At 75.1% G+C, this 55,983-nt stretch carries 50 protein-coding genes (1 of these 50 only partly in view); 26 read left to right on the top strand and 24 right to left on the bottom strand.

From position 1 onward, the window contains the following. Positions 1-478 carry the 3' portion of a glycosyltransferase family 4 protein gene (locus ABZ495_RS20510; protein WP_329490820.1) on the top strand. It extends 722 nt beyond the left edge of the window, so the window shows 478 of its 1,200 coding nt (coding positions 723-1,200); its start codon lies beyond the left edge, outside the window; its stop codon occupies positions 476-478. Between the two features lie 147 nt (positions 479-625). On the opposite strand, the gene ABZ495_RS20505 is transcribed toward ABZ495_RS20510, so the two are convergent. Continuing rightward, entirely contained in the window at positions 626-1,369 is a 744-nt protein-coding gene (locus ABZ495_RS20505; protein ID WP_329490821.1) for a class I SAM-dependent methyltransferase, read from the bottom strand. Between the two features lie 25 nt (positions 1,370-1,394). Next, the gene (locus tag ABZ495_RS20500; protein WP_359837253.1) at positions 1,395-2,534 is read right to left on the bottom strand and encodes a glycosyltransferase; all 1,140 of its coding nucleotides are present in this window, start codon (positions 2,532-2,534) and stop codon (positions 1,395-1,397) included. Between the two features lie 57 nt (positions 2,535-2,591). On the opposite strand from ABZ495_RS20500, the gene ABZ495_RS20495 reads away from it, so the two are divergent. Next, positions 2,592-3,362 carry an aspartate/glutamate racemase family protein gene (locus tag ABZ495_RS20495; RefSeq protein ID WP_359837251.1) on the top strand — a complete coding sequence of 257 codons (771 nt, stop codon included), beginning with the start codon at positions 2,592-2,594 and terminating at the stop codon, positions 3,360-3,362. A 285-nt stretch (positions 3,363-3,647) separates the two neighbouring features. On the opposite strand, the gene ABZ495_RS20490 is transcribed toward ABZ495_RS20495, so the two are convergent. Beyond that, positions 3,648-4,856, bottom strand: coding sequence for a polysaccharide deacetylase family protein (locus ABZ495_RS20490; RefSeq protein ID WP_359808395.1), 1,209 nt, complete (start codon positions 4,854-4,856; stop codon positions 3,648-3,650). A gap of 400 nt (positions 4,857-5,256) precedes the next feature. On the opposite strand from ABZ495_RS20490, the gene ABZ495_RS20485 reads away from it, so the two are divergent. The 7 genes from ABZ495_RS20485 (at position 5,257) to ABZ495_RS20455 (ending at position 11,194) form a co-directional block, all read left to right on the top strand. After that, positions 5,257-5,481: a hypothetical protein gene (locus ABZ495_RS20485; RefSeq protein WP_329490825.1), complete on the top strand. Its 225-nt coding sequence runs from the start codon at positions 5,257-5,259 to the stop codon at positions 5,479-5,481. A gap of 384 nt (positions 5,482-5,865) precedes the next feature. Further along, positions 5,866-6,717 carry a polysaccharide deacetylase family protein gene (locus tag ABZ495_RS20480; protein WP_359808393.1) on the top strand — a complete coding sequence of 284 codons (852 nt, stop codon included), beginning with the start codon at positions 5,866-5,868 and terminating at the stop codon, positions 6,715-6,717. Continuing rightward, positions 6,710-7,921 (top strand): glycosyltransferase, encoded by a 1,212-nt coding sequence (locus ABZ495_RS20475; RefSeq protein ID WP_359808391.1) that lies wholly within the window; start codon positions 6,710-6,712, stop codon positions 7,919-7,921. Before ABZ495_RS20480 ends, ABZ495_RS20475 begins: the two co-directional genes overlap by 8 nt. A gap of 43 nt (positions 7,922-7,964) precedes the next feature. Continuing rightward, positions 7,965-8,753, top strand: a complete 789-nt coding sequence (locus ABZ495_RS20470) for a sugar transferase (RefSeq protein ID WP_359808389.1) — start codon at positions 7,965-7,967, stop codon at positions 8,751-8,753. Positions 8,754-8,779: 26 nt separating this feature from the next. After that, entirely contained in the window at positions 8,780-9,397 is a 618-nt protein-coding gene (locus ABZ495_RS20465) for an acetyltransferase (RefSeq protein WP_359837249.1), read from the top strand. 190 nt (positions 9,398-9,587) lie between these two features. Next, positions 9,588-10,076, top strand: a complete 489-nt coding sequence (locus tag ABZ495_RS20460; protein ID WP_359837247.1) for an NUDIX domain-containing protein — start codon at positions 9,588-9,590, stop codon at positions 10,074-10,076. An 8-nt stretch (positions 10,077-10,084) separates the two neighbouring features. Beyond that, complete coding sequence (locus ABZ495_RS20455) at positions 10,085-11,194, top strand: GDSL-type esterase/lipase family protein (RefSeq protein WP_359808451.1); 1,110 nt, start codon at positions 10,085-10,087, stop codon at positions 11,192-11,194. 155 nt (positions 11,195-11,349) lie between these two features. On the opposite strand, the gene ABZ495_RS20450 is transcribed toward ABZ495_RS20455, so the two are convergent. Next, complete coding sequence (locus ABZ495_RS20450) at positions 11,350-12,279, bottom strand: NAD-dependent epimerase/dehydratase family protein (RefSeq protein ID WP_359837245.1); 930 nt, start codon at positions 12,277-12,279, stop codon at positions 11,350-11,352. A gap of 120 nt (positions 12,280-12,399) precedes the next feature. Further along, positions 12,400-12,939, bottom strand: a complete 540-nt coding sequence (locus tag ABZ495_RS20445) for a PTS fructose transporter subunit IIA (protein WP_329490833.1) — start codon at positions 12,937-12,939, stop codon at positions 12,400-12,402. A 314-nt stretch (positions 12,940-13,253) separates the two neighbouring features. On the opposite strand from ABZ495_RS20445, the gene ABZ495_RS20440 reads away from it, so the two are divergent. From ABZ495_RS20440 to ABZ495_RS20430, 3 genes are all read left to right on the top strand, one after another. Continuing rightward, positions 13,254-13,541 carry a DUF397 domain-containing protein gene (locus ABZ495_RS20440; protein ID WP_352295047.1) on the top strand — a complete coding sequence of 96 codons (288 nt, stop codon included), beginning with the start codon at positions 13,254-13,256 and terminating at the stop codon, positions 13,539-13,541. A gap of 746 nt (positions 13,542-14,287) precedes the next feature. Next, positions 14,288-14,782: a hypothetical protein gene (locus tag ABZ495_RS20435; RefSeq protein WP_329490835.1), complete on the top strand. Its 495-nt coding sequence runs from the start codon at positions 14,288-14,290 to the stop codon at positions 14,780-14,782. A gap of 337 nt (positions 14,783-15,119) precedes the next feature. Further along, entirely contained in the window at positions 15,120-16,418 is a 1,299-nt protein-coding gene (locus tag ABZ495_RS20430; protein ID WP_359837243.1) for an acyl-CoA dehydrogenase family protein, read from the top strand. 84 nt (positions 16,419-16,502) lie between these two features. Here ABZ495_RS20430 and ABZ495_RS20425 read toward each other — a convergent pair whose 3' ends face one another. Further along, positions 16,503-17,714: a phosphotransferase gene (locus ABZ495_RS20425; protein WP_329490837.1), complete on the bottom strand. Its 1,212-nt coding sequence runs from the start codon at positions 17,712-17,714 to the stop codon at positions 16,503-16,505. A gap of 474 nt (positions 17,715-18,188) precedes the next feature. Here ABZ495_RS20425 and ABZ495_RS20420 point away from each other — a divergent pair, with 474 nt between their 5' ends. Beyond that, positions 18,189-19,670, top strand: coding sequence for a hypothetical protein (locus tag ABZ495_RS20420; protein WP_359837242.1), 1,482 nt, complete (start codon positions 18,189-18,191; stop codon positions 19,668-19,670). Positions 19,671-19,794: 124 nt separating this feature from the next. On the opposite strand, the gene ABZ495_RS20415 is transcribed toward ABZ495_RS20420, so the two are convergent. Beyond that, the gene (locus ABZ495_RS20415; RefSeq protein ID WP_359837240.1) at positions 19,795-20,247 is read right to left on the bottom strand and encodes a hypothetical protein; all 453 of its coding nucleotides are present in this window, start codon (positions 20,245-20,247) and stop codon (positions 19,795-19,797) included. A gap of 334 nt (positions 20,248-20,581) precedes the next feature. On the opposite strand from ABZ495_RS20415, the gene ABZ495_RS20410 reads away from it, so the two are divergent. Further along, positions 20,582-22,090 carry a HEAT repeat domain-containing protein gene (locus ABZ495_RS20410; RefSeq protein ID WP_359808378.1) on the top strand — a complete coding sequence of 503 codons (1,509 nt, stop codon included), beginning with the start codon at positions 20,582-20,584 and terminating at the stop codon, positions 22,088-22,090. Between the two features lie 122 nt (positions 22,091-22,212). Here ABZ495_RS20410 and ABZ495_RS20405 read toward each other — a convergent pair whose 3' ends face one another. Then, the gene (locus ABZ495_RS20405; protein WP_329492356.1) at positions 22,213-23,055 is read right to left on the bottom strand and encodes an undecaprenyl-diphosphate phosphatase; all 843 of its coding nucleotides are present in this window, start codon (positions 23,053-23,055) and stop codon (positions 22,213-22,215) included. A 238-nt stretch (positions 23,056-23,293) separates the two neighbouring features. Continuing rightward, on the bottom strand, positions 23,294-23,989 hold the full coding sequence (locus tag ABZ495_RS20400) for a class I SAM-dependent methyltransferase (RefSeq protein WP_359810802.1): 696 nt from the start codon (positions 23,987-23,989) through the stop codon (positions 23,294-23,296). Positions 23,990-24,122: 133 nt separating this feature from the next. On the opposite strand from ABZ495_RS20400, the gene ABZ495_RS20395 reads away from it, so the two are divergent. After that, complete coding sequence (locus tag ABZ495_RS20395) at positions 24,123-24,692, top strand: DUF4396 domain-containing protein (RefSeq protein ID WP_359837237.1); 570 nt, start codon at positions 24,123-24,125, stop codon at positions 24,690-24,692. A gap of 64 nt (positions 24,693-24,756) precedes the next feature. On the opposite strand, the gene ABZ495_RS20390 is transcribed toward ABZ495_RS20395, so the two are convergent. Beyond that, a complete protein-coding gene (locus tag ABZ495_RS20390; RefSeq protein WP_359837235.1) occupies positions 24,757-25,287 on the bottom strand; it encodes a PadR family transcriptional regulator in 531 nt (176 codons plus the stop codon). Between the two features lie 158 nt (positions 25,288-25,445). Between ABZ495_RS20390 and ABZ495_RS20385 the strand changes: the two genes are divergently transcribed. Together ABZ495_RS20385 and ABZ495_RS20380 are read left to right on the top strand one after the other, a co-directional pair. After that, positions 25,446-26,216: an alpha/beta hydrolase gene (locus ABZ495_RS20385; RefSeq protein WP_359837233.1), complete on the top strand. Its 771-nt coding sequence runs from the start codon at positions 25,446-25,448 to the stop codon at positions 26,214-26,216. 368 nt (positions 26,217-26,584) lie between these two features. After that, positions 26,585-26,914 (top strand): hypothetical protein, encoded by a 330-nt coding sequence (locus ABZ495_RS20380; protein WP_359837231.1) that lies wholly within the window; start codon positions 26,585-26,587, stop codon positions 26,912-26,914. A gap of 43 nt (positions 26,915-26,957) precedes the next feature. Here the strand turns inward: ABZ495_RS20380 and ABZ495_RS20375 are convergent, their stop codons facing one another. From ABZ495_RS20375 to ABZ495_RS20355, 5 genes are all read right to left on the bottom strand, one after another. Further along, on the bottom strand, positions 26,958-27,845 hold the full coding sequence (locus ABZ495_RS20375) for a biotin-dependent carboxyltransferase family protein (protein ID WP_359810816.1): 888 nt from the start codon (positions 27,843-27,845) through the stop codon (positions 26,958-26,960). Continuing rightward, a complete protein-coding gene (gene pxpB / locus ABZ495_RS20370; RefSeq protein ID WP_329492357.1) occupies positions 27,842-28,465 on the bottom strand; it encodes a 5-oxoprolinase subunit PxpB in 624 nt (207 codons plus the stop codon). Before pxpB ends, ABZ495_RS20375 begins: the two co-directional genes overlap by 4 nt. Positions 28,466-28,545: 80 nt before the next feature. Then, positions 28,546-29,322 carry a 5-oxoprolinase subunit PxpA gene (locus tag ABZ495_RS20365; protein WP_352295067.1) on the bottom strand — a complete coding sequence of 259 codons (777 nt, stop codon included), beginning with the start codon at positions 29,320-29,322 and terminating at the stop codon, positions 28,546-28,548. A gap of 124 nt (positions 29,323-29,446) precedes the next feature. Beyond that, positions 29,447-29,983, bottom strand: coding sequence for a hypothetical protein (locus ABZ495_RS20360; RefSeq protein WP_359837230.1), 537 nt, complete (start codon positions 29,981-29,983; stop codon positions 29,447-29,449). A gap of 243 nt (positions 29,984-30,226) precedes the next feature. Beyond that, positions 30,227-31,273, bottom strand: coding sequence for an IPT/TIG domain-containing protein (locus tag ABZ495_RS20355; RefSeq protein ID WP_359837228.1), 1,047 nt, complete (start codon positions 31,271-31,273; stop codon positions 30,227-30,229). 153 nt (positions 31,274-31,426) lie between these two features. On the opposite strand from ABZ495_RS20355, the gene ABZ495_RS20350 reads away from it, so the two are divergent. The 4 genes from ABZ495_RS20350 (at position 31,427) to ABZ495_RS20335 (ending at position 39,400) form a co-directional block, all read left to right on the top strand. Further along, entirely contained in the window at positions 31,427-32,959 is a 1,533-nt protein-coding gene (locus tag ABZ495_RS20350) for a hypothetical protein (RefSeq protein ID WP_352295093.1), read from the top strand. A 100-nt stretch (positions 32,960-33,059) separates the two neighbouring features. Continuing rightward, a complete protein-coding gene (locus ABZ495_RS20345; RefSeq protein WP_329490851.1) occupies positions 33,060-33,935 on the top strand; it encodes a hypothetical protein in 876 nt (291 codons plus the stop codon). A gap of 95 nt (positions 33,936-34,030) precedes the next feature. Next, positions 34,031-38,593 (top strand): hypothetical protein, encoded by a 4,563-nt coding sequence (locus ABZ495_RS20340; protein WP_359837226.1) that lies wholly within the window; start codon positions 34,031-34,033, stop codon positions 38,591-38,593. Between the two features lie 42 nt (positions 38,594-38,635). Next, a complete protein-coding gene (locus ABZ495_RS20335; RefSeq protein WP_359837224.1) occupies positions 38,636-39,400 on the top strand; it encodes a metallophosphoesterase in 765 nt (254 codons plus the stop codon). On the opposite strand, the gene ABZ495_RS20330 is transcribed toward ABZ495_RS20335, so the two are convergent. Both ABZ495_RS20330 and ABZ495_RS20325 read right to left on the bottom strand, forming a co-directional pair. Next, a complete protein-coding gene (locus tag ABZ495_RS20330; RefSeq protein WP_329490855.1) occupies positions 39,376-39,777 on the bottom strand; it encodes a hypothetical protein in 402 nt (133 codons plus the stop codon). The two genes, ABZ495_RS20335 and ABZ495_RS20330, sit on opposite strands and share 25 nt — an antisense overlap. Before the next feature lie 158 nt (positions 39,778-39,935). Then, positions 39,936-40,631, bottom strand: a complete 696-nt coding sequence (locus ABZ495_RS20325) for an FCD domain-containing protein (RefSeq protein ID WP_359837223.1) — start codon at positions 40,629-40,631, stop codon at positions 39,936-39,938. Positions 40,632-40,774: 143 nt separating this feature from the next. Between ABZ495_RS20325 and ABZ495_RS20320 the strand changes: the two genes are divergently transcribed. Together ABZ495_RS20320 and ABZ495_RS20315 are read left to right on the top strand one after the other, a co-directional pair. Continuing rightward, a complete protein-coding gene (locus ABZ495_RS20320) occupies positions 40,775-41,329 on the top strand; it encodes a gluconokinase (protein ID WP_329490857.1) in 555 nt (184 codons plus the stop codon). Further along, positions 41,326-42,717, top strand: coding sequence for a gluconate:H+ symporter (locus ABZ495_RS20315; RefSeq protein WP_359837221.1), 1,392 nt, complete (start codon positions 41,326-41,328; stop codon positions 42,715-42,717). The genes ABZ495_RS20320 and ABZ495_RS20315 overlap by 4 nt, the downstream gene beginning before the upstream one ends. A 286-nt stretch (positions 42,718-43,003) precedes the next feature. Here the strand turns inward: ABZ495_RS20315 and ABZ495_RS20310 are convergent, their stop codons facing one another. From ABZ495_RS20310 to mmuM, 5 genes are all read right to left on the bottom strand, one after another. Next, positions 43,004-44,596 carry a glycerol-3-phosphate dehydrogenase/oxidase gene (locus ABZ495_RS20310; protein ID WP_329490859.1) on the bottom strand — a complete coding sequence of 531 codons (1,593 nt, stop codon included), beginning with the start codon at positions 44,594-44,596 and terminating at the stop codon, positions 43,004-43,006. 153 nt (positions 44,597-44,749) lie between these two features. Then, positions 44,750-46,276: a glycerol kinase GlpK gene (gene glpK, locus ABZ495_RS20305; protein ID WP_329490860.1), complete on the bottom strand. Its 1,527-nt coding sequence runs from the start codon at positions 46,274-46,276 to the stop codon at positions 44,750-44,752. Between the two features lie 94 nt (positions 46,277-46,370). Then, positions 46,371-47,090: an MIP/aquaporin family protein gene (locus ABZ495_RS20300; RefSeq protein WP_329490861.1), complete on the bottom strand. Its 720-nt coding sequence runs from the start codon at positions 47,088-47,090 to the stop codon at positions 46,371-46,373. A 312-nt stretch (positions 47,091-47,402) separates the two neighbouring features. Further along, positions 47,403-48,167, bottom strand: coding sequence for an IclR family transcriptional regulator (locus ABZ495_RS20295; RefSeq protein ID WP_352295079.1), 765 nt, complete (start codon positions 48,165-48,167; stop codon positions 47,403-47,405). Between the two features lie 118 nt (positions 48,168-48,285). Then, positions 48,286-49,236 (bottom strand): homocysteine S-methyltransferase, encoded by a 951-nt coding sequence (mmuM, locus tag ABZ495_RS20290; RefSeq protein ID WP_359810838.1) that lies wholly within the window; start codon positions 49,234-49,236, stop codon positions 48,286-48,288. Positions 49,237-49,489: 253 nt separating this feature from the next. Here mmuM and ABZ495_RS20285 point away from each other — a divergent pair, with 253 nt between their 5' ends. From ABZ495_RS20285 to ABZ495_RS20275, 3 genes are all read left to right on the top strand, one after another. Beyond that, positions 49,490-50,392, top strand: coding sequence for an NUDIX domain-containing protein (locus ABZ495_RS20285; protein WP_359810840.1), 903 nt, complete (start codon positions 49,490-49,492; stop codon positions 50,390-50,392). 41 nt (positions 50,393-50,433) lie between these two features. Continuing rightward, positions 50,434-50,982: an NUDIX domain-containing protein gene (locus ABZ495_RS20280; RefSeq protein WP_329490865.1), complete on the top strand. Its 549-nt coding sequence runs from the start codon at positions 50,434-50,436 to the stop codon at positions 50,980-50,982. A gap of 154 nt (positions 50,983-51,136) precedes the next feature. Then, positions 51,137-53,155, top strand: coding sequence for an acetoacetate--CoA ligase (locus tag ABZ495_RS20275; RefSeq protein ID WP_359837219.1), 2,019 nt, complete (start codon positions 51,137-51,139; stop codon positions 53,153-53,155). 105 nt (positions 53,156-53,260) lie between these two features. Here the strand turns inward: ABZ495_RS20275 and ptsP are convergent, their stop codons facing one another. Together ptsP and ABZ495_RS20265 are read right to left on the bottom strand one after the other, a co-directional pair. Beyond that, on the bottom strand, positions 53,261-54,931 hold the full coding sequence (gene ptsP / locus ABZ495_RS20270; RefSeq protein WP_359810844.1) for a phosphoenolpyruvate--protein phosphotransferase: 1,671 nt from the start codon (positions 54,929-54,931) through the stop codon (positions 53,261-53,263). A 100-nt stretch (positions 54,932-55,031) separates the two neighbouring features. Next, positions 55,032-55,481 (bottom strand): PTS glucose transporter subunit IIA, encoded by a 450-nt coding sequence (locus tag ABZ495_RS20265; protein WP_329490869.1) that lies wholly within the window; start codon positions 55,479-55,481, stop codon positions 55,032-55,034. Positions 55,482-55,983 lie beyond the last annotated feature (502 nt).

Here is a 55,983-nt window from a genome sequence, read left to right as displayed (position 1 = left end):
CGGCCGCCAAGCCGTCCTGGTGCCGGGGCAGTTGGCCGACCCGCGGCCGGCCTACGACGCCGCCGACATCGTGCTCGGCATGGGCGGTTCGGCGCTGCGCGGCCTGGCCTTCGCCAAACCGGTCGTCGTCCACGGCGCGGCCGGCTACACCGCCGTCCACGAGCCGGGCCCGCTGGTCGAACCGCACGCCTCGCGCTGCATGTACGGCTTCGGCGACGGCTCGCGCGTGCCCGATCCGCTGGTGGACCAGCTCCGCGGGCTGCTCGACGACCCGGACCGCCGGGCGCGGCTGGGCGCCTGGGGCCGGGAGTGGGTGGACGGGCGGTTCTCGCTGGACGGCGTCACCACCGCCTTCGAGGACCTGTACGCCCGGGTGCTGGCCCGCCCGGCGCGGGTGACCGGCTGGCTGAAGGACCTGGAGCAGATGACCAGGTACGAGTTCACCAAGCCGGCCGCCCTGCGGTTGCTGGGGCGGTGACCCAGGCGGGCCCGCCCGCCCGCCGGTCTGTCCGGCGCCGCGTGGTCCGGCTCGGGCCCGCCCGCCGCCCTGCGGTTGCCGGGCGGTGATACCGGCAGGCCCGCCCCGCCGCTCTGTCCGGCGCCGGGCGGACCGCCGGCCGGACGGCTAGCGACGCAGCAGCAGGGTGACGAAGCCCAGTGTGCCCCGGTAGCCGTGCAGCCACTCGGCGCGGTGCCGGTCCACGGCTTCGCGGGCGGCCGCCGCGTCCTGGTGGTCCGGGTTGTCCAGCGCCCACTGGGCGAGCGAGCCCGTCCAGGAGAACTCGTAGTCGTCCCACTCCTGGAGGCTGCTGACGTAGCCGTACACCGGGGTCCAGCCCTCCGCGATCACCCGGTCCGTGGTGGTCGCCAGGTCCGCGAACTCGTCCCGGGTCGCGCCCAGGCCGTCCAGCGCGGCCTGGGTGGGCTCGCGCTCCCAGAAGCCGTCGCCGACCATGACCAGGCCGCCCGGCGCCAGGTGCTCGCGGGCCGCCGCGAGCGTCGGCAGCAGCCCGCCGAAGGCGTGTGTCGCCCCGATGTTCAGCACCAGGTCGAACGGCTCCCGCGAGCTGAACTCCTCCGCGCTCTGGTGGTGCAGGCCGAGCCGGCGCTCCACGCCGAGCGCCTCCGCGGTCTGCCGGGCCCGGGTGAGGGCCGCGGCGTCGAGGTCCACCCCGACCGCCTGCCAGTGCGGGCGCGCGGTCAACGCCCGGACCAGCCAGCCGCCCTCCCCGCAGCCGAGGTCCAGGGCCCGGCCGGCGTCGGTGTGTTCGGTGGCCCGGGCCAGCAGCCGGGCCACCGACTCGTCGGTGATCGGCGCGGCGATGGGGTGGTGGACATGGGCGAGGCGGGAGATTGTCTGACGATCCATTTGATCATTGTGGACCACGTCACGCTCAGTACGTGCGGCCTTTCCAGGCCGCCCCGCGGCCGCGCCAGTGCTGCACCGCCGAGTCGACCGTCATCAGCAGGTACAGCGACGCCGTGAACGGCAGCAGCAACGCGGCCGGCGCCGGCTGCCGGTAGTAGCGCAGCATCGGGAGGAAGGTCCCCGTCATCAGGGCCCAGGCCGCGCCGCCCGCCGCGGCCACCGCGCCGTGCCCGGTGGCCAGCCCGGCGACGGTGGCCACCGGCGGCACCAGGTAGACCAGCGTCAGCCCCAGCACCGTCCCGGCCAGCAGGAGCGGGGAGTGCCGCAGCTGGGCGTAGGCGCTGCGCGAGACCATCCGCCACAGCTGGGCGAGCCGGGGATAGGGGCGGACGCTGTCCACCCGCTCGGCCAGCCCGAGCCAGATCCGGCCGCCGGCCGCCTTCACCGCACGGGCCAGCGACACGTCGTCGATCACCGCGCCCCGGATCGCCGCCACCCCGCCCGCGCGCTCCAGCGCCTCCCGCCGCACCAGCGAGCAGCCGCCCGCGGCGGCGGCCGTCCGGGCCCCGGGCCGGTTGCTGCGGCGGAACGGGTACAGCTGGGCGAAGAAGTAGACGAAGGCCGGCACGATCAGGCGCTCCCAGCCGGTCTCCACCCGCAGCCGGGCCATCTGCGAGACGAGGTCCCGCCGGTCGCTCTCGGCGGCGGCCACCAACTCGGCGAGCGAGTCCGGGCCGTGCGCGATGTCCGCGTCGGTGAGCAGCAGGTACTCGACGTCCGGGCCGGCCAGCTCCACCCCGTGCCGCAGCGCCCACAGCTTGCCGGTCCAGCCGGGCGGCAGCGGGGGAGGGGTGGTGACGGTCAGTTCCAGGCCCCCGGGCCCGGCGAGCGCGGCCGCCAGCGCTCCGGTGCCGTCCGAGCTGTGGTCGTCCACCAGGATCACCCGGGCCCGCCCCGGGTACTTCTGCGCGAGCAGGCCCGGCAGGCTGAGCGGCAGCACCTCCGCTTCGTCCCGGGCCGGCACCACCACCGCGACCTGCGGCCAGCGGACCGGTGGCCGGCGGGGCGGCAGCCGCACGTCGGTGCGCCAGAACAGCCCGTGGCAGCAGGCCAGCCAGAGCCAGACCAGCAGGGACAGGACGGCGATCCACAGCAGGACGGTCACCCGGGCAGTCTGCCGCACCCGGGGCCCGCCACGGGGTATCGACTAGAGTCTTGCCCTGTGAAGATCGCACTGATGGACTCGGGAATCGGCCTGCTGGCCGCCGCCGCCGTGCTTCGGAACCTGCGCCCGGACGTCGATCTGGTGCTCTCCTCCGACCCGGCCTCTATGCCCTGGGGCCCGCGGACACCCGAGCAGATCACGGCCCTCGCGCTGGGCTGCGCGCGGGCGGCGGCGGCCCTCGAACCGGACGCGCTGGTGATCGCCTGCAACACCGCCTCCGTCCACGCGCTCGCCGCGCTCCGCGCCGAGCTGGAGCCCGCGCTGCCGGTCATCGCCACCGTCCCGGCCATCAAGCCGGCCGCGGCCGTCGGCGGACCGGTCGCGATCTGGGCCACCCCGGCCACCACCGGCAGCGCCTACCAGCGCGCTCTGATCCGGGACTTCGCCGGACCGGCGGCCGTCACCGAGGTCGCCTGTCCGGGCCTGGCGGACGCCGTCGAGCACGGTGACGACGCCGCGATCGACGCGGCCGTCGCCGACGCGGCGGCCCGCACGCCGGCCGGCACGGCGGCCCTCGTCCTCGGCTGCACCCACTACGAGCTGGTCGCCGACCGCATCCGCGCGGCCGTCGCGCCCACCGCCGCCGCCCACCTCACCCTGCACGGCTCCGCCGACGCCGTGGTGGCCCAGGCCCTGCGCCGGGTCGCCGACCCCACCCGCCGGGGCACCGGTACCCTCACCGTCCTCCACGCGGGCCGCAGCGCCGCCCTCCCGCCCGCCGTGCTCCTCTACCCGCAGGGCCTCGACCTCACCGCCCCGGCCGCCTGACCCGAACGGCCGCCGCGGCGGCCCGGCTGTCGACCCCTCACGCGCGGACCGCGCAGGGAGCCGCTGTGTGACGGCTCCGTCGGCCGGGCGTCGACCCTTGGCTTGGTAGTGCGCGTACAGAAGGTCGGCGCGGGAGAAGGCCCCCCGGCCGGTCCACCGTCGGCGCTCGGCTCGCCCCCCTCGCCCCCTCGCCCCCTCGCCCCCTCGCCCCCTCGCCCCCTCGCTGCGGAGCCGGCGATGCACGGGACGTCGGACCGGCCGACGCACCGCGCACCGCCGCCGCCGTTACGCCACGGCCTGGCCGCGCCAGCGCCGGTAGGCCGGTTCGAGTCCGGAGAGGATGGTGTCGAAGCGGCGCGTGTTGGTGGTGGAGTCGACCTGGAGCCGGCTGATCTGCAGCGGGTGGTCGGGAAGGCGCGGGCCCAGGCGGTGGTCGGAGAGGAACCCGAGCCGGTACCCCAGCTCCTGGAGGACGGTTTCGGCGCGCGGGTCGTGCCCTCCGTCGGGATAGGCGAAGGCGGTCGGCGGCTCGCCCAGCCAGCGGGTGAGCGCCTCGTGCGCCCCGGTGATCTCGGCCCGGACGGTGACGTCGTCGCAGCGTCCGAGACAGGGGTGCCCCTGGGTGTGGTTGCCGATGGCGACGCCGCCCGCGCGCAGGGCGATGAGGTCGGCGGGGGTGAGCTGTTCCTGCCGGGGCGGTCGCCGGTCCGCGCTGACCCGCAGTTCCTGGAGGCTGCGCCGCCGGTCGGGGTCGGGCATGGCCTTGAGCCGGCGCAGCACCTGGGAGGGGTGCCCGCAGTCCAGCGAGCGGGCGCGCCCGCCGTGCCGTGCCAGGAAGTCGGCCTCGTGCCACCAGAACGGTTTCTCCGTGCCGATCAGCTCGGAGATGACGAAGGCGGCGGCCGGGATGCCCCGGTCGTTGAGCGCCGGCAGGGCGTGCGTGAGCACGCTGCGGTCGGCGTCGTCGAAGGTGACCAGGACACTGCGGGCGGGCAGCGGCCGCCGCTCGGCGACGGCCTGCTGGACGGCCGCCAGCGAGACGGGGGTGGCGAGTCTTCGGAGCCGGTCGAGCTGGGCGCCGAAGGACCGCGGATCGGTCACGCCGTGGTAGGCGAGCACGGCGAGCCGCTGCGCGGCCCGAGCGCGGAACAGCGGTTGGACGGGGGCGAAGCGCAACCAGTCGCCCCGCCCCTCGGGCCGGTCGGCCGCGGTCGGCGCGGCGTGCCGGCGGGCGGCCCGCCGTCCGCGCGGCAGCGGTTGGGGGACCGCCACGACCGCGGGGGCCGCCGCCGGCCGGCCCGGTGCGGGCGGCGCGGTCACGGACTGGGTGGTCATCGGTGGTGCGGCCGCCGAGTGCCCGGTGGCCCGTCGCCGAGCGGCCGGCTGCCCGGCGGCCGCCTGCGGCAACGAGCGCACGTGGGCGCTCGGCAGGGTGCTGATGACGGACCCGATCCGGGCCATGGAGGTCGACGTCGTGGACTTGGACTGCGGCACGGTTCCCCCTCGGTCGCCGGTGCGGCGTGGCGGTACCGCCGGAGGTTGGAGCCCGGCCTCCGACTCCAGGGCACGGCGGCTCCGCCCCCTGGTGTTTTCCGGTCCTCGGCGGGGACTCCCAACCCGCACCGCGGACGGCTCCTGGATCGCTCAATGTAGTGGAGACAGATGTGCCCGGTGGATGGTTGTACCGGACAGCCGAGGAATTTTCGCGGGCCGAAAACAGGCGCCTCCGGGCGTACGCCGGATCAGTGGCGGCGCCCGTGACCGGGCGAGAGCCCGTTGCGGAGAGTAGTCGAGATATCGCTTCCCGCGGGCTGCCTCCCGGGCCGCTCCGGGGTACCTTGGCCTCATGGCAGATGCGGAACGTGATCATTTGCACCCTCATGGGGCGACCAGGATGGCCCGCGTGTGGAGCGGTGGCGCGCTGGTCACCCACCAGCTCCCGCTGGCCGTGGTCGGTCTGGCCTGTCTGGCGCTCGGCATCGTGGTCGCCGTGGCGGTTCCGGACAGTGACGGCCCCGCGTGGGCGATGGCCGTGGCCGGCTGCCTCGCGGCCGGGGTGCTGCTGCTCGGCCGGATCGCGTTCGCCCTGCTCCGGTACCGGCGCGGCGCCACCCTCTGAGGCACCGGCCCACGGACCCGCGTCGTCCTCGGCGCAGGCCCGGGGCCCGGGAGGCGGCGGGCGGCGCCTCCCGGGCCGCCCGGCCCGTGGCCCGGCCCGTGGCCCGAGTCTGTGGCCCGGTCCGTAGCCCCGCCGCGCGGCCGTGACGTCCTGACCGGCCCGTGAGCCGCCCCGGCCGCCACCGGCCGTCACCTGAACGGGCGATCGAGCCCAACCGTCGGATCGGCCGGTTTCGGCCCATCTGCCTACGCCTTCTCGCTTCTTTCACAATTCCGGGCCATCAGCCCCACAGTTCCCCCTACTGTGATTTCCGTCCGGCAGCCAACTGCGCCGGATGCGAGGCCACTTGACGGCGCCGGGGAGGGCGTCGCAGAGGGGGGAGCAATGAGCGGCACCGCCGCGCCCGGAGCACCCGAGGCGGCCGGACCGGCCGGAGGCATCCGCACCAGGGTCAAACGCCAGCTGGCCCGCAGGGTCGGGGCCCGGCCCGGCGAGGGCGCCACCGTCCTGATCTACCACCGCGTCGGCGGCGACAGCCCCGACGAGCTCGACGTCAGCACCGCCGACTTCACCGCCCAGGCCGACCTGCTCGCCGAGCTGCCGCCGGGCCGGGTGGTCTCCCTCGACGAGGCCGTGGACCGGATCGAGGCCGGCCGCCGCACCCCCGCCACCGTACTCACCTTCGACGACGGCTTCGCCGACGTGTACGACAACGCCTGGCCGCTGCTGCGCGACCGCGCCCTTCCGTTCACCGTCTACCTCGCCAGCGGCCACGTCGGCGGTGAGATGCGCTGGGAGGGGTCGACCGCCAGGACCACGGGCGCCCCCGCGCTCAGCTGGGAGCAGCTGCGCGAGATGACCGCCTCCGGCCTGTGCACCGTCGCCAACCACACCCGCAGCCACGCCCGCCCCGAGCTGCTCACCACCGCCGAGCTGGACGCCTGCAACGACGACGTCGAGCAGCACCTCGGCGTCCGCCCCCGGCACTACGCCTACACCTGGGGCGTCCCGGTGCCCCACATGGAGCCGGCCCTGCGCGCCAGGTTCCGTACCGCCGCCACCGGCGAGGTCGGCCGCAACGCGCCCGGCGCCGACCCGGTCCGGCTGCGCCGGGTGCCCGTCCGCCGTACCGACCCGATCGACTTCTTCCGCGCCAAGCTCTACGGCCGGCTGATCCCCGAGCGCGCCTACGCCCGGATCGTCGCCACCGCGAAGGCGGTGGGCGCCCGTGCCTGACCCCACCCCGATACCCGCCAGCGCGGCCGCCGGACCCGCCCCGCGGCTGCGCGGCCCCGGCGGCCGGCCGCTGCGCGTCGCCCACCTCACCACCGTCGACATGAGCCTGCACCTCCTGCTCGCCACCGAACTCAAGGTGGATCTGGAGGCCGGCTTCGACACGTACGGCATCAGCGCGCCCGGCCCGTACGTGTCCGAGATCGAGGCGATCGGCGTCCGGCACGAGCCGCTGCACGCCCTGACCCGGTCCTGGCGGCCGCGCGCCGACGCCGCCGCCGCCCGCGAGCTGCTCGCCGTGCTCGACCGGCTGCGACCCGACGTCCTGCACACCCACAATCCCAAGACCGGCGTCCTCGGCCGTGTGCTCGGGCGGCTGGCCCGGGTCCCGGTCGTCGTCAACACCTGCCACGGTCTCTGGGCGCAGGCCCACGACCCGCTCGCCAAGCGGGCGTTCGTCCTCGGCGTGGAGGCCTTCGCCGCCCGCTTCTCGCACGCCGAGCTGTACCAGAACGGCGAGGACCGCCGCACCCTGGCCCGGGCCGTCCCGGGCCGCCGCTCACGGGTCGTGGGCAACGGCGTGGACCTCACCCGTTTCGCGACCGCCCCCGGCGACCGGGCCCGCGCCAGGGCCGGGCTGCGCGCCGAACTCGGCGTCGGCCCGGACGAACTGCTGGTCGGCGGCGTCGGCCGCAGGGTCGCCGAGAAGGGCATCCGCGAGTACGCGGAAGCGGCCCGCGCGCTGGCCGGCAAGGCCCGGTTCGTCTGGATCGGTCCCGACGACCCGGACAAGCCCGACGCCCACGGCGCCGAGTCCGGCGTCGAGTTCCCCGGCCCGCGCGGCGACATGCCCGCGGTGTACGCGGCCCTCGACGTCTTCGTCCTCCCCTCCTACCGGGAGGGGTTCTCCCGCTCCGCCATGGAGGCCGCCGCCGGCGGCCTGCCGATGGTGCTCAGCGACATCCGCGGCTGCCGCGAGATCGGCACCCACGACGAGCACCTGCTCCTCGCCCCGCCCGGGGACGCCCGGGCCCTCACCAGCGCGCTGGACCGGCTCCTCACCGAACCCGGCCTGCGCGAACGGCTCGGCGCCGCGGCACGGCGCCGCGCCACGGCCCACTTCGACCAGCGCGCCGTCGCCGGGGTCTCGCTGGAGACCTACGCGGCCGTCGCCCGCGCCAAGGCACTGCCCTGGACGGTCGACTGAACCCACGCACTCCCACCAGACCGCATCAGGGGGAAGGACCGTCATGAAGCGAGGGGGGGACCTCGCGGTCACCGTCCTGGCCGGGATCGTCGCGATTCCGCTGGGCCTGCTGATCGCCCTGCTGATCCGCTGCACGACAGGCGGACCGGCGCTCTTCCGCCAGACCAGGACCGGATGGCACGGGAAGGAGTTCGAGATCCTCAAGTTCCGCACCATGCGGGACAAACGCTTTCCCGAGGAGCCGGACGCGCCCCGGATCACCTGGCTCGGTGACCTGCTCCGCAAGACCAGCCTGGACGAGCTGCCGCAGCTGTGGAACGTGGCCCGCGGCGAGATGGGCGTGATCGGGCCCCGGCCCACCCTGCCCGAACAGGTCGTCCACTACTCCCGCCGCCAGCGCGGCCGGCTCGACGTCCGGCCCGGCCTCACCGGCTGGGCCCAGGTCCGGGGCCGCAACTCCCTCACCTGGCCCGAGCGGATCGAACTCGACCTCTGGTACGTCGAGCACCGCTCCCTCCGGGTGGACCTGCGCATCCTCGCGCTCACCGTCGGCGTGCTGCTGCGCCCCAGCGGGATCACCGCCGCCGGCGGCGTCAACCCCGGCTTCCCGGCGCCCACCGAGCCGCTGACCGCCGGACCGGCGGCCGCCGGCCACGAGAGCGCCGGCCACGAGAGCGCCTCCCACCAGCCCGCTTCCCACCAGCCGGTCGGCTCCGCCGCCAGGCCCGCCGACCCCGCCGTCCGGCCGCTCACCACGATCAGCCTGCCCCGGCAGGCCACCGCGCCCCGGCTGGCGCAGCCCGTCCGGACCGCCGTCGAGGAGGTGTCCTGATCCCCGAAGCGGGCAGGATGGCCGCCATGGCCACCGACCACCGAGCACTCTGGATCGCCGGCGCCGGGGGCGTCGGCCGCGAGGCACTGGACACCGCCCTCGCGGCCGGCGTCCCGGTCGCCGGCTTCCTGGACGACCGCCGGCACGGCGGCACCGTCCGCGGCCTGCCCGTCCGCCGGCCCGACGACGTCCCGGCCGGCGCCCGCTACCTGGTCGGGATCGCCGCCCCGGCCGTCCGGCAGCGGCTCGGCGCGCTGCTGGAGGCCCGCGGCGCGCTGCCCGCCACCCTCGTCCACCCCCGGGCCCTGATCGCGCCCGACACCGAACTCGGCCCCGGCTGCCTGGTGATGGGGGGTGCGTACGTGTCGAGCAGCGTGCGCCTCGGCGCACACAGCCAGGTCCACTACAACGCGACGGTCGGCCACGACAGCGTGTTCGGCGAGCGGGTGACGGTCTATCCGGGCGGCAACGTCTCGGGCGCGGTGCTGCTCGCCGACGGCGCCACCGTCGGCAGCAACGCCGTAGTGCTGCAGGGGCGCCGGATCGGCGCCGACGCCTTCGTCGGCGCGGGCGCCGTGGTGACCAGGGACGTTCCGGCCGGTGAGGTGGTGGTCGGCTCCCCGGCCCGGCCGCTGCGCGGATAGCGGCCGGGCCGCCGGCCGTCCGGGTTCCCCGCCGGCCCGGCCGGGTGGTGCCCGCCAAGCCGGCGGACGGCGGCCCGCACGGGCGACCGTCCGCCGGCGGCAGGCTCCCCTGCGCGCGGGCAACGCCCGGGTAGGGGCCCGGCGGTGGACTCCCCGGGTGCCGGCCGCGGTGCCGGATAGGGTGCGGGGCATGGCTATCCCCGCGTTCCTCGCCGAACTCCGCGCCGTGGTCGGCACCCGCCCGCTCTGGCTCAGTGCCGCCGTCTCGGTCGTCTTCGACGACGACGACCGGGTGCTGCTGATCCAGCGGGCCGACGACGGCCGCTGGGCCCTGCCCGGCGGCATCCTCGACCCCGGCGAGCAGCCCGCCGACGGCGCGGCGCGCGAGTGCCTGGAGGAGACCGGGGTGGTGGTCGTCCCCGAGGTGCTCGCCGGGGTCGATGTCTCGCCCGAAGTCCGCTACCCCAACGGCGACGTGACCCAGTACCTGGTCCTGGTCTTCCGCTGTCGCCCGGTGGGCGGTGAGGCCCGGGTCGACGACGACGAGTCGCTCGCGGTCGGCTGGTTCGCGCTCGACGCGCTGCCGCCGATGATCGAGGCGGAGCACCGGGCGCTGCGCCAGGCCCGGGAGGGCCGGGGAGCGGCGTCCTTCCTGTGGGAGGGCGGGGAGCGTCCGTGACCGGCCCGATGGCCGATGTCCCCCTGCTGGACGGGCCGGTGGAGGTCCGCGGGGCCCTGCACCTGGAGCGCACCGGGTACGGCCTGCGGCCCTGGCGGCTGCCGGCCTGGACGGCCGCGCAGTTCCCGGACGAGGCGCTGCGCCGGGTGGCCCAGATGCCCTCCGGGGTCCGGCTGGCCTTCCGGACCGCGGCGACGGTGCTCGAACTCGCCCTCCGGACGCCGGCCGATCCCGTGCGCCCCGGCGCGGTCGAGCTGGCGCTGGACGGCGTGCGGACCGACCGCGCCGCCCTGCCGGTGGCCGGCGGGCCCGCCGAACTGCGCTTCACCACCGCGCCGGTGACCTCGGCGCCGGGCGACGGCGCCACCGAGCGCGAGGTGGAGCTGTGGCTGCCGCAGTGGACCTCCGTCGAGCTGGTCGCGCTGCGCGCCGACGCGCCCGTGCTGGCGCCCCGCCCGAGCGGCCGCCGCCGCTGGCTGCACCACGGCAGCTCGGTCAGCCAGGCCCCGGAGGCCGATTCGGCCGCCGGTACCTGGCCGTGGATCGCCGCCGGCCGGGCCGGCGCGGACCTGCTGAACCTCTCGCTGGCCGGCAACGCCCACCTGGACCCGTTCACCGCCCGGACGGTGCGGGACCAGCCGGCCGACCTGATCAGCCTCAAGCTCGGCACCAACGTGCTGTCCGCCGCCTCGTTCCGGCGGCGGACCTTCGGACCGGCCGTGCACGGCTTCCTGGACACCGTCCGCGAGGGCCATCCGGACACCCCGCTGCTGCTGGTCTCCCCGCTGTTCAGTCCGCCGTTCGAAGGCACCCCCGGACCGGGCCGGTACGAGGAGACGCCCGACGGGCCCCGGTTCGCCGCGACGGGCGACCCCGCGGACGTCCCGGCCGGGGCGCTCACCCTGGAGACGGTCCGCGCCGACCTGGCCCGGATCGCCGCCGTCCGATCGGCCGGCGACCCGCACCTGCACTACCTGGACGGGCTCGCGCTGCTCGGACCGCGGGACACCGACGGGCTGGCCGACCTGCTGCACCCGAACCCGGCCGGGCACCGGCTGGTCGGCGAGCGGTTCGCCACGCTCGCCTTCGGCCCGGGCGGCGCCTTCGCCGAGGGCTGAGCACCGGGGCCGAGCACCGGACTGTGAGCACCGGGCTGTGAGCGCCGAGCCGCGAGCACCGCACCGCCCCGGCCCCGCACCGCACCGCCCCGGCCCCGCACCGCCCCGGCCCCGCACCGCCCCGGCCCCGCACCGCTCCGGCCCCGCCCCGCGCGTCAGAGCGTGCGGAACCACTCCGCCGTACGCTCCAGCCCCTCGCGCAGCGCCACCGGCCGGACGTCCGGGAAGAGCTCGCGCAGCCGCGCGTTGTCGGCCTGCGAGTCCCGGACGTCGCCGGGCCGCGGGTCGGTGTGGGTCACCGCGACCGGCCGCCCCAGCACCGACTCCATCGTGCCGACCAGCTCCAGCAGCGACGTCCGGGTGCCGAAGGCCAGGTTGACCGGATCGGCGTGCACCACCCGGCGCAGCACCGCCTCGGTGATCACTTCGGTGACGGTGCCGACGTAGGTGAAGTCCCGGCTCTGGCCGCCGTCCCCGTGCACCGTCACCGGCCGCCCGGCCAGGGCCGCGTCCAGGAAGGCCGGTACCACGGCCGCGTAGGCGTGCCCGGCGGGCTGGAGCGGGCCGAAGACGTTGAAGAACCGCAGCGGCAGCACGCCCAGCCCGTAGCAGTGGTGGTAGGCGGCCAGGTAGGACTCCGAGGCCAGCTTGCTGACCGCGTAGGGGCTCATCGGCGCGGTACGCATGGTCTCGCGCTTGGGCAGCTCGCGGTTGGCGCCGTAGACCGAGGACGAGGAGGCGGCGGCCACGTACAGCCCGCCGGCCCGGCGGGCCGCCTCCAGCACCTCCAGGGTGCCGGTCGCGTTGGCGTGGTGGCTGGCCAGCGGGTCCGCGACGGAGCGCGGGACGGACGGCAGGGCGGCCAGGTGCACCACCGCGTCGGCGCCCGCGAAGGCCTCGTCCAGCAGGGCGGGGTCGAGGATGCTGCCCTCGTACAGGGCGGCGTCGACGCCGGCCAGGTTCGCCTTGTGGCCGGTGGACAGGTTGTCCACCACCCGGACCTGCTCCACCTCGGGGCGGGCCCGCAGGGCCCGGACCAGGTTGGCCCCGATGAATCCGGCTCCGCCGGTGACGACCACGCGCATGGCTGGGGCTCCCCCTCCGCACCCGCCCGGCCCGCCCGGCCCGGCCCTGTGCCGATGGTAGCCGGGCGGTCACCCGCGGTGGGGCGGAACGGCGAGAAGGGTCCGGCGGTCCCGGCCCGCTCAGTCCTTGCGCTGGCGGTACGCCTCCTCGGCCGCGTCCAGGACCGCGGCGAGGTCGCCGCCGGCGGTGGCCGTCGCGACCGCGGCCACCGCGCCCTCCACGAACGGTGCGTCGGCGAACCGGACCGGGAACGGCAGTCCGTGCTCGTCCGCGTCGGAGAGCAGGGCCCGGACGGTGGTCACCGCGCTGCCGAGGTCGGCGAGCATCACCACGCCGTGCCCCTGGTCGACCCGGCGGGTGGCGGCGGACACCAGGACGGCGCTGATGCCCGGACCGGAGTCCGGGTCGCCGCCGGTCGCGGCGACCGGGGAGGGGGAGTCGGTACCGGCCAGCGCGAGCGCCAGGGCGCGTACCGCGGCGGCCAGCTCCTGGCTGTGCGAGACCAGGACGACCCCGACCCGTCCGTGCAGGGGCGGCCGGCCGGGGGCCGACCGGGGCAGCGGGGTGCGCGCGGGCGGGGTGCGAGGCGCCGGGGGGTGGGCCGAGGGGGCCTCGGAGATGGGGATGACATCGGCGCTGGTGCCGTCCCGGCGGCTCATCGGCTGCTCCTGGGGGCGTCGGGGTGCGGGCCCTCCTCACTCTGGCAGCTCGGGCGCCGCCCGGCGGGGCGGGACACGCTCCGGACGGGGCGCCCGGCCCGATCGACGGACGCTTTCCGGCCGTGGGTCCTGGGGGTGTGTGCGCCGCGGCCTGATCCGACGCGACTTCGCTCCCATCCCCTAGCACAGCGCGGCGGCCCGCGGGGCCCGCCGGCGGAGCGTCGCCCCCGGTCGGGGGAGTCCTCGGCAACCCGCTGACCGGGGCGGCGGCGGTGACTAGGCTGGCCTCGAAAGCCGTCGGGAGGAGACCAGTAATGGCAGCCAATATCGGGACTGACGTGGAGTCGGCCGTGGGCACGGGCGTCGAGGTGCCCGCACCGTCGCCGGAGCTCGCGCCGAGCGGGAAGCCGAAGGTGGACTTCACCGGGGCGACCTGGCTGTGCAGCAGTCAGGGGGTCGGGGATGTCCAGATCGCGTTCGTGGACGGCTACATCGGCATGCGGGACGGCCGCCAGGAGGACGGGCCGGTCCTGGTGTTCACGCCGGGCGAGTGGCGGGCCTTCGTGCTCGGCGCCCGGGACGGCGAGTTCGACCTCACCTGAGGCCCGCCCGGCCCGCCCGACCCGCCTGATCGCCCGTCCTGGCCGCCGCGGACCGGCCGGGAAGCAGGGAGGGAAGTGCCGGAACGGGTCCCGTGGGGGGCCCGTTCCCATCTTGTGATCAGCCTTGAGCGTACCCGGTCATAAATTCTGTTGACTGTTAGACAAGCGCAGCTCAGAGTATGAGCACAGGCAGACGCCGTGCCCACCGCCCCCACGCGGCCAGACACGGCGCCTGCTGTGCAGCCCGGCAGTCACGCCGGACCTGCCTCCCAGTCATCCCCTGCGCACCGGGGGTGCGTTGGCCGGTCCCGGCCCACGAGGGGCCGGCAGTCGCCGGGAGGCTGACACCGCTGCCGAGAGCGACTCGACGTCGGTGCCGGGTGCTCGGGACCCGCACGCCCCCACGCGGCGGCGTCCCGAGCAGATCCGCGGGAGCGACGGGCCGGGGCCCCGCGGACCTTGCTTGTGTGGCTTCGAACTGCTGGCTTGTGTGCTGTGCTGTGTGCGACGACGAAGCTGGGTGCTCGGCGGATCGGCACGACGATGTGCACAGTGAGGGATACGCGTGTAGGGCCGCGTTGCGACATGCCGTCCCCCCGAAGGGTGAAACCCAGAACGGCTGTCGTGCTGAACCGAACGTAGCCCGGACGGTTGCTCAGAGTCAACATTGGTCTCTGAGCGTGGATCTCCGTCCAGCGCCCCACCCACCCCGCGAGAGTGGTGTGCCGGGCACGTACGATGTTCCCATGTCTTTTCTCCGCCGTCGCTCCGGACAGCCCACCGGCCCGGACTTCGACGTGCTCGCCATGGACCCGGGCGACTGGCCCGGTGACTTCGGCGCGGCCATGATGACCGGCCCGGACGGCTCCTGTCAGGGGATTTTCCTCCGCTACGACCTGTTCGGAGGCAGAGGCCCGGCGATGTTCATCGGCAACCTCCCCGAGGGCTCGCCGGCCCGCGAGACCGGGGACGAGGTGCCCTTCGAGGTCCGGCAGCTGCTCGCGGCGCTGGAGAACGAGGAACCGGTCGAGTTCGTCTCGGCGGAGGACTTCCCGGTGATGCTCGGGGACGACCTGCTGATCGTGAAGAAGGTCAAGGTCAGCGAGGGCCGGGTGTTCTGCTCGCAGTTCGGCCGCAGCGACGGCGTCCAGGTCACCATCGCCTCCTGGGACCGACCGATTTCGGACGACCTCTACCAGCTGCTCAAGCCGCTCCCGGCGGACATGTTCCAGCAGGGCTGACCGGCACTCCCGCGGCGGCGCGGCCGGGGCCGTTCCGGGCTCCGGGCACTGCTTGACGGTTTCGATCATCGCTTCGTACAGTCGCGAACATGTCGTGCCGTCTCCCGCTGCTGACCCGTCGCAGCTACCTGGACCTGCGGCGCACCGCAAGCGCGGCGTGTCCGGGCCACTGAGGGGGATTCGTCCCCGAGGCGGCGGGTGCCCGGCCGAGTGGCCGGCGCCGATCCGGGGGCGGGTGTTGCGCTGACTTCCGGGGCCGTCCACCGGTACCGCGCGCCCGTCCGGCGTGCCGCCCGCACTTGCCGAGCCCACGCTGCCGCCCGGAGGCACCAGCACCATGACCACCACCGCTGCCGATCAGTCGCCCGTCGCCGCCGCCCTGGCCGGGCTGCCCCGGGTCGTGGACCTGCTGGCGGCCCGCGCCGAGGAACACGACCGCGACGCCACCTTCCCCTACCAGGGCATCGAGGCGGTGCACGAGGCCGGTCTGCTCACCCTCACCGTCGGACAGCGGTACGGCGGCCCCGGCGGCACGCTCGCCGACACCGTCCGGGTGCTCGCCCAACTCGGCCGGGGGGACGCCTCGGTGGCCGTGGTCACCGCCTTCACGCTGCTGCAGCACGCCGAGCAGGCCCGGGTGGCCGCCTGGCCGGCGGCCGGCTACCGGCGGCTGCTCACCGAGTCCCGCCGGGGGCCCGCCCTGGTCAACACCCTGCGCGCGGAGCCGGGCGGCCAGGGCGGCGCCCAGCCGGCCACGGTGGCCCGGCGGGACGGTGACGGCTGGCTGCTCAGTGGCCGAAAGACGTACTGCGCCGGTGCCGAGGCGCTGGCCTGGATGGCCGTCACCGCACGGACCGAGGAGCCGGTGCCGCGGATCGGCACCTTCCTGGTGCGCGGGGACAGCGAGGGCATCGAGGTCGACCCGACCTGGGACCAGCTCGGCCTGCGGGCCAGCGCCAGCCACGACGTCGTCCTGGACGCCGTCCGGGTGCCGGGCGAACTCGCGCTCGGACTCACCGCCCCGAGGAGCAACGGCCCGAGGACCACCGGCCGGGCCGGCGGGCCCGCCCGCGCCGGAACCGCGCCGTCCGGTGTCGAGGCCAAGGGTGTCGAGGCCAGGGGCGTCGAGGCCGGCGGCATCGAGGACGCGGGTGCCGCGGCCGCGGCACCCGCCGCCGAACTCACCCGCGCCTGGCACGATCTGGCCCTGTCCGCGGTCGCCCTCGGGGTCGCCCGCGCCGCCGAGCAGTGGCTGGTCCGCTTCCTCCACCAGCGCACTCCGGCCAACCTCACCGAGCCGCTCGGCAGCCTGCCCCGGTACCGCTGCGCGCTGGGTGAGATCGAGGCCCAGCTGATCGGCGCCGAGGAACTGGTCAACGGACTGGCACCGCGGGTGGACCGGGCCGAACCGGACGCCGTCGCCCGGACCGGTCCGGCGCAACTGCTCGCCACCCGGGCGGCGATAGCGGCCGTCCAGCAGGCGGTCTCGCTCACCGGCAACCCCGGCCTGAGCCGGCGTCACCCGCTGGAGCGCTATCTGCGGGACGTGCTCAGCAGCCGTGTCCACTTCGCCCCGGACGAGGCCGTCCTGGACGCCGCCGGCCGGGCCGCCCTGGAGCGCGAGCGGCGCCTCTGACCGGCCGGGCCCCGCTACGGCCCGAACGGCCCGGGCCCCGACCGATCGTGCGCGAGCGGTCGGGGCCCGGGCCGTTCGCCCGGCTCAGCGGGTGCCGACGGCGGCGCGGACGGCCCGGCGGGCCAGCGCCGCGTCGTCGTAGAGCCGGCGGATCATGATCCGCTGCTCCTCGCCGGCGCCGGGCACGTCGTACAGCCGGATCTCCCGCATCAGCACGAGCACCAGGTTCACCAGGAACGCGTCCCGGGCCAGTGTGCCGCCGCTCTGCGCGAGTTGGCTGATCTGCCGGCGGGCGGCGGTGTCCCCGGAGAGGACGCTCCAGAGCACGGCCAGGTCGTAGCCCGGCAGGTACCAGCCGGCCTGCTCCCAGTCGACCAGGACCGGCCCGGAGGGCGCCAGCAGCATGTTGCTGAGCAGGGCGTCGCCGTGACAGAGCTGGAGCGGTGCGTGGCTCAGGCCGTGCAGCAGGCCGCGCAGATCGCCGGCGTCCCGGTCGGTGAGCTGCCCCACCGAGTGGTAGCGGGCGATCTCCACCTGGTAGTCCAGCCGTGGCTGGAAGACGTCGGTCGGCGGCCGCCACAGGTTGAGCGTGCGGACCGCGCCGAGCAGCGCCCGCACCTCGCCCGGGGTCGGCGCGTTGGCGGGGTGGCGCTCCCGGGCGGCGGGCCGGCCGGGCACGCGCTCCATGACGAGCACGCAGCGGTCGTGGTCGGCCGCGACCAGCCGGGGCAGCCGCACCGGCGGGCGGTGCCGGACGAAGGCGCGGTAGACCGCGACCTCGTGGTGGAAGTCGGCCACCAGCTGCTCGAAGTACTCGCTCCGCACCGCCTGCGGGGCCAGGCACTTGGCGACCACCGGCGCGCGCCCGATGGTGCCCGCCACCAGGATGTGGCGGCTCCCCTCGCGCAGCACCTGGCGCGGGGTGAAGGCGGGGCATATCCGGGCGACACCCGCCAGCGCGGCCCGTACGGCCGGGGTCTGCAGCGCCGCCGGGTCGATCCGCTCGGGGGCACCGGGCTGACCGGGCCGCATCGGCGGGCGGAGCATCCGGCCGTCGCCGGGCCGGACGGCCGGCATCCGGGCGCCCGGCGGCAGGACGGACTCGGGGGCGCGCAGCCCCAGCGCCGTCCGGGCGGCCTGGCCCCGCGCGTCCGTGGTCCGGCCGTCGGCGCCGCGCGGCACCGCGGGGCGGCTCGGCGGCAGCTGCTTCGGACCGGGACGGCCGGCGGCCGCGCCCGGGGGGCGCAGCGCGGTGCGGGTCGCGGTCGGCGTGGGGGAGGTCGCGGAGGAGTACATGGGGTGAGGGTGGTCCCTTTCTGTCCGTCGGCGGGTGCGCCCCGCGGTGCGGGGAGGGCCGGTGCCGCGTGCTTGCTGGCGTGACGGCGGCCCTGTCTCGGTGCGGTGGGTGGAGCGCGGGCGCCGGGCACGGACGCGGGGGCCGGAGCCCCTTGCTTCGGCGGTGACCCGGTCGTTCCGCACCCTGGGGAATGCGGACGACCGGACTGCCGTGGCCGTGCCCGGCGCCCCCGCGCCACCCGGCCGCGCCACCCCCTCGGGTGAGGACCGGGGACGCCCCGTGACACGGTCGGGGGAGCACCCCCACCTGCCCGGGGCGCCGCCCGACCCGAGGGGCGAGGTGGCGCACCTCTACATCACACCCGGACGGCACTGGTTAGTAATGTGGCGGACCCTGGCGAAGCCTGGCGAATGCTCGCCTGGCACATGACGGAGCATCTAGCCTGAACCAGCCGAGGAACCTGGGGGCTTCACGTGAGCAGGGGACCCAACACCCGACTCGCCGATCTGTTCGTCCTGGCCGGATGGTCGAAGGGCGAGCTCGCACGGCTGGTCAACCGGCGTGGTGCGGCCATGGGAGAGCAGCAGCTGTCCACCGACACCTCGCGGGTCCGGCGCTGGATCGAGCACGGAGAGATCCCGCGCGATCCGGTGCCGAGGGTACTGGCGTCCGTGTTCACGGAGCGGCTCGGCCGTGTCGTCACCATTGAGGACCTCGGTCTGGAACGACACCGGCCCACCAGGACCGGAGCGGCGCAGTCCGCAGCACATCCATGGGAGCCGGATCGTACGGCCGCGGTCCTCACCGAGTTCACGGGAATGGACCTCATGCTCAACCGACGTGGATTGGTGGGTGCGGGCGCCGCGCTCACGGCCGGGGCGGTCATCGCCGACACTCTCAAGGGCTGGCTGGGCGGGGACGCCGTCGCGTACGCGGCCGCCGCGCCGGGCCCCCGGCAGGTGGTCACCCAGGGCGGGGCCCGCCCGGTGGTGGACGTGTACGACGCGGGCCCGGTCGGGCTCGACGAGGTGGAGGCACTGGAGCGCTCGGTCCAGGTGTTCCGCGCCTGGGACGCGGCGCGCGGCGGCGGCCTCCAGCGCAAGGCGGTGGTGGGACAGCTCAACGAGGTGGGCGGGCTGCTGACGCACCGCCACGGCCAGGCCGTGGAGCAGCGGCTCTGGCTGGTCGCGGCCAACCTCGCGGTGCTGGCCGGCTGGATGTCGCACGACGTCGGCCTGGAGTCGACCGCGCAGAAGTACTTCATGATCGCCGCCGAGTCGGCCAAGGAGGCCGGCGACCGCCCCCGGGCCGGTGAGGCGATCTCCCGGGCCGCCCGCCAGATGGTGCACCTGGGCCGCGCCGACGACGCGATCGACCTGATGGCCGCGGCCCGGGCGAGCGGCGGCCGGGTGCTGCCCAGAACCCGGGCGATGCTGAACACCGTGGAGGCCTGGGCGCACGCCTCGGTCGGACACTCGCAGGACACCCGGCGGCTGCTCGGCGAGGCCGAGGACCTCTTCGCCGAGGACATGTCCGAGCCGCCGCCCTCCTGGATGCAGCTCTTCGACGAGGCCGAGCTGCGCGGGATGCAGGCGCTGGTGCTGCGCACCCTGGCCGAGCACGATCTGACGGCCGCTCCGGAGGCGCGCCGCCAGGCCGAGCGGGTGATCAAGCTGCGCGAGGGCACCGGTCAGCTGCGTTCGGCGCTGTTCGACCGGATCACGCTCGCCTCGGTGCACTGGCTCAGCGGGGAGCCCGACGCGGCGGAGCTCCAGGCCAAGATGGTGATGAACCTGATCGGCCAGAACTCCTCGCACCGCACCTGGGACCGGTTGCGCGAGATGTACCGGCTGACCGCCCGGTACCGGGGGCTGCCGGTGGTGGACGAGCTGCGGGTGGAGCTCGGGCGGGAGTTGCGGCAGGCGGACGCCAAGAACCGGCCCAGGTTCGCCTGAGCCGGCCGCGGTCCGTCCGAGCCGCCGGTGCTCCGGGCGTTCGGGGCTGTGAGCCGCCCGGAACTGTGAGCCGTCCGGGGCTGTGAGCCGTCCGGGGCCCGGCGTCGGCCGGGGGCGGCATGCGTCAGCCGGGGTCGGCGGGGCGCAGCAGCATCCGCAGCGCCGTCACGGTGCCGTCGTTCCCGAGGACCGGCTCGCCCGCGCACTCCACCGTGGTGCGGGCACCGTCGGGGTGGCTGACCTGGAGGGTGCCGAAGGCGTGGCGGCCGTGCACCAGGGCGTCGGTCATCATCCGGCGCAGCTGCGGCCGGTCCGCCTCGGCGAGCCGGTCGGGCAGCCGGTCGAGGCTGAGCGGTCCGTGCCCCGGGTCGCAGCCGAGCAGCCGGTACACCTCGGCGGACCACCGGACGTCGTCGGTGAGGAGGTCCCACTCGGCGGAGCCGACCACGGGACCGGAGTGCGCCTGCGTCGTGCCGTCCACTCTGCCGCCCACCGACCCGTCGTCCGCCCCGGTGTCCGTCCGTCGGGCATCGCTGCGGCGGGCGGCCCGGCGGGCGGCAGTGGCAGGCATGCTCATGGCGATTCCATCGGGTCGAGGCCGGCGCCGGGCCGGCGGAGAGGGAGGTGGGGAGGGTGGCCGCAGGGTGGCCGTGAGGTGGGAAGCTGTCAAGCAGTGAGAAGACTGTCGCACAGCGGAGTCACCCTCGTGGGGGATTTGAGCAGATCTCTGGCAAAATTCCCCCGGCATATGCCACTGCGGCAGGAGGGTCGATCGCCCTGTGTGCGGCGAGGTGTCCGAGGCGGTAACCTTCGGTGATTCCGGCGCCCGGGCGCCCACCGCAGTACCGACCACCGACCCCGGCGACGGAAATCCCGTTGCCACTACGACCGCCGCAACGGATGCTGACCTCATGTTCGAGCCAGTGATAGCACCCAGTGCCAGCCTCCTCGGCCTCCTTCAGCGAGGCCGCGGTGACGGGCAGCTCCACGCGCTGGCCGCCGACCGTACCGACGCCATCGCCGCGCTCCAGGAGTGCGTCACCAGGGACCCGAGAGCCGACTGGCAGGTCGAGAACCGCTCCCTCTACTACGCGCGCCTCTACATGGAACTGGAGGCGCCGCTCGACGGCATCGAGGACCACCTCCACGACCCGGAGGACCTCCTCGACGACGACGAGTACCGCACCGGTCTCGCCCTGTCCGTCCTGGGCCACCTCGCCGCGTACGGCCGGCGCGACGCGCTGCTGATGCTGCGCGAGTACGCCGCCACCGGCACCAACTGGGCCTGGGCGCTGGACGAGCTCGCGCTGCGCGACGACGACCGCGGCCTGCTGCTGCTCGGTACCGCGGTGCTGGACCGGTTCCCGCCGGGCCCCGAGGGCGACGCCGAGCTGCGTGAGTTCATCCGCGGCGCGTACGAGCCACGGCCGTGGCGGCTCTGGGCGGCCTACCACCCGCGGGTCGCGGCGGCGAGCGAGCAGTCCCCGTTCGACCTCTGGCAGCGCCAGGTGAACCGCACCGGCGTGACCCCGGGCTGGTCCACCGCCGACGTGCTCGTCTGGGCCGACCAGGGCGAGCTCGGCGGCCTCGGCGCCGCCGCCTTCGCCGGCCGGCCCGACCGCTCGGAGCCCGCCCGCGACGGCGGTGATCCCGCCGGCCCCGATGCCGTGGACCGCAGGGCCGCCGCCGCCGCCCGCTGCCTGGCCGCCGTGGTCCGCCCCGAGGACCGCCCCGCCGTGCTGGAGGCCGCGCGGAACGGACTGCCCGGTGCCCGCCGGGCCGCCCTGCGCTACCTGGTCGACCAGCGGGACCCGGCCGCCGCCGGCCTGATCGAGGCCGCCGCCGCCGATGTCGACGACCGGACGGTGCGCGCCGCCCTGGAACTGATCGGCCGGATGCGCGGCCCCGAGGCGCTGGCCCATGCCCGCCGCTGGGCCGACCCGGCCACCGGCGGCGCGGACAGCGCCCTCGGCGAGGCCGCCGTCCAACTGCTCGCCGACGCCGGGGAGCCCGGCGACGCGGCGCTCGTGGTGGCCGGGCTGCGCCGCTGGATCTCGGTCCGCGGGGTCGGCGGCCCCGGGCTGGGGTCGCTGGTCGACGGTGCGGGGCGGCTTGCCGCCGCCGAGGCCGTCCCCGTCCTGCGCCACATCTACGGCGAGGCCGCCTCCTCCGAGCTGCGCGGCCGGGCCGCCCGCGCGCTCGCCGCGACCGACGTGGCCTTTCCCGAGGGCCCGGCCGTCGAGTGCCTCTGGGACTGCGAGGAATCCACCCGTGAGCTCGCCGCGAGGCACGTCGCCACCACCGGCGACGCCCGCGTGCTGGAGCGCCTGCGCCGCCTCGCGGCCGACCCGGCCGAGGAGGCCGAGGTCCACGCCGCCGTGCGCGGCCGGCTGACCGCCGCCCGCGAGCGAAGTCGGTAGGACCCCCCGACACCACACCCGGGGCGACACCCCGATCCCGGGTACGACGAAGCGGGCCGGGCACCAGATCAGGTGCCCGGCCCGCTTCGTCGTACCCGGGAGGTCATCGGTGGAACCGCGTTCTATTTCACCACGCCGGCGTCGGCCGCCAGGGTGCCGGTGCTGACCAGGACGATGATCAGAATGCCCAGCGCCACCCGGTACACCACGAACGGCATGAAGCTGTTGTTCGAGATGTACTTCAGGAACCACGCGATCGCCGCGTAGCCGACCGCGAAGGCGATCAGGGTGGCCAGGATGGTCGGCCCCCAGGCCGGTGAGGGGCCCTCGCCGATCTTGGTCAGCTCCAGCAGGCCGGAGGCCAGCACGGCCGGGATGGCGAGCAGGAACGAGTACCGGGCGGCCGCCTCGCGGCTGTAGCCGAGCAGCAGCCCGGCGCTGATGGTGCCGCCGGAGCGGGAGACGCCGGGGATCAGCGCGAGTGCCTGCGCCATGCCGTAGGCGGCGGCGTGCGGCAGGGTCAGGTCGGTGATCGGCTTGGCGTGCCGGACGGCCCGGGTCCGGTCGGCCACCGCCAGGATCAGGCCGAAGACGATCAGCGTGGTGCCGATGATCCGCAGGTCGCGGAGGTTGGTCTCGATGGTGTCCTGGAACAGCTTGCCGAGGATGCCGATCGGCAGCGTGCCGATGATCACGAACCAGCCCATCCGGGCGTCCTGGTGCGAGCGCAGCGCCGGACGGAACAGCGAGAGCGTCCAGGTCTTCACGATCGAGGCGATGTCCCGGCGGAAGTAGATCAGCACGGCGGACTCGGTGCCGAGCTGGGTCACGGCGGTGAACGCCGCACCCGGGTCGTCCCAGCCCAGCAGGGCCGAGAAGACCCGCAGGTGGGCACTGGAGGAGATCGGCAGGAACTCGGTGAGCCCCTGGATCAGGCCGAGGACGGCTCCGTGGAACCAGTCGATCACCGGACACCCGCCCGGGGTATCCGTCGCTCGATGAGCATCAGCGGTCCTTGTAGGTCGGTGCGGGAGCATGCCGTCGGCATGCACGGGGCACATGCCGATGGCATGCGAACCGCCGGGTCCGCCCGGCGCTCGGGCTGCGCGGGCCCGGCGCGCGCCTGATGCTACGCGGTGAAGGTGACAGCCTCGCTTCCGCCCCCGTTCCGGCCTGCCCGGTCCGGGAGTGGCCCGGCTCCGCTCAGCGCGGGACGGGGCGGGCTCGGACCCAGGTCCGGTCCTCGGTCAGGTGGGCGTCCACGGCCAGCCCCGCCTCGGCCAGGGCCCGCTCGAACGCGGCGGTGTCGAGCGGGCGGGACAGGAAGGTCTGGGTCCAGCGCGCGTCCGGGAACTCGTACTCGACGTGCACCGAGTTCACGCCGTCCCCGACCGGGGTGACCGACGCCACCCGCACCAGCCCGTCCCGGCCCAGCGGGCGCTCGCGCGGCACGTCGCGCATCCAGTCCTCGCCCTCGCGCTGCAGCAGCACCAGGCCGTCGTCCGCGACGTGCCGCCGGCAGGTGTCCAGCAGCCCGCGCCGGACGGCCGGGTCGCCGGCGTGCACCAGGAAGGAGGCGAGCAGGACGACGTCGAACCGCTCGTCGAGGTCCAGCCGCTCGATCGGGCTGCGCACCGTCCGGGCGCCCCGGACCCGGGCCAGCATCTCGGCGGACTCGTCCACGGCCGTCACCGTGAAGCCGAGGTCGAGCAGGGGGTGGGTCATCCGGCCCACCCCGCAGCCCAGCTCCAGGATGCGGGCTCCGGCGGGGACCGCCTTTCTGATCACCTCGGGCTCGCCGTTCAGCGGCAGCCGCTCGTACATCTCCACCGCGCACCCGTCCGGGGTGATCGGGCCCGGTCCGGTTCCCTGGTACCCGTTGCGTCGTTCATCGGCCATGCGTCCCATCGGAGCACGGGCGGGCTGGACGGGGAAGAGGGCGACGCGGTGCCCGAACTGCTTGCTACATACCCCTGGGGGGTATATGTTCGGTGACGACGAACCGAGGGGCACGGAGCAAGCGGAGGACGACATGGCGCATCCCGCACAGCACGAGCGCGGACACCTGCACCAGCACGCCGAGCACGGCCACGGCCACGCCGGCCACGAGACGCACGCCGGCCACGCCGGCCACGGCCGCCACGGTGGTCACGACGACGGTGGGGCGAGCTGGCGGACCGCCGCCCAGGCGACCCTGCACTGCCTCACCGGCTGCGCCATCGGCGAGATCCTGGGCATGGTCCTCGGCACCGCCTTCGGCCTGCACAACGGTGCGACCGTGGTGCTCTCGGTGCTGCTGGCCTTCGTCTTCGGCTACGCCCTGACCATGCGCGGTGTGCTGAAGGCCGGGCTGGACGTCCGCGCCGCCGTCAAGCTCGCGCTGGCCGCCGACACCGTGTCGATCCTGGTCATGGAGCTGATCGACAACACCGTGATGGTCACCGTGCCGGGGGCGATGGACGCGGGCCTCGGCGACGCGCTGTTCTGGGTCGCGCTGGCGGGCTCGCTGGCCCTCGCGTTCACCCTGACCGTGCCGGTCAACAAGTGGATGATCGGCCGGGGCCGCGGCCACGCGGTCGTCCACGCCCACCACCAGCACTGACCACGAGCGGGTTCGCCCCCGTCTCCCGGGTTCGGCCGGGAGACGGGGGCCGCGGTGTCCCGGGTCAGGCCCGGTCGAGGGCGGTCAGGGTCTCGCGCAGCCAGGCCAGCTCGGCCTCGGTGGTGGCGCGGGCGATCAGCAGCATCCCGCGTCGGAACGGGTCACCGAACTCCTCGGCGCCCACCGGGCGGGCGCCGTCGTAGAAGAAGCTGGCCGGCTCGCTGAGGAAGGCGAGCCGGCGGCGCAGCACGGCGGCCTGTGCCCGCGGGTCGTCGTCGAGGTGGCGCAGGAAGGCCAGCACGGTGAACCAGCGGTTCTCGTCGCTGATGTCCAGGTCCTCCGGGGTGCGGAGCCGGTCGAGCAGCGCGGTCCGGCCGGCGTCGGTGAGGTGGAGGGTGTGCCGGGGCGCCGCCGCCGTACCCGGTTCGGTCGTACGGACCAGCAGGTCGTCGGCCTCCAGGCGTTTGATCGCCGGGTAGAGCGTGCCGTCGCTGATCGGCCGGACGTGTCCGGTGAGTGCGGCGAGATGGCGGCGCAGCTCATAGCCGTGCAGTGGCCGGTCGCGGAGGAACCCGAGGATCGCGAGCTTCAGCATGGGGCCACTCTCTCAGATCGGGCTGCGTTAACTCGCTGTCGCTATACCTCGTCGCCGAGGTATGGTCCTTCCGTCGCGATGAGCCGCGGCGCCCCGCCGGCCGGGCGTCCGGCCCCGCGTCAGCCCTGCTCTGCCCTGCCCCGAGAAGGAGTACGACCATGCGCCAGGCCATCGTCACCCCGAGCGAGGACCGGATCCGCTGGGTGGAGGTGCCCGGTGCCGAGCCGGCCCGGGTCTATCTGCACGGCCTCGGAGCCAGCTCGCCCGTCTACTTCGCCGGTGCGGCGGCCCACCCGCTGCTGGCCGGGCGCCGCTCGCTCCTGCTGGACCTGCTGGGCTTCGGCATCAGCGACCGGCCCACCGACTTCCCGTACACGCTGGAGGCCCACGCCGACGCGGTGGCGGCGGCGCTCGACGAGGCCGGGCTGGCGGAGGTCGAGCTGGTCGGGCACAGCATGGGCGGCGCGGTGGCGATCGTCCTCGCCCACCGGCACCCCCGGCTGGTCGCGAACCTCCTCCTGGTCGACGCCAACCTCGATCCGATCACGCCGGTCCGCCGCCCGGGCAGCAGCGGGATCGCGACCTTCGGCGAGGAGGAGTTCCTGGCCGGCGGCCGGGAGGAGGTGCGGAGGTGGGTCGGGCCGCTCTGGTGGTCCACGATGCGGCTGGCCGGTCCCGAGGCCCTCCACCGCAGCGCCGTCCACACCGCCCGGGGCACCGTGCCGACCATGCGCGAGACCCTGCTGGACCTGGAGATCCCCAGGACGTTCCTCCACCCGCAGGCCGACGGCGAGCTGCCGGGGGCGGAGCGGCTGCGGGCGTCGGGGGTCGAGGTGGTGGCGGTCCCGGACTGCGGCCACAACATCATGTTCGACAACCTGGACGGGTTCGCCGCGATCGCCGCCACCGCGCTGGCCCGTCGAGCCTGAGGCCGCCCTGCCCTGTCCTGCCCCTTCGCCGGGTGGCCGCGCGCCCTGGCCGGCGATCGATCCGAAACCGCTCGCCGAGACCCGGGCTTCGAGCTGCTGCCGGCCCTCCGCGACCGCCGGGCCGGCCTCGCCGCCACCGCCGACCTCTCGCGCGTCCTGCACCGCCGACTCGACGCGATGACCGATGCCCGTGCGAGCGCCCGGACCCTCACCCGCGTCCTCCGGAACGCGCTCCGGGAGGTCGAGGAGGCCGCTGCTGACTTCCACTCAAAGCGCTGTCTCCGACGCCTCGTTGACCAGGCGGACCCGACGTGAAGGACGCTGCCCGGGGTCAGTAGGATCCACCCGTCCCAGGGGAGGAGACGGGTGTGGGTGCCGACTGGTGCGAGCGGTGCGAGATGTCGTGGTGCGATTGCCCGGCCGACGGGTCGGTGCCGCGACTCGACCGTGCGATGGCGGTGCTGGGTGCCACCTGGGCGGGCTGGCCGACCGGGGCGACGGCCATCGTCTCGCCCACCGGCTACGCCCATCTGCCGGGGTGCTTCCATCTCACGGAGAGCGTCCTCGCCGCGCCCCGGTACGGCTGGGTGACCGAGCCGGTGTCCGGCCACCACGTCACCCGTGCGCAGCCCCTGCGGGCCACCGCGGACAACCGCGACCGGATCGCCACCAAGTCCTGCCCGACCTGCTTCGAGTGAGCCGCCCGGGGGTGGGCGCCGGGCCCTGTCGACGGCCCCGCGCTCACCCCCGCGGCAGGACGAACCGCAGTGGCGTCCCGGGGCGGGCCTGGGCGGCCGCGGCGAGGTCCGCGGGCGGCACGACGCCCACGACGGGGTAGCCGCCGGTGGTGGGGTGGTCGGCCAGGAAGACCACCGGCCGTCCGTCCGGCGGGATCTGGACGGCGCCCAGCACCATGCCCTCGCTGGGCAGTTCACCGCTGACGGCCCGGCCGACCGGCGGGCCGTCGGTGCGCAGCGCGATCCGGTTGCTCGCCGCCGCCACCCGGTACCGGTCGCGGGCCAGCCGGGCGACCGCGTCCGGTGCGAACCAGTCGGCACGCGGCCCCGGCCGCAGCCGCAGCACCAGCTCGGTCGGGGGAGCGGGCAGGGGCACCAGGTCGGGCGCGGGCCGGTGGGGCGGGGGAGGCCCGACCGGCAGCACGTCGCCGACGGCCAGTGGCGCCGGGCCCAGCCCCGAGAGCAGGTCGGCCGAGCGGCTGCCGAGCACCGGGGGCACCGCGATCCCGCCCGCCACCGCGAGGTAGCCCCGTACGCCGTGGGTGGCGGCGCCGACCTCCACCAGGGCGCCGTCGGGGACGACGACGGGCGCGCCCCAGGCGGCGGGCCGCCCGTCCACCAGGACGGCGGCGGGCGCGCCGGTGACGGCGACGACGGCCGGCCCGTGCGCGCGCAGGGCGACCCCGCCGAGGGTGGTCTCCAGCGCGGCCGCGCCGGGCCCGTTGCCGACCAGGCGGTTGGCGGCGCGCAGCGCGGGCTCGTCGAGCGCGCCGGCCCGGGGCACGCCGAGGTGGGCGACGCCGCGCCGCCCGAGGTCCTGCACGGTGGTCAGCGGCCCGGGCCGGACGACCGCCAGCGACCGGTCGGCCGAGGGCCCGCCGGGCGCCGTCACCCGGCACCGCCGCGCACCGCGGTGAAGCGGACCCGCACACCCGGGGCCAGCAGGGCGGCCGGCTCCCGGGAGGGGTCCCAGAGCGGGAGGCCGGTGCGGCCGAGGAGCTGCCAGCCGCCGGGGGAGGAGCGCGGATAGACGCCGGTGTAGGGGCCGGCCAGGGCGACCGAGCCGGCCGGGACGGAGCTGCGGGGGGAGGCCCGGCGCGGCGTCCCGTACTGCCGCGGCAGGCCGGTGAGGTAGCCGAAGCCGGGGGCGAAGCCGCAGAAGGCGACCACGTACTCGGGCGCGGTGTGGATCCGGACGGCCGCCTCGGGGGAGACCTCCCAGAGCGCCGCGACCTCGGCCAGGTCGGCGCCGTCGTAGACGGTCGGCACCTCCAGCAGGGGGCCGGGGGCGGCGCCGGCCGCCGTGGGGCGGGCGGTGCGCAGCAGGGCGGTGAGCGCCCGGACGTCGGCCACGCCGTCGAGCAGGACGGTCCGCGCGGCCGGGACGATCTCCTCCACCGGGGTCAGCTCACCCGCCGCCTGCCGTTCGCGCAGCCAGCCGTACAGCGCGCCGACCTCGGCCGTCCCGGCGACCTCGACCAGCAGCGCCCGCTCGCCGACCGCCCGGACCAGGAGTGCGTCGCCGACCGGGGCGCCCGGGGGCCCGCCGGCGGGCGCGCCGCCCGCGGGGCCCGCCGTCCCGCCGCCGGTCGTCACGCGAAGGGCTCCACCCGCACGCCCGCCGAGGCGAGCGCGCCGCGGATCCGCCAGGCCAGCTGGGCGGCCCCGGGAGTGTCACCGTGCACGCACAGCGAGCGCGCCTCGACGCCGATCGGCTCGCCCCCGACGGCCTCGACCACGCCGTCCCGGGCCATCGCGACCGCGCGCGTGATGACCGTCTCGGGGTCGTGGATGACGGCGTCCGGTTCGCTGCGCGGCACCAGGGTGCCCGCCCAGGTGTAGGCGCGGTCGGCGAACGCCTCGGCGACCACCGGGAGCCCGACGCCCTCGGCGACCGCCAGCAGCCGCGAGCCGGGCAGGCCGAGCACCGGGAGCGGGCCGTCGCAGACCGCCCCGGCCCGCAGCACGCCCGCGACCACCGCCTCGGCCTGTTCGGCGTCGGTCACCACCCGGTTGTAGAGGGCGCCGTGCGGTTTGACGTAGGAGACCCGGGAGCCCGCCGCGCGGGCGAATACCTGGAGGGCGCCGATCTGGTAGGCGATCTCGTCGGCCAGCTCCTCCGGAGGGACGTCCATCGCCCGGCGGCCGAAGCCGGCCAGGTCCCGGTAGGAGACCTGGGCGCCGATCCGTACGCCGCGCTCGGCGGCCAGCGCGCAGACCCGCCGCATGGTGGACGGATCTCCCGCGTGGAAGCCGCAGGCGACGTTGGCGCTGGTCACCACGGAGAGCAGGGCCTCGTCGTCGGTCAGCGTCCAGCGTCCGAACCCCTCGCCGAGGTCCGCATTGAGATCGATCACCGCATCGGCCACGCCCGTCCGCCTCCCAGCAGCTGTTGAGCCAGATCGTAGGGCCTACGCGTGACGGCCGTCGCCGCTGCCCGGGTCGCTGCCGGGTGCACGGGTGGGAGCGCCGCCCGGGCGTCCCCCGGACGGCTCAGCCGGCGACGGTGGCGGCGCCGGCGGCCCGGTCCAGCGGCCGGAGCGCGCGCAGCACGACCAGCAGCGGCAGCACGCCGACGATGCCGAACGACATGTCGATGAATCGCCAGTACAGCGGGATGCCCCGGAGCGGTCCGCAGACCAGTGCCAGCGGGATGACGCCCGCGCAGGCGAGGACGGCCCACCGGACGACCCAGATGTTGCGGACCGGGTCCTTGATCGGCCCCCAGAACGCGGCCGCGATGACCAGGTGCGCGAAGGCCAGCCAGTCGGTGCCGTAGGCCAGGAAGGGGTAGCGGGCACCGGTGTCGGCGACGCCGTCGCGGATCCGCTCGATCCACTCCAGGAGGCCCGGCAGGTGGTCGGTGACCGGGGCCGCCGGGCCGGTCGCGAGCTCGGCCAGCCAGCGGGTCTCGGTCTCCAGCGGGAAGGCCGTCAGACCGCTCAGGACCAGGCAGACCACGAAGGCCCAGAGCCACCGCCGCACCCGCCGGAGTACGGCCTGTTCGGCCGCGGGCGGGGTTCGGGTCAAGCTTTCGGACGTGCCGTTCATACCGGTCGACCCCCATGCCGGAGAGGAGCTGGGACGGGCTGTCCCACCTGCACGGGAGTGACTCTAGACGGTCGAATTGAACGTGTTCAACTTGCCCTGGGCCTGCCTCCGCGCGCGGGCTCACCCGGGGAGCCGCGCGGGCCGCCCCGCCGCCGCCGAGCCCCCGGGCACGCTGAAGGGCCCGGCGCCGCTCCCGGCACCGGGCCCCGCCGTACGACCCCGTCAGGCCGTGTACGTGTACCGCCCCGCCGCGACCGGCGCACTGGTCCCGCCGGCGGTGGTCACCGTCACGTCCACCACGCCGGTGCCGGCCGGGGCGGTCGCCGAGCAGAGCGTCGGCCCGCACGAGTGGAGGGTGGCCGGCACCCCGCCGAAGAGCACCGTGCCGGCGGCCAGTCCGCTGCCCCGGACGTAGATCCTGGTGCCCCCGGCGGCCGGCCCGGTGCTCGTGGTCAGACCGGTCACCACCGGCGCGGGGGGCGCCGGGGGAGCCGCGCCGGTGTAGTCGAAGGCGTGCGGCGCGGCCGCGGAGCCGCCGGGGGTCACCACCGTCACCGGCGCGCTGCCGGCGCCGCCGGGCGCGGTCACGGTGCAGGTGGTGCCGGTGCAGCCGCCGGTCGCGAGGGCGTCGCCGAACAGGACGAAGCCGTTGTCCAGGCCGGTGCCCGTCAGGGTGACGGCGGTGCCGCCCGTCCCGGGGCCGGTGGTCGTGCCGATACCCGTCACCGCCGGGACGGGCGGGGCGGCCGGGGTCTGCGGGCCACTGCCGAGCAGGTGGTCGGAGACGTTGTCGGACGGGTCGGTGTCGTTCCGGTTCGCCGCCGTGACCTTGATCGTCCCGGTCGGCCCGGTGCCGTGGGAGGCCACGTAGACCTTCATGAACTCGCTGCGCCCGGGAGCCCGGGTGCCCGTGAAGAAGGCGTCCAGCCGGCGGCCGTCGGGGGAGACCGTCTCGGTGAAGGAGTAGTCGGGGAGCGAGGTGATCGCCGCGCCGCTGGTGGTCAGACCGGCCGGCAGTTCGACGGTGAGGTGGGTGACGCCGGTGAGGTCGGCGGTGCCGGAGGAGGTCCAGGTCACCGAGAAGTTGGTGTTGTCGACCGGGAAGATCGGGTAGTTGCCGGCCTGGGTCACGCTGACGTTCGGGCCGGTGGCCGCCGTGCGGGCGGCGGTCGCGGCCGGGGTCGCGGCGCCGGCCGACGCGGTGCCGGCGGTGAGCGTGGCCACGGCCAGGGCGGCGGTCAGGCCGCCTCGTACCAGTCGGATGATCATATGAGGCATGATGGCCGTGGGGACCGGATCGTGCGGGTACTTTCCCGAAAGCCGGTTCCACCGCCCGCGGTGCGACCGCCTGTCCGGGCCGTCCGTAAGGTCCGTTTCGGTCGATGTCGGTGCCTACCTCTAATCTTGTCCACCGTGACCGCCATCGCTGACCCGCCCACCGAGTCCGGGCCCCGGCCGCCCGCCGGGCCCGCCGCCGCCGCGCGGCCCGCGCCCGGCCCCGCCGCCGACGAGGGCCTGGCCCGCCGGCTCAAGGCGCTGGCCTGCACGGCCCCGCTGCACGACCTGGACAGCCGCAAGGTGATGCTGGCCGGCGAGTACGGCGGCTACGCGATGGCCGAGGTCGGCCTCGCCGCGATCGACCTGGTCACCCTGCACATGGACTTCGACACCGGGGCCGACCGCGAGATAGTGCTCGCCCGGCTGCTGCCCCGGGTCGCCGCCCAGGCCGCCACCCGCCCGACCGCCGAGCACGAGCGGGTCGCCCGCTGGGTGCTGGAGTCGCTGATCAACGTCGGCAGCGTCGACCGCGGGTTCCGCGCCGTCTACGGCACCTTCGGCCAGGACGGCGCGTACGTCCGGCGCGACTACGACTTCAAGCTGATCGAGGAGGTGCCCGGCCCCGACGGCGGCGTCTACCTGCGCACCACCGACGAGGCGGTCAACGTCCTGGTCGGCGCCCTCGACACCGACGTCACCTCCGCGCAGATCGCCGCCGAGGTCAAGCTGGAGGTGCTGATCCGGCGCGGCCGGCTGGCCGATGCCCAGCTCGCCGCCGAGCAGGCCCGCTACCGCACGGTCCAGTACGCCGAGACGCTGCGCCGGGCCCTGGACGCGACCCGGCGCAACGTGCGCGCCGTCGACTGGATGCAGGCCGTCCCCGACCTCATCGACGAGGCGCTCGACCACATCGCCGACCGCTACCGGCACGAGAACGCGATTCTCACCAACATCCGCAAGGCCCGCGACGAGGCCGAGGAGCCCGAGCACAAGCGCCGCGCCGCCGAGCTGGTCGACATCGTCAAGGACTGCATCCGCCGCCACACCCAGCTGCAGACGCGCCTGCTGGAGGCCGGCCCGCTGTTCCGCGCCGAGCAGGACCGCCAGGCCTTCGCCGCGCCCGGCGCCCGCAGCGGCATCGACCTCTACGGGCAGCTGCTCGCCCCCGTGCTGCGGCTGCCGGTGGAGCAGGCCGTCCGGCCGACCGGCGCGTTCTTCACCCGCGGCACCGGTCTGCGCACGCCGGTCTCCGTCCGGGTCGCCGACCTGGTCGACCTGCTGCTCACCCCGCCGGTCGAGCGCGAGCACCTGGGCGCCGAGCTGCCCGATCCGGACCTCGTCGCCACCCCCGACGACAGCCGGTTCACCGAGGCGCAGCTGGAGGCCGCGCTGGTCCTGCTCGACCTGCCCGCCGACGCCCCCCGCCGGCTCTCCGGGCTGCTCGCCGACGCCCGCCGACAGGATCCCGAACTCCCCTACCTGGTCGCCCTGCTGGCGGTGCACGCGGCCAGCCCGCCGGTCGGCACCGCCTACCGGCAGGGGGAGGAGCGGCTGCTCTTCGCGGTCGACGACGGCACTCCGCTGCGGGACCGCGAGTTCGGCGGCGCCGACCTCATCGTCGGCAGCGCCCTGCTGGACGCGGCCGGCATGGCGGCCGACCGCAAGGACGCCAGTTGACGACCGGACAGCCGACGCACCCCCGGCGCCGCCCCGCGGCAGCCGCGACCGACCGCCCCACCACCCGCACCAGTGGCAACACCCCCGAGGAGCACCGCCCGTGACGACCCACCACGACACGTCCTGGGCACCCGAGGCCGAGCCCGCCGCCCCGGCCCCGATCACCCCGGCCGACGTCGCCGACGCGGCCCGCCTGGTCTCCTTCGGCCTGCAGGCCAAGCTGCTCCCCGCCCGCGACGCCGAGTACGCCGAGCTGGTCCGCCGCCACCGCGAGGACCCGCCCTTCGCCCGCCTCGCCGACGCCGTCGCCACCGGCATGGGCCTGGTCGTCCTGGAGGTCTCGCCGCGCGCCGGCATGGCCGTGGCCGCCGCCGAGGACTCCGTCTTCGCGGTCCGGATGGGCGACTACTCGCGCCGCGCCGCCTCCGAGTCGACCGACCGCTTCCTGCACGGCCTGGCCCACCTCGCCGTCGCCGCGATGGCCTTCCCCCGCCCCGAGGACCTCGCCGACGACGGCTACCTCGGCCGGATCACGGTCAACGGCGTGGACGCCTTCGTCCGCCAGGCCTGCCGCCGGCTGGAGGAGCAGGCCGAGGCCGACGGCGCCAACACCGACCCGCAGAGCGACGCCCCCGGCCTGGAGGCCGCCTGGCGGGTCTGGGCCCGGCGCACCGCCACCGGCGCCACCAAGGACGCCCGCCGGCTGTCCGGCTCCACCATCGGCATCGTCGCCAAGGCCGTGATGTTCCTGGTCGACTCCGGCTTCCTGCAGAAGACCTCGGACGACGCCGGCGGCACCTACCGCACCACCGCCCGCTACCAGCTCCAGGTCCGCGACCTGGCCGGCAGCGCCGCCATGGCCGAACTGCTCGACCTCGGCATCGTCCCGGTCTCCGACGGCACCGCCAGCCTGCTGCCCCCGGACACCGGGGACGAGCTGGTCGCCGACGCGGGCCTGCCGTTCCACGCGCTCTGACCCCGGGCCCCCACCCGGACCGGCCCGCCGCGCCACCGGGCCGGGCTCCCCTGACCACGCACTCCTGACCCACCCGCACTGGAGAACCGCCGCACATGTACGAGCTCAACCGGGTCCGCCTGTACTCGATCGGACCGGCCGGCGCCCGCTACGCCGACACGGTGCTCGACCTGCGCGGTGTCGGCGAGCCCGTCTCCGACCCGGCCCCCCAGCAGATCGGCCTGTTCGGCGAGGAGCCGGACGGGCCGATCCGCCGGCCCGCCCCCGCCGGGGTGCTCTTCCTGGAGAACGGCGGCGGCAAGTCCGTCCTGCTCAAGCTGATCTTCTCGGTGATGCTCCCCGGCCACCGCAACACCCTCGGCGGTGCCAGCTCCGGCGTGCTGCGCAAGTTCCTGCTGGCCGACGACTGCGGCCACGTCGCCCTGGAATGGCAGCACACCGTCACCGGTGAGCCGATCGTGGTCGGCAAGGTCAGCGAGTGGCGGGGCCGGCAGGTCTCCTCCGACCCTCGCAAGTTCGCCGAGACCTGGTACTCCTTCCGCCCCGGGCCGGGCCTGACGCTGGACTCCCTGCCGGTCGCCGAGCGGGTCAGCCTGGCCGGCGACCAGAAGGCCCGCGGCCGCCGCCGCACCATGAAGGGCTTCCGCGACGCCCTCACCGAGGCCGGCAAGGCCCACCCCCACCTCGACCTGGTCTTCGAGGACGGCCACGACCGCTGGACGGAGCACCTCGGCGAACTCGGCCTCGACCCCGAACTCTTCCGCTACCAGCGCGAGATGAACGCCGACGAGGGCGAGGCGGCGGGCCTGTTCGCGGTCAAGCACGACAGCGACTTCACCGACCTGCTGCTGCGCGCCGTCACCGACACCCGGGACACCGACGGCCTGGCCGACCTCGTCCACGGCTTCGCCGCCAAGCTCGGCCGTCGCGCCGAGCTCACCGCCGAACGCGACTTCACCGCCGGCTCGCTGGAGCTGCTGGAGCGCATCGCCGAGTCCACCATCGCGCGGGAGACCGTCCGCGAGGCCCACCGCACCGCCGAGCGCCGCACCCGCCGCCTCGCCCACGCCCTGACCTCGCGCGCCGCCGCCGAACGCGACCGTGCCCAGGACCTCTCCATCGAGGTCGCCGCCGCCGCGAGCGCCGTCACCGCCGCCGAGGCCGACCGCACCCGGCACACCCTGATCACCGCCGAGCTGACCCACCGGCACGCCACCCTCGGCCTGGCCGCCGCCACCACCGAGGCCGCCGCGCTGCGCCGCGAGCTCATCGACGCCCGCACCCTGCACTCCGCCTGGCAGGCCGCCGAGGCCGTGCTGCGCCAGCGCGCCGCCGCCGACCGGGTGGCCAGGGTCGCCGCCGCGATCCGCGAGGCCGAGCTCGACGCCGCCCCGGCGCTCGCCGCCCGCGCCCGTGCCGCCACCGCGCTGGCCCGCGCCCTGGAGAGCGCCGCCGCGGCCGCCGAGGAGCGCGCCGACACCGAGGAGCAGCGCGCCGGCGAGCTCCAGGCGGACGGCGCCAAGGCCCAGTCCGACGCCACCGAGGCCGCCACCGCCGCCCAGAAGGCCCGCAGCGAGTCCGACCACCTGCGCCAGCGCCTCGCCGAGGTCGAGCGGGAGACCGCCGCCGCGGTCGAGGCCGGCTGGATCGACCCCGGAACCGCCGAGCCCGACCCGGCCCGCGCCGCCCTGCACGCCGCCGACGTGGAGAAGACCGCCGCGGCCGCCCTCGCGCAGGCCCGCACGGCCGCCGAGGCCGCGGCGGCCCGGCTGCGCGAGGCCGCCGCGGCCACCGGCCGGGCCGAACTCGCCGAAGCCCGCGCCACCGACGCCCGCAAGGCCGCCGCCCAGGCGCTCGCCACCGAGCAGCGCACCGCGGCCCTGCTCGCCACCGAGCCCCGGCTCGCCGACCTGCTCTCCCTCACCCCGTACCAGGAGGGCGCGGACGAGGCCGCCGGCTTCCTCACCCCCGCGGTCCTCGACCGCTCCGCCGAGACGCTCCGGGAACTGCTCGACGACGCGATCGCCACCGCCGAACGCACCCTGTTCGACCTGCGCACCGCGGCCGCCGACGACTCCCGCATCCTCGCCGCGCTCGGCGACGGCGGCCTGCTGCCGCCCGGCCCGGACGTGCTCGCCACCGTCGAGTACCTCGCCGAGCACGGCATCCCCGCGCTGCCCGGCTGGCGCTACCTGGCCCAGTCGGTCGACCCGGCGGACCACGAGGCGATCCTCGCCGCCCGGCCGGAGCTGGTCGACGGCGTGGTGATCACCGACCCCCACTCGCTGGACCGGGCCCGCGAGATGCTGCACTCCGCCGCGCTGCTGCCGCGCTCCACCGTCGCGGTCGGCGCCGCCGCCGCGCTGATCGCGCCCATCACCGGCGAGCCCGCCTTCTTCCTCGTCCCGCCGAACCCGGCCATGCACGACGAGACCGCCGCCGACGGCGAGCGCCGCGAGCTGCGCTCCCGCGCCACCGCCCGCGAGGAGCACATCCGCGAGCTGGCCGCCCGGCTGGGCGGCGACCGCGCCCTCGCCGCCCGCCTCGCCTCCTGGCACGCCAGCTGCCCGCCCGGCACCCTCGCCGAGCTGGCCGCCGCCGCCGAGGCCGCCCACGAGCACGCCGAGCAGGCCGCCGCCGCGCTGGCCACCCTGCGCGCCGACCACGACGAGGCCGAGAGCGACCACGCCGCCGCCGCGTTCGCGCACGAGGAGCAGCGCGAGGCCGCCCAGCAGGCCCGGCGCCGCGCCGACGCCCTCTCCGGCCTCGCCTTCCGCCTGCGCGAGCGCGCCGGCTGGACGCGGAGCCTGCGCGAACTCGCCGAGGACGCGACCGAGTGCGACCGCCGCCAGGCCCAGTGCGCCGAGCGCGCCCGCACCTGCGACGAGGACCGCCGCGCCGCCCAGCGCGCCGCCGACGACGCCCGCCGCACCGCCCGCACCCTGCGCGCCGAGCGCGCCGAGATCCCCGCCGCCGAGCAGGCCGACGAGCCCGCCGTAGCCCCCGTCGCCCTGCCCGCCCTGCGCGAGGCCTACCGCGCCGCGTCCCAGCTGTACGAGAAGGTCGGCGTCGGCGCCGACCTCCGCGCCGAACAGGCCCGGGCCGAGGGGGACGAGGCCGCCGCCGCGACCGAACTCGACCGGCTCACCAACAAGGTGCGCACCCGGGCGGAGGAGCTGCTGGGCAGCCCCGACGGCGCCGACGGCCCGGCCCGCCAGGCCGCCGCCGCCCGCGCGGAGGAGCTGGTCGCCACCATCGAGGCCCGCGCCGCCGCCGCCAGCGAGCAGCTCGGCCGGCTGCGCGGCGAGGCCGAACGCTCCGCGCCCGCCGACGGCGAGGCTCACACCGAGCTGCCCGAGGACCTCGTCCCCACCGACCCCGAGCACGCCCAGGTCCTGCTGCGCACCGCCACCGCCCGGCTGGCCGAGCGCCGCGAGAGCGTCGACGCCGCCCGCACCGCCCACGCCGACCTGCAGCGGACCTTCGACGCCGCCCAGGCCGCCGCCGCCGACTTCGACGAGCACGCCGGGCAGCTGCGCGACGGCCTGCGCGAGCACCAGGACGAGGACGGCCGCCCGGTCGAGCCCTACCTGGGCCCGCTCGCCGACGCCCGGACGGCCGCCGCCGAGGCCCGGCGCGCCCTGCGCACCGCCGCCGGCGAACTCTCCGCCGCCGAACTCGCCGTCCGGGACGCCTCCGACGCCCTCGTCCGGCACGCCAACGCGGCGCGCTACGAGGCCGTCCGCACCCCGGCCCGCCAGCAGATCCGCGAACTGCCCGCCGCCGCCCTGCCCGACCACGCCGCCGCCTGGGCCACCGCCTTCGCGCCCCGGCTGCGGGTGCTGACCGACGAGCTCGCCCAGCTGGAGCGCAACCGCGGCTCGATCGTCGACCGGCTGCGCGGCCTGGTCGAGTCCTCGCTCACCACGCTGCGGGCCGCCCAGCGGCTCTCCCGGCTGCCCGAGGGCCTGGGGGAGTGGTCCGGCCAGGAGTTCCTGCGGATCCGCTTCGAGGACCCGGACCACGCCACCCTGGTGGAGCGGCTGGGCGAGGTGATCGACGAAGCCACCCGCGCCGCCGTCCGGAAGAACAGCGACCTGCGCCGCGACGGGATGTCCCTGCTGCTGCGCGGGGTCGCCGCCGCGATCGGGCCGCGCGGCGTCAGCGTGGAGATCCTCAAGCCGGACGCGGTGCTGCGGGCCGAGCGGGTCGGCGTCGGCCAGATGTCGGACGTCTTCTCCGGCGGCCAGCTGCTCACCGCGGCCATCGCGCTGTACTGCACGATGGCCGCGCTGCGGGCCAACGACCGGGGCCAGTCCCAGCTGCGGCACGCCGGCACGCTCTTCCTGGACAATCCGATCGGCCGCGCCAACGCCACCTACCTGCTGGAGCTCCAGCGGGCGGTCGCCGACGCGCTCGGCGTCCAGCTGATCTACACCACCGGCCTGTTCGACACCACCGCGCTGGCCGAGTTCCCGCTGGTCATCCGGTTGCGCAACGACGCCGACCTGCGGGCCGGCCTCAAGTACATCTCGGTGGAGGAGCACCTGCGCCCCGGCCTGCCCGCCCCGCAGGACCCGGACGGCCCGGCCATCCACGGCGAGATCACCGCGACCCGGATGTTCAAGCGCCCGGTGGAGGCCCCGGGCCAGGCCTGACGCCCGCTACCCCGGCGCCACCGGCCCGCCTACCGTGGGGGCATGCTGACGATCGCTCACTTCAGTGACATCCACCTCGGCCAGGAGTGGCGCCGGGACGGCGGCGCCCGCGCGTACCGGCGGGCCGAGCGGGTGATGGCGTACCTCAACGCCCTGCCGGGCCCGGTGGACGCCGTCCTGGTCACCGGCGACCTCGCGGACCACGGCCTGCCGGCGGAGTACGAGCAGGCCGCCAAGGTGCTGGTCTCCCGCCACCCGGTGCTCACCTGTCCCGGCAACCACGACCGGCGCGCGCCCTACCGGGAGGGACTGCTGGGGGAGGCGCCCGCCGACGGCCCGGTCAACCGGCGGCACGAACTGCCCGGCGCCGACCTGCTGCTGCTCGACTCGTCGATCCCCGGCCGCGACGACGGCCTGCTCGACGACGGGACGCTGGCCTGGCTGGACGCCGAGCTGGCCGGGGGCCGTCCGGACCGGCCGGCGCTGGTGGCCTTCCACCACCCGCCGGTCGTCCTCCACCTTCCGACCGTCGACCCGATCCGCCAGTTCGGGGAGGAGCGGCTCGCCGAGGCGCTGGCCCGCCACCCCCGGGTGGCCGCCCTGCTCTGCGGCCACTCCCACACCGGCGCGGCCACCGTGTTCGCCGGTCTGCCGGTGCTGGTCGCGCCGGGTGTGGTGTCGACCGTCACGCTGCCCTGCGAGGGCGGCCCCGGGATCAGCTTCGAGCAGCCGCCGATGCTCGCCTTCCACGTCCTGGACGACGACGGCCGGCTCACCACCCACTACCGGGCCGTCGTGCCGGCCTGACCACCCACCCGGGCACCCTGCGCGGTGGGCACCCACGGCTGGGGCGCCGTCCCGGTCGGGGGGCCCGCCGGGCGCGGCACCGGCCGGACCCCGGCGGGCGCCCGGCTGCCGGCCATCGGCGAGGCGGAGTTCGGCCCGCGCATCCGCTGGGCGGCGACCTGGCGCGAGATGAGGATCTCCAGCAGGCACCACATGGTGCCGAACACCCCGAGCCCCATGGCCATCAGCGCCGGCGTCATCAGCCAGCTGTCCGCGTACGAGCCCAGCGCCGCGACGACCAGGCCGACCAGGGTGAAGGACAGGCAGAGCACGGCCCGGACGGCGGCTGCGCGCACCTCGTCGGGCAGGCGACGGCGGCGACGGCGTGCGGATGGCATCGGGCGACCCCCAGGCGCGCTCACGACGGCGGGACGGGCGCGCCGGAACGCGCCCCTGCGCACCACTCTGCCCCGTGGTACCCGAACCATGCGCGGGAATCAGCCGAACTGCCGTCAAATCGTGTGATCTGCACCGGAAACCGCGTCCGCCGGGCGAATCACCCCAGCTGCTGGTCGAGCTCCGCCAGCGCGCCCTCGGCGATCGTGCGCATCGCCCGCTCGGCGTGGGCCGCGTCCCCCGCGCAGATCGCCTCCGCGACCTCGCGGTGCAACCGGATCGCGTACGGCTCGGGCTGGTGGGGCATCAGATGGTACTCCGTGCGACCGGTGAGCACCGCACCGACGGTGTCCCCGAGGTGGGCGAACATCTCGTTGCCGGAGGCCTTCAGGACGGTCGCGTGGAAGGCGATGTCGTGCCGGAGGAAGGTGGTGAGGTCGGCGGCCCGCGCCGTCATCGTCAACTCTCCGGCGAGGGAGAGCAGTTCGCGGCGCTCGTCGTCGCTGGCATGCCGGGCGGCGAGCGCGGCCGCGGCCGGCTCCACCGCGACCCGCAGCGAGCCGAGCGAGCGCAGCTGCGCGGGCCGGTCGGTCCCGGCCAGCCGCCAGCGGATCACCAGCGGGTCGAAGACGTCCCAGGCGGACTTCGGCTGGACGGTGCTGCCGACCCGCCGCCGGGAGGCGACCAGCCCCATCCCCTCCAGGATCCGCACGGCCTCGCGGACCACCGTCCGCGACACCCCGTACCGCTGCTCCAGCTCCTCGGCGCGCAGGACCGTCCCCTCGGGGATCTCACCGGAGGCGATGGCCGGTCCGAGGTCGGCGAGCAATCGGCCGGGCAGCCCCTGGATCTCCATCCGGCCAGCCTAGAGGGCCCGGCCGGCCCGCTCGCCGGGCGGCCCCCGCAACGCGCAAAAGTATGACGATTTGGTTTCCGACCCTTGAATACGTCATATCTTTGGAGCGATAGTGGCGGCCTGGCAACGAAGGAGCACCACCCATGGCTCTCAGCGTCGAGAACCACGACACCCCCGCGTCGCCCCTCACCCTCGTGGTGATGGGCGTCTCCGGTGTCGGCAAGACCACCGTGGCCCGACTGCTGGCCGACCGCCTCGACCTCCCCTACGCCGAGGCGGACGACTTCCACCCGCCCGCCAACATCGCCAAGATGTCGGCCGGCATCCCGCTGGACGACGCGGACCGCGCGCCCTGGCTGCGCGCCCTCGGCGGCTGGCTGGGGGAGCGGGCCGAGGCCGGCACCGGCGGCGTGGTCACCTGCTCGGCGCTGAAGCACCGCTACCGCGACACCCTGCGCGCGGCCTGCCCGGGCGCCTTCTTCCTGCACCTCAGCGGGGGGCACGAGCTGGTCGGGGACCGGCTCGCCCACCGCACCGGACACTTCATGCCGCCGTCGCTGCTCGACTCGCAGTACGCCGCCCTGGAGCCCCTCGGGGCGGACGAGCGCGGTGCGGTCCTGGACGTCGGCCCGACCCCCGAAGAACTCGTCGAGATGGCCGTGGCACTGCTGCGGCCCGTCAATGGAGACCTCGCGTGACCCCCACCCTGCTCGCGGCGGCCGCCCCACCGGCCCTGCCGCACACCGACAGCGACGCCCAGCTGCTGATCGCGGTCCTGCTCAGCATCGGCGCCATCGTGGTGCTGATCACCCGGCTGAAGCTCCACCCGTTCCTCGCCCTCACACTCGGCTCGGGCCTGCTGGCCGCCGTCGCGGGCGCCCCCTTCGACAAGCTGCTGGGCAGCTTCTCCACGGGGTTCGGCGCGACCGTCGCGGGCGTCGGCCTGCTGATCGGGCTCGGCGCGATGCTCGGCAGACTGCTCGCCGACTCCGGCGGGGCGAACATCATCGCCGACACCGTGCTCGCCCGCTCCGGGCCCAGGGCGCTGCCCTGGGCGATGGCGCTGATCGCGGCCGTCCTCGGCCTGCCGCTGTTCTTCGAGGTCGGGGTCGTCCTGCTGATCCCGATCGTGCTGCTGGTGGCCCGCCGCGGCAACGTCCCGCTGATGCGGATCGGCATCCCCGCGCTGGCCGGGCTCTCGGTGCTGCACGGCCTCGTCCCGCCGCACCCCGGTCCGCTGGTGGCCGTCGACGCGCTGAAGGCCGACCTCGGCATCACCCTGGCGCTCGGCCTGCTGATCGCCGTGCCGACGCTGATCGTCGCCGGCCCGCTGTTCGCCCGGCTCGCCGAGCGCTGGGTCGGCCCGCTGGAGATCCCGCAGGCCACCGCGCCCGAGGAGACGGAGAAGCCCGCGCACACCCCGGGCTTCGGCGCGGTCCTCGCCACCATCCTGCTGCCGGTCGCCCTGATGCTCGGCAAGGCCCTGGTCGACGTCGTCGTCGACGACCCGAAGGCGATGCCGCAGCGGATCTTCGACTTCATCGGCTCGCCGCTGATCGCCCTGCTCGCCGCGACCCTGCTCGGCATGGTGACGCTCGGCCGGGCGGCCGGCTTCACCAAGGACCGGATCTCCGACACCGTCGGGAAGTCGCTCGGCCCGATCGCGGGCATCGTCTTCATCGTCGGCGCGGGCGGCGGCTTCAAGCAGACTTTGATCGACGTCGGTGTGGGCAACGCGGTCAGCGAGTGGTCCGCCAAGTGGCACATCTCGGCGCTGCTGCTCGGCTGGCTGATCGCCGTGCTGATCCGCCTGGCCACCGGCTCCGCCACGGTCGCCACGATCACCGCCGCGGGCATCCTCGCCCCGCTCGCCGCCGACATGTCCGCGACCCACGCGGCGCTGCTGGTGCTGGCCATCGGCGCCGGTTCGCTGTTCTTCTCGCACGTCAACGACGCCGGCTTCTGGCTGGTGAAGGAGTACTTCGGGATGAGCGTCGGCCAGACCCTCAAGTCCTGGTCGGTGATGGAGACCGTGATCTCGGTCGTCGCCATCGCCCTGATCATGCCGCTCAGCCTGATCATCTGACCGCGCCCCCGCGCCCCCGCGCCCCGGAGGGCGGTACCCGTCTCCACGGGTACCGCCCTCCGGCGTTGCCCGACGGCGGGCCGCACGGCCCGACCGCGGCCCGGCGGGCAGCCGAGCGGGTCCTGGGGACCGCCCCGGCAGGCGACCCGCAGGAGCCCGTGAGCCCGGCCGTGCGGACATGCCGAAGGGCGGGCACCCCCAGCCCGGGGTGCCCGCCCTTCGAGTCCGGTGCGCCGGCCCTACGGGGCCGAGCGCTTCGCGGGACCGCCCTCACTCGGCCACGCGGTCACTTGGCGCGCTTCGCCAGGAAGGCGTCGACCTCGGACCGGATCTCCGGCGTGTCCAGGCCGCGGACGGTCATCGTGGTGCGGCGGCGCAGCACGTCGTCCGTGGTGTACGCCCACTCGCTGTCGGCGGCGTAGGCGACCTGGGCCCAGACGTCCGGACCGTCCTCGTGGATCGGCCGGCCGAGCTCCGGGTTCTCGTCGATCATGCGGGCGATCTCGAAGGAGAGCGTGCCGTAGTGGCTGGCCAGGTGCTTGGCGACCAGCGGCTCCATCCGGGAGCCGGGCTCACGGTCGATCAGCAGGCGGTGCGCGACGGCGTTCGGCGCGCCGACGCCGGGCAGCGGGACGGTCCGGGCGATGGTCGACATGTCCTCGCCGAGCGTGGTGCCGGGCACGTGGGCCAGCTTCTCCAGCACGGTCCGGCCGATGTGCCGGTAGGTGGTCCACTTGCCGCCGGCGACCGACAGCATGCCGCCCCGGCCCTCGGTGACGACCGTCTCGCGCTTGGCGGCGGCGGTGTCGCCGGGGCCGCCGGGCAGCACCCGCAGGCCGGCGAAGGCGTAGGTGATCAGGTCGCGGTCGATGTGCTCGTCACGGATGGCGTGCGCGGCCTCGCCCATGATCTGGTCGATGTCCGCCTCGGTGGCCCGGACGTCCTGCGGGTCGCCGGTGTACTCCTCGTCGGTGGTGCCGAGCAGGACGTGGTCCTCCCACGGGATGGCGAAGGAGACGCGGTACTTGTCGATCGGGATGGTCAGCGCGGCGCGCCACGGGGCACGGCGCTTGACCACGACGTGGGCGCCCTTGGAGAGGCGGATCGACGGCGCGGCGCCGGCGTCCTCCATGGTGCGCAGGTGGTCGACCCACGGGCCGGTGGCGTTGAGCACCAGGCGGGCGTTCACGCCGAACTCGGTGCCGTCCAGGCGGTCCTTGAGGTCGGCGCCGGTGACCCGGCCGCCGGTGAAGCGCAGGCCGGTGACCTCGGCGTGGTTGAGCACCACGGCGCCGGCGTCGACGGCGGCGCGCACCGTCATCACGGCGACGCGCGAGTCGTTCATCTGGTGGTCGCCGTAGACGGCCACCGAGCGCAGGCCCTCGGTGCGCAGCGCGGGCACCTGCTGGGCGGCGTGCGCGGCGGTGGAGACCCGGCCCATGCCGTCGCGGAAGGCGGAGAGCGCCGAGTAGAGGAACACACCGGCGCCGAGCTTGGGCGCGCTGTGCGGGCCGCCCTTGTAGACCGGCACGAAGAAGGTCAGCGGGTTGACCAGGTGCGGGGCCACGTCCGTGGCGAGCGCGCGGCGCTCCTTGTGGTTCTCGGCGACCAGCTTGACCGCCCCGGTCTGCAGGTAGCGCAGACCGCCGTGCACGAGCTTCGAGGAGGCGCTGGAGGTGGCCCCGGCGAAGTCGCCGGCATCGACCATGGCGACCTTCAGGCCCGCCTGGGACGCGGTCCAGGCGACGGCCGTGCCGAGGATGCCGCCCCCGATCACCAGCAGGTCGTAGGTGGCCTTGCCCAGCAGCTCGCGGGTCTCGGCGCGGGAGGCGGTGCGGCCGGCGAAGCGCTCGGCGCCCAGGGTCGGGATGGTAGCCATGGTGTGTGTACGGCGGCGCGGGTCGGGCGGCGCCGTTACTCCTCTCGGTGTGCGGTGCGGCCCCTGCTGAGAGGCCGGTTCGGCCCGGTGCGGCGGGCCGGTGAAACGGGAGCGGGCCGGCCGGGGCCCGGGGGCCCCGACCGGCGTCCGCGGTCAGATCTGCTCGTCCTCCTCCACCCAGCCCATGGTGCGCTCCACGGCCTTGAGCCACTTCTTGTACTCGCGCTCCCGGGTGGCCTCGTCCATCCGCGGGGTCCACTCGGCGGCGCGGTGCCAGTTGGCCCGCAGGGTGTCCAGGTCGCTCCAGAAGCCGACCGCCAGGCCGGCCGCGTAGGCGGCGCCCAGCGCGGTGGTCTCGGCCACGTACGGGCGCTCGACCGGAGCGTCCAGCACGTCGGCGATGTTCTGCATGAGCAGGTTGTTGCTGGTCATGCCGCCGTCGACCTTGAGGGCGGTGAGCTCGACGCCGGAGTCCTTCTGCATGGCGTCGACGACCTCGCGGGTCTGCCAGGCGGTGGCCTCCAGCACGGCCCGGGCCAGGTGGCCCTTGGTGACGTACCGGGTCAGACCGGCGATCACACCGCGGGCGTCGGAGCGCCAGTACGGGGCGAACAGGCCGGAGAAGGCCGGGACGAAGTAGGCGCCGCCGTTGTCCTCGACGGTGTTGGCGAGGGTCTCGATCTCGGCGGCGGTGGAGATGATGCCGAGCTGGTCGCGCAGCCACTGGACGAGCGAGCCGGTGACGGCGATCGAGCCCTCCAGCGCGTACACCGGCTTCTGGTCGCCGATCCGGTAGCCGACGGTGGTCAGCAGCCCGTGGTACGAGTTGACGACCTCCTCGCCGGTGTTCAGCAGCAGGAAGGTCCCGGTGCCGTAGGTCGACTTGGCCTCGCCCTTGTCGAAGCAGGTCTGGCCGAACAGCGCGGCCTGCTGGTCGCCGAGGGCGGAGGCGACCGGCACGCCGGCCAGGTCGCCGACGGCCTCGCCGTAGACCTCGGCGGAGGAGCGGATCTCCGGCAGGACGGCCATCGGCACGCCCATCGACTCGGCGATCTTGTCGTCCCACTCCAGCGAGCGCAGGTTCATCAGCATGGTGCGGCTGGCGTTGGTGACGTCGGTGACGTGCTTGCCGCCGTTGACACCACCGGTGAGGTTCCAGATCACCCAGGTGTCCATGGTGCCGAACAGGATGTCGCCGGCCTCGGCGCGCTCGCGCAGGCCCTCGACGTTGTCCAGCAGCCAGCGGATCTTCGGGCCGGCGAAGTAGCTGGCCAGCGGGAGGCCGGTCTCGCGGCGGAAGCGGTCCTGGCCGACGTTGCGGCCCAGCTCGCGGCAGAGGCCCTCGGTGCGGGTGTCCTGCCACACCAGCGCGTTGTGCACCGGCTCGCCGGTGTTCTTGTCCCACAGGACGGTGGTCTCGCGCTGGTTGGTGATGCCGATCGCGCGGATGTCGTCCTTGGTCAGACCGGCCTTCTCCAGCGCGCCGCGGACCACCGACTGCACCCGGGTCCAGATCTCGGCGGCGTCGTGCTCGACGTAGCCGGGCTGGGGGAAGATCTGCCGGTGCTCCTGCTGGTCGACGGCGACGATCCGGCCGTCCTCGCCGAAGATGATGCAGCGGCTGGAGGTGGTGCCCTGGTCGATCGCGGCGATGTAGTTACCGGTGCCAATGGAGGTCATGAGGGTCCTCGGCTCAAGAAGGGGGTTGCGGGGTGGGTGGGTCCGACTCTCGGGTCAGTCCCCGTGCTCGGGTGGGGTGGAAACCCGAGGAGCGTCAGAAGGCGACGTGGTACAGGCCGCCGGCCAGCAGGCCGCCGATGACCGGGCCGGCCACCGGGATCCAGGCGTAGGACCAGTCGGAGCCGCCCTTGTTCGGGATCGGCAGGAGCGAGTGCACGATGCGCGGGCCCAGGTCGCGGACCGGGTTGATCGCGTAGCCGGTCGGGCCGCCGAGCGAGAGGCCGATGCCGACGACGGTGAGGGCGACGATCAGGATGCCGGTGCCGGAGAGGCCGAGGCCCTTGTTCAGGCCCTGGGTGAGGATGCCCAGGCAGAGGACCATGGTGCCGATGATCTCGGTGAGCAGGTTCTGGACCGGGTTCCGGATCTCGGGACCGGTCGAGAAGATGCCCAGGGTCGCCTCCTTGTTGGCCTGGAACTGGCCGAGGTAGGTGACCCAGACGAGGACGGCGCCGATCATCGCGCCGAGCAGCTGGGAGCCGAGGTAGACCGGCACCTTGCTCCAGTCGCCGCTGTCGACGGCGAGGGCCAGGGTGACGGCCGGGTTCAGGTGCGCGCCCGACTTGGGGGCCGACATGTAGGCGGCGATCATCACCGCGAAGCCCCAGCCGAAGGTGATCGCCAGCCAGCCGGCGTTGAGGGCCTTCGACTTCTTGAGCGTCACGGCGGCACAGACGCCGCCGCCGAGAAGTATCAGCGCGGCGGTGCCGAGGGTTTCGCCGACGAAGATGTCGCCGTTGGAGAACGCGGACACAAAGACTCCCTTGTCCATATGGCCCGGAGGTGCGGGTGGGGGCAGGTGGCTGAGCGATCGCTGTGCGGGTGAGCGCATTGTGGGAGTGATCTGCTCGGCCATCGTTCGACAATGTCGACCGTCATGCGGAAGCTTCCTCCCCAGGCCGCCTTCACGTCAAGGCCGGGTTACGCAGCTGTGACCCTTCACTCGAAGTTACCAATCGACTCACGTCAAATATGGACAAAACGCTAAGGCGCGGACAGGCATCCCGCCTGTCCGCGCCTCAGCGTGAACGTCAGATGTCCGCGGCCGCGGCCGCCGGCGCCGGGGTCAGAACCGTCCGGCGCCCAGGTCCCGGGAGATCGCCCGGGCCGCGCTGCGCACCGAGGCGACCAGCGAGGGCCGCACGAAGCCGTCCTCGCAGACCCGCTCCACCGGGCCGCTGACGCAGACCGCGCCGACCGGGTTGCGCCGCCGGTCCTGGATCAGCGCGCCGATCGAGGCCACGCCCTCCCAGGTCTCCTCGATCGAGTCGGTCCAGCCGCGCTCCCGGGTCAGCGCCGCCTCGGCGTCCACGTCCGCCAGGTCGGTCAGGGTCCGTGCGGTGTACGCCTCCAGCGGGCCCTCGCCCAGCTCCCCGCGGGCCACCGGGTCGTACGCCAGCAGAACCTTGCCGAGGGCGGTGCTGTGCAGCGGCTGCATCGAGCCGACCTCCAGCACCTGCCGGGTGTCGTCCGGACGGAAGACGTGATGCACGATCAGCACGCCCTGCTGGTGGAGCACCCCGAGGTAGACGGTCTCGCCGGCCGCCCTGGCCAGGTCGTCCGCCCAGACCAGGGCCCGGGCGCGCAGCTCGTGCACGTCCAGGTAGCTCTGGCCCAGCCGCAGCAGCTCCGCGCCCAGCTGGTACTTGCCGCTCTCCGGGTCCTGCTCGACGAACCCCTCCTGCTGGAGGGTGCGCAGGATCCCGTGGGCGGTGCCCTTGGCGAGGCCCAGGGCCGTCGCGACCTCGGACAGCCCCAGGCGGCGCTCGCCGCCGGCCAGCAGGCGCATGATCGCGGCGGCCCGGGAGAGCGACTGGATCGGGCCGGGCATTCGGTACCTCCGCGCTGACAGGCGGTCGACAATGTCGACCGCAGTGGTAACGGGACGAGTCTGCCAGGCCGCGCCCCGTCCGTGCACCTTCCCCCTCGGTAATCTCCGTCCGGCGCGGTCAGTCCCGCCCGCGCGCCACCTCGGCGGCCAGCGCCGCGATCTCCCGCGGGCCCACCCGGCAGCAGCCGCCCACCAGCCGGGCGCCGTCGGCCAGCCACCCCGCCACCCCAGCCCGGCCGCCGCCGGGAGCGGCCCCGGGCACGCCGAACGTCGCCGCACCGCGCCAGGCACGGGCCCCGGCGTCCCAGCGCTCGCCACTGTTCGGATAGACCACCACCGGCTTGCCGGTCACCCGGGCCGCCGTCGCCACCGCCCGGTCGGCGTCCTGCGGCGTGCAGCAGTTCACCCCCACCGCGACCACCTCGTCGGCGTCCGCGGCCAGCGCGAAGGCCTCCGCCAGCGGCTGCCCGGCCCTGGTCCGGTCGCCCGCCACGCTGAACGACAGCCAGGCCGGCACGCCCAGCCCGCGCACCGCCCGCAGCAGCGCCCGCGCCTCGTCCGCGTCGGGCACCGTCTCCAGCGCCAGCACGTCCGGCCCGGCGGCCGCCAGCACCTCCAGCCGCGGCCGGTGGAACGCCTCCAGCTCGGCGGTCGTCAGCCCGTACCGGCCCCGGTACTCCGAGCCGTCGGCCAGCGCGGCGCCGTACGGCCCCACCGACGCGGCGACCCACAGCGGCCGGTCCGCCCGGACCGGCGCCGCGGCGCGGCGCGCCAGCTCCACCCCGAGCGCCAGCAGCCGCTCCGCGTCCGCGCGGCCCAGCCCGCGCCGGGCGAACCCCTCGAAGCTCGCCTGGTAGGTCGCGGTGATCGCGACCTGCGCCCCGGCCTCGAAGTACGCCCGGTGGGCGGCGACCACCGCCTCCGGGGCGTCCGCCAGCAGCCGGGCCGACCACAGCGCGTCCGACAGGTCGTACCCGGCCGCCGCCAGCTGGTTGGACAGCCCGCCGTCCAGGACCAGCGGACCGGCGGCCAGCGCGGCGGCGAAGCCCGGCGGGGCAGGGGCGGGCATGACGGCCTCCTCGGGGGCAAAGCTCCTGGTCACAGAGTAGAAGACCGGACGCCCCCGGCCGGCCCGAAAACCATTTGCCGCCCGGCCCCCGGATCGCTACGTTGTGCTCACCCCGAGAACGACGGCAGGACGGCGGCCCGCCGGTCCTCCCGGTACCGCCGACCGCACGACACGCCCGCCACACCCGACGCGCCCGGCAGCGACCGTCGGCGACCGACCGGCCCGACGAAGCGCCAGCGGAGAGGAGCCCGCCATGACCGTGGAACGACCGCCCGCCCACGAGAACGACTGGCTCGCCGCCTACGACCCGCGCGCCTACACGCCCGTCGCCGTCACCGTCGACGTCGTCGCCCTGACGCTGCGCCACGGCAGCCTGCACGTCCTGCTGGTCGAGCGCGCCGCGCCGCCCTACCAGGGGTACTGGGCACTGCCCGGCGGCTTCCTGCGAGCCGGCGAGGAAGGGCTCGACGAGGCCGCCGCCCGCGAGCTCGCCGAGGAGACCGGCCTGGTCGGCACCGCCGACGCCGAGGCCGCCCTGAGCCGGATCCACCTCGAACAGCTCGGGACGTACGGCGCCCCCACCCGGGACCCGCGCATGCACGTGGTCTCCGTCGCCTACCTCGCCTTCGCCCCCGACCTGCCCGACCCGCAGGCCGGCTCGGACGCGGCCACCGCCGCCTGGCACGCCGTCACCGAGCTCGACCTCCGGCCGTCCACCGGCCGGTCCCCAGCCGCCGGTGTGCCCGCCGACACCCACGGGGGTGGCGTCGGCGGGCACACCGGCCACCAACCCGCGGCCGACGGCCCCGCCGGCACCACGACGCTCGCCTTCGACCACGCCCGGATCGTCGCCGACGGCCTCGACCGCGCCCGCGCGAAGATCGAGTACAGCCCGCTGGCCACCGCCTTCCTCCAGTACGACTTCACCATCCCCGAGCTGCGCGCCGTCTACGAGGCGGTCTGGGACGAGAAGCTCCACCCCGGCAACTTCCACCGCAAGGTGCTCTCGGTGCCCGGCTTCGTCGAGAGCACCGGGACGACCACCGAGCGCGGCGGCGCCCGCGGCGGCCCACGGGCCCGCACCTACCACGCCGGCGACGCCCACCTCCTGCACCCCGCGCTGCTCCGGCCCACCCGGGAGGACGAGATCCGCTGACCGGCGCCACCGGTCGCGCCCACGCGCACTACCATCCGGCCATGACGACTCAAGAGGTGAGCAGGACGAGCAACCGGCCGAACTCCCACTGCCACTGGTGCGGCACGCCCTACCCGCCCGGCACCACGGCCTGGCCCCGCACCTGCCCCGGCTGCTCCGAGATCAGCTACCGCAACCCGTTGCCCGTCGTCGTCACCCTCCTCCCGGTCACCCAGGAGAGCGGTGCGCCCGGCCTCGTGGTCATCCGCCGCACCATCGAGCCCGGCTACGGCCAACTCGCCCTGCCCGGCGGCTACGTCGACTACGGGGAGAGCTGGCAGCAGGCCTGCGTCCGCGAGCTGCGCGAGGAGACCGGCATCCTGGCCGAGGCCGGGGACGTCACCCTGGTCGCCACCGACTCCGACACGCACGGCGGCTTCCTCTGCCTCTTCGGCCTGCTCCCCGCCCGCCCGCTCGCCGAGCTCCCGCCCTCGGTCCCCACCGAGGAGACGGAGGGCTGGCAGCTCGCCGACCCCACGACCGCCCTCGTCTTCGCCTTCCACACCCGGGTCTCCCAGGCCTGGTTCAACGGCGAGTACGCCCACCACTGACCGTGCCCGGGGACGGGGCTGACCAGACTCGCACGGCCGCGGCAGACCCTGGCGTACCGCGCGATCACATGGCAGGGTCTGCTCCGACAGCCCCAACCGGACGGGCCCTGCCACAAGCACCCCCGTCCCATCCAACGGCCGGGAGACCACCACCGTGAGCACCCCATCCCAGGACCAGCCGCTCTGGCGCCCCAACCCCGCTCGCGCCGCAGCCACCGGCCTCGTGGCCTTCCAGGCCTGGGCCGCCGAACACCACGGCGCACCGGCCGCCCCGCTGGCCCCCGTCGACAGCGACGAGCAGGCCGCCCGGCGCTACGCCGACCTGCACAGCTGGTCCACCGAGGACCTCGACCGCTTCTGGACGGCCGTCACCCAGTGGTTCGGCGTCCGCTTCACCGAGGCCCCCGAAGCCGTCCTCGCCGAAGCCGCCATGCCCGGCGCCCGCTGGTTCCCCGGCGCCCGCCTCAACTACGCCGAGCACGCCCTGCGCGCCGCCGACGACGAGGCCAACGCCGACAAGCCGGCGATCCTCCACCTGGACGAGACCACCGAGCAGCCGACCGTCCTCACCTGGTCCGAGCTCCGCCGCCAGGTCGGCTCGCTCGCCGCCGCCCTCCGGGCCGGCGGCATCGGCCCCGGCGACCGCGTCAGCGCCTACCTGCCCAACATCCCGCAGGCCGCCGTCGCCCTCCTCGCCAGCGCCGCCGTCGGCGCGGTCTGGACCAGCTGCGCCCCCGACTTCGGCGCCCGCAGCGTCCTCGACCGCCTCCAGCAGATCGAGCCCGCCGTCCTCTTCGCCGTCGACGGCTACCACTACGGCGGCAAGGACCACGACCGCGCCGAGGTCGTCGCCGAACTCCGCCGCGAGCTCCCCAGCCTGCGCACCGTCGTCCACGTCCCGCTGCTCGGCGCGCCCGCCCCCGACGGCGCCCTGCACTGGGACGACCTGGTCGCCGACGACGTCGAGCCGGTCTTCGAGGCCGTCCCCTTCGACCACCCGCTCTGGGTCCTCTACTCCTCCGGGACCACCGGCCTGCCCAAGGCCATCGTCCAGAGCCAGGGCGGCATCCTGCTGGAGCACCTCAAGCAGGCCGGGCTCCACCTGGACCTCGGCCCCGAGGACCGCTTCCTCTGGTACACCTCCACCGGCTGGATGATGTGGAACTTCCTCCTCGCCGGCCTGCTCACCGGGTCCACGATCGTCACCTACGACGGCAGCCCCGGGCACCCGGACACCGGTGCCCTCTGGTCCGTCGCCGCCCGGACCGGCGCCACCGTCCTCGGCACCTCCGCGGCCTACGTCATCGCCAGCCGCAAGGCCGAGCTGCACCCCGGCCGCGACCTCGACCTCTCCGCCGTCCGCTGCATCGGCACCACCGGATCCCCGCTCCCGCCCGACGGCTTCCGCTGGATCTACGACGAGGTCAAGCAGGACGTCTGGCTCGCCTCCGTCAGCGGCGGCACCGACGTCTGCTCCTGCTTCGTCGGCGGCGTCCCGACCCTGCCGGTGTACCTCGGTGAGATCCAGGCCCCCTGCCTCGGCGCCGCCGTCGAGTCCTGGGACGTCCACGGCCGCCCGCTCACCGACGCGGTCGGCGAACTCGTCGTCACCAAGCCGATCCCGTCCATGCCCACCGGCTTCTGGAACGACCCCGACGGCGCCCGCTACCACGACAGCTACTTCGAGATGTACCCCGGCATCTGGCGCCACGGCGACTGGATCACCGTCACCTCCCGCGGCACCGTGGTCATCCACGGCCGCTCCGACTCGACGCTCAACCGCCAGGGCGTCCGGATGGGCTCCTCCGACATCTACGAGGTCGTCGAGCGCCTCCCCGAGATCGCCGAGTCCCTGGTCATCGGCCTGGAGGAGCCCGACGGCGGCTACTGGATGCCGCTCTTCGTCGTGCTCGCCCCCGGCGCGGTCCTCGACGACGGCCTGGTCGGCCGGATCCGCACCTCGCTGCGCACCGAGCTCTCACCGCGCCACGTCCCCGACGAGGTCATCGCCGTCCGCGGCCTGCCGCACACCCTCACCGGCAAGCGGATCGAGGTCCCGGTGAAGCGCCTGCTCTCCGGCACCCCGCTGGAGCAGGCAGTGAACCCGGGTTCGGTCGACGACATCGAGCACCTGCGCTACTTCGAGCAGCTCCGCCGCGACCGCCGGGCCTGACCTCGGACAGCACCCGGACAGCACGAACCCGGACAGCACGAAGGGGTGCCCCCATGACGGTGGGGGCACCCCTTCGCAGTCCTCGCTCCGGCCGCGTGCCGGGTGTCACTCGCCGGACAGCACCTGCTGGGCCGCGGCCCGCGCGTCCTCGGCGCTGTCCGCGGCCCGGGCGGCCTCGGCCGCCCGGCGGCACTGCGCCAGCGTGTACTTGGCCAGCGTGGCCCGCACATAGGGGATCGACGCCGCGCCCATGGAGAGGCTGGTGACGCCGAGCCCGGTCAGGACCACGGCGAGCAGCGGGTCGGAGGCAGCCTCGCCGCAGACGCCACAGCTCTTGCCGGTCGCCCGGGCGGCCTCGGCCGAGAAGGCGACCAGGTCCAGCAGCGCCGGCTGCCACGGGTCCTGCAGCCGCGCCAGCGCACCCACCTGGCGGTCGGCGGCGAAGGTGTACTGCGCGAGGTCGTTGGTCCCCAGCGAGAGGAACTCCACCTCCTGGAGGATCGACCGCGCCCGCAGCGCCGCCGACGGGATCTCCACCATCGCCCCGTACTTGGCGCTCAGCCCGGCCTGGCGACACGCGTCCGCGAAGTCCTTGGCGTCCTTGCGGTCGGCCACCATCGGGGCCATCACCTCAAGGTGCACCGGCAGCCCCTCGGCCGCCTTCGCCAGCGCGCGCAGCTGGGTCTGCATGACCTCGGGGTGCTCCAGCAGGGTCCGCAGACCGCGCACACCCAGCGCCGGGTTGGGCTCGTCGGCGGGGGTCAGGAAGTCCAGCGGCTTGTCCGCGCCCGCGTCAAGCGCCCGGACCACGACCCGGCCCTCCGGGAACGCCTCCAGCACCTTGCGGTACGCCTCGACCTGCTTCTCCTCGCTGGGAGCCTTGGCCGAGTCGTCCAGGAAGAGGAACTCCGTGCGGAACAGGCCGACGCCCTCCGCCCCGGCCTCCAGCGCGGCAGGCAGGTCCGCGGGACCGCCGACGTTGGCGAGCAGCGGCACCCGGTGCCCGTCCGAGGTCTGCCCCGGGCCGGACGAGGCGGCCAGCGCGGCCTTGCGCTCGGCGGCCGCGCGGCGCAGTTCGTCCTGCTTCTCCTGCGACGGCTCCAGCAGCACGTCGCCGGAGCTGCCGTCCACCGCGACCACGGTGCCCTCGGCGACATCGGTCGCCCCCGGCAGCGCGACGACGGCCGGCACGCCCAGGGCGCGGGCGAGGATGGCGCTGTGGCTGGTCGGCCCGCCCTCCTCGGTCACGAAGCCGAGCACCAGGGTCGGGTCCAGCAGCGCGGTGTCGGCCGGCGCCAGGTCACGGGCGAACAGCACGTACGGCTCGTCGCTGTCCGGAACGCCCGGCATCGGCACGCCCAGCAGCCGAGCCACGATGCGGTTGCGCACGTCGTCCAGGTCGGCGACCCGGCCGGCCAGGTACTCCCCGGCGGAGGCGAGCAGCGCGCGGTAGGCGGCGAAGGCGTCGTAGACGCCGCGCTCGGCGCTGCTGCCGACGGTGATCCGGCGGGCCACGTCGGCCATCAGCTCCGGGTCCTGCGCCATCAGCGCCTGGGCCTCCAGCACGGCCTGCGCCTCGCCGCCGGCCAGGTTGCCGCGGGCGATCAGGTCCGCGGCCACCGCCTCGACGGCAGCCTGGGCGCGGGCCTGCTCACGGGGGGCGTCCGCGGTCGGGATCTGGGTGGCCGACGGCTCCAGCACCGCCGTCCCCATGTGCCGCACCTGGCCGATCGCGACCCCGTGGCTGACACCCACGCCGCGCAGCGTCTTCTCCATGTCACCTGTCTCCGCTGAGAGAAGCGGCCCCGCCGGGTACCGCTGTGTGCCGGGCCGCCCCACCGAGTCCGGAGGGGCGGGTCTGCAGTAAAGAAAGAGGTCAGCTCCAGCTGAAGAGGGCGTCGCCCACGGCGACGTCCCCGTCCTCGCGAAGGTCGCCGAGCGAGTCGGGGGCGGCCTCCAGAGCGACGATCGGCGAGATCGGCGACTTGCCCGCGGCCTCGACGGCGGCCGGGTCCCACTTGATGACGGCCTGGCCGCAGGTCACCGTGTCGCCCTTGTTGACGAGGAGCTCGAAGCCCTCACCGTTGAGCTGCACGGTGTCGATGCCGAGGTGCGTCAGCACGCCGTGTCCGTCCGCGTCCACGACGACGAACGCGTGGGGGTGCATGGAGACGACGACACCGTCCACCGGGGCCACGGCCTCGGTCGGCCGGCGCACCGGGTCGATCGCGGTGCCGGGGCCGACCATCGCGCCGGAGAAGACCGGGTCGGGCACGCCGGCGAGCCCGACGACACGGCCGGTCAGCGGCGACGTCACAGTGGTCATGGTTGAGCCTCCCAAGTGCGCAGTACAGAGAGCGGCCGCGAACTGCGGCAAGGACATCGACTGAAGCCTAAATCATGTCAACTTCGGACATCTGCTGACATTCCCGGGCGAACACTCACGCCCTGCCCGCCCTCACCGGCCGGCCATCTCACCGACCGCTAGTGGTCTAGTCCTCTTGGCCGATGCGCCGCACTCTACAGGCATCTTGGCGAATCGGGACCATTGCTGTATATGCTCGCGAGAGCAACAAATCATGCCTCCCAGCGGGTGAAGCTCGGCGTGCCCCGATTCGCGCTCCGGCCGACGACCCGCTATGGTTGGTCGAGTCGCCGCAAGTCGACGGTTAACAGCAGGTTTCAGAAGCGAAAAGCACCGGTAAACGGAGCGGAAAGCGTCTGGTAAGCTGGAAACACGAAAGAACGAAGCGCCCGGAGGGCCCGCTGGAAGGCGGTCCGAAGGAAGTGTCCGTTCCTTGAGAACTCAACAGCGTGCCAAAAGTCAA

Origin of the sequence: Kitasatospora sp. NPDC005748 (assembly GCF_040630735.1) — a bacterium.
GTDB lineage: Bacteria > Actinomycetota > Actinomycetes > Streptomycetales > Streptomycetaceae > Kitasatospora.
This window is presented reverse-complemented; position numbering and strand designations above follow the sequence as displayed.

Excerpts from the sequence above, each read along its gene's own strand:
- ABZ495_RS20505 (WP_329490821.1), bottom strand. The coding sequence starts at position 1,369 with ATGGATCGTCAGACAATCTCCCGCCTCGCCCATGTCCACCACCCCATC.
- ABZ495_RS20485 (WP_329490825.1), top strand. The coding sequence starts at position 5,257 with ATGGCCCGCGTGTGGAGCGGTGGCGCGCTGGTCACCCACCAGCTCCCG.
- ABZ495_RS20480 (WP_359808393.1), top strand. The coding sequence starts at position 5,866 with ATGAGCGGCACCGCCGCGCCCGGAGCACCCGAGGCGGCCGGACCGGCC.
- ABZ495_RS20470 (WP_359808389.1), top strand. The coding sequence starts at position 7,965 with ATGAAGCGAGGGGGGGACCTCGCGGTCACCGTCCTGGCCGGGATCGTC.
- ABZ495_RS20465 (WP_359837249.1), top strand. The coding sequence starts at position 8,780 with ATGGCCACCGACCACCGAGCACTCTGGATCGCCGGCGCCGGGGGCGTC.
- ABZ495_RS20460 (WP_359837247.1), top strand. The coding sequence starts at position 9,588 with ATGGCTATCCCCGCGTTCCTCGCCGAACTCCGCGCCGTGGTCGGCACC.
- ABZ495_RS20455 (WP_359808451.1), top strand. The coding sequence starts at position 10,085 with ATGGCCGATGTCCCCCTGCTGGACGGGCCGGTGGAGGTCCGCGGGGCC.
- ABZ495_RS20450 (WP_359837245.1), bottom strand. The coding sequence starts at position 12,279 with ATGCGCGTGGTCGTCACCGGCGGAGCCGGATTCATCGGGGCCAACCTG.
- ABZ495_RS20445 (WP_329490833.1), bottom strand. The coding sequence starts at position 12,939 with ATGAGCCGCCGGGACGGCACCAGCGCCGATGTCATCCCCATCTCCGAG.
- ABZ495_RS20440 (WP_352295047.1), top strand. The coding sequence starts at position 13,254 with ATGGCAGCCAATATCGGGACTGACGTGGAGTCGGCCGTGGGCACGGGC.
- ABZ495_RS20435 (WP_329490835.1), top strand. The coding sequence starts at position 14,288 with ATGTCTTTTCTCCGCCGTCGCTCCGGACAGCCCACCGGCCCGGACTTC.
- ABZ495_RS20430 (WP_359837243.1), top strand. The coding sequence starts at position 15,120 with ATGACCACCACCGCTGCCGATCAGTCGCCCGTCGCCGCCGCCCTGGCC.
- ABZ495_RS20425 (WP_329490837.1), bottom strand. The coding sequence starts at position 17,714 with ATGTACTCCTCCGCGACCTCCCCCACGCCGACCGCGACCCGCACCGCG.
- ABZ495_RS20415 (WP_359837240.1), bottom strand. The coding sequence starts at position 20,247 with ATGAGCATGCCTGCCACTGCCGCCCGCCGGGCCGCCCGCCGCAGCGAT.
- ABZ495_RS20410 (WP_359808378.1), top strand. The coding sequence starts at position 20,582 with ATGTTCGAGCCAGTGATAGCACCCAGTGCCAGCCTCCTCGGCCTCCTT.
- ABZ495_RS20400 (WP_359810802.1), bottom strand. The coding sequence starts at position 23,989 with ATGGCCGATGAACGACGCAACGGGTACCAGGGAACCGGACCGGGCCCG.
- ABZ495_RS20395 (WP_359837237.1), top strand. The coding sequence starts at position 24,123 with ATGGCGCATCCCGCACAGCACGAGCGCGGACACCTGCACCAGCACGCC.
- ABZ495_RS20390 (WP_359837235.1), bottom strand. The coding sequence starts at position 25,287 with ATGCTGAAGCTCGCGATCCTCGGGTTCCTCCGCGACCGGCCACTGCAC.
- ABZ495_RS20385 (WP_359837233.1), top strand. The coding sequence starts at position 25,446 with ATGCGCCAGGCCATCGTCACCCCGAGCGAGGACCGGATCCGCTGGGTG.
- ABZ495_RS20355 (WP_359837228.1), bottom strand. The coding sequence starts at position 31,273 with ATGATCATCCGACTGGTACGAGGCGGCCTGACCGCCGCCCTGGCCGTG.
- ABZ495_RS20340 (WP_359837226.1), top strand. The coding sequence starts at position 34,031 with ATGTACGAGCTCAACCGGGTCCGCCTGTACTCGATCGGACCGGCCGGC.
- ABZ495_RS20335 (WP_359837224.1), top strand. The coding sequence starts at position 38,636 with ATGCTGACGATCGCTCACTTCAGTGACATCCACCTCGGCCAGGAGTGG.
- ABZ495_RS20330 (WP_329490855.1), bottom strand. The coding sequence starts at position 39,777 with ATGCCATCCGCACGCCGTCGCCGCCGTCGCCTGCCCGACGAGGTGCGC.
- ABZ495_RS20325 (WP_359837223.1), bottom strand. The coding sequence starts at position 40,631 with ATGGAGATCCAGGGGCTGCCCGGCCGATTGCTCGCCGACCTCGGACCG.
- ABZ495_RS20320 (WP_329490857.1), top strand. The coding sequence starts at position 40,775 with ATGGCTCTCAGCGTCGAGAACCACGACACCCCCGCGTCGCCCCTCACC.
- ABZ495_RS20310 (WP_329490859.1), bottom strand. The coding sequence starts at position 44,596 with ATGGCTACCATCCCGACCCTGGGCGCCGAGCGCTTCGCCGGCCGCACC.
- glpK (WP_329490860.1), bottom strand. The coding sequence starts at position 46,276 with ATGACCTCCATTGGCACCGGTAACTACATCGCCGCGATCGACCAGGGC.
- ABZ495_RS20295 (WP_352295079.1), bottom strand. The coding sequence starts at position 48,167 with ATGCCCGGCCCGATCCAGTCGCTCTCCCGGGCCGCCGCGATCATGCGC.
- mmuM (WP_359810838.1), bottom strand. The coding sequence starts at position 49,236 with ATGCCCGCCCCTGCCCCGCCGGGCTTCGCCGCCGCGCTGGCCGCCGGT.
- ABZ495_RS20285 (WP_359810840.1), top strand. The coding sequence starts at position 49,490 with ATGACCGTGGAACGACCGCCCGCCCACGAGAACGACTGGCTCGCCGCC.
- ABZ495_RS20280 (WP_329490865.1), top strand. The coding sequence starts at position 50,434 with ATGACGACTCAAGAGGTGAGCAGGACGAGCAACCGGCCGAACTCCCAC.
- ptsP (WP_359810844.1), bottom strand. The coding sequence starts at position 54,931 with ATGGAGAAGACGCTGCGCGGCGTGGGTGTCAGCCACGGGGTCGCGATC.
- ABZ495_RS20265 (WP_329490869.1), bottom strand. The coding sequence starts at position 55,481 with ATGACCACTGTGACGTCGCCGCTGACCGGCCGTGTCGTCGGGCTCGCC.